The organism is Mycobacterium sp. E802 (assembly GCF_001666875.1).
In the GTDB taxonomy this organism is placed as follows: domain Bacteria; phylum Actinomycetota; class Actinomycetes; order Mycobacteriales; family Mycobacteriaceae; genus Mycobacterium.
In genome coordinates this window covers 1-55,536 of sequence record NZ_LZJD01000036.1, presented here as the reverse complement: position 1 = coordinate 55,536, position 55,536 = coordinate 1, and the positions used below count along the sequence as shown (strand labels likewise).

Sequence of the window (55,536 nt, the reverse complement as noted above, 5' to 3'; positions counted from 1 at the left end):
CGTCACCATCGACGCGGTGATCGCCTGCCTCGACGCGACGGTCTGGCTGCAGCAATCCGTGGGCGACGAGGAACTGCCCGACGGACGCACGCTCGCCCAGGTGGTCGTCGGGCAGGCCGAGTTCGCCGACATGCTGGTGCTCAACGAGCCGGACGCCACCACCCTGGCGGTGTTGCGCCGGCTCGCTCCCCGCGCCCGCATCACCGTCGGCCCCGACCGGGTCGAGCTCGGCCTGGCCCACCTGGAACCGAACAGCCCTCGGGGCCGCGCCACCACCCCGCACGATCCGCTGCTGGCCGGCGAGCCCCCATTGGAGCCCGACGATGAGGTCATCATCGTGGAGTTCGCCGCGCGCCGGCCGTTCCATCCCACGCGACTGCACGACGCGATAGACCACCTGCTCGACGGCGTCGTGCGCACCCGCGGCCGGGCCTGGCTGGCCAACCGGCCGTCCGATGTGATGTGGATCGAATCTGCGGGCGGCGGAATGCATTTCAGCAATGCCGGAAAGTGGTTGGCGGCAATGGACGACTCCGAGCGCGCCTACACCGACCCCGAACGCCTGGCCGTCGCCGCGATCGACTGGCATCACCAGTTCGGTGACCGCCACATCTCGTTGACCGTGTTGGTCTGTGGCGCCCGGCCCGGCGAGGTGATCGAGGCGCTGCGCGGCGCCCTGCTCACCGACGACGAGCTGGCCCGACCGCACGAGTGGGCCACGTACCCCGACCCGTTCGGTGACTGGCACGAAGAGCCCTGTCAGCCCGCCGTCGACGAGGCCGCAACATCCGTTCACACAGAAGGCGAATCCCAGTGAAATCCGACATCCACCCCGACTACCACCCCGTGGTGTTTCAGGACGCCGCAACGGGCACCAAGTTCCTGACCCGCTCGACGGCGACCAGTGAGCGCACCATCGAGTGGCCGACCGCCGACGGCATGCAGACCTACCCGCTGATCGTCGTCGACGTCACCAGCGATTCTCATCCGTTCTGGACCGGGTCGGCACGGCACATCGACTCGGCCGGGCAGGTGGAGAAGTTCCGCCGACGCTACGGCTAGGTCCCCGATCAGGCCGGTTCTAGGGTGAAGCCATGCGGCTCAAGCCCGGCAGACCCGACCTGGCCCCCTATGCGCGGTATTTCGACGTGCCGTCGGCCACATCGCAGTCCCCGCTCAGCGTCACCTGGGCCGGGGTCAGCACGCTGCTCGTAGACGACGGCACCTCGGCCGTCCTGACCGACGGATTCTTCTCCCGGCCCGCGCTGCCGACCGTGGTCTTACGCAAGCTAAGGCCGTCACTTCCCCGCATCGAGGGCTGCCTGGCCCGGCTCGGCATCGACAAGCTGGAGGCGGTGCTGCCGGTACACAGCCACTTCGACCATGCGATGGATTCGGCCGTCGTGGCCGAGCGGACCGGTGCCCGACTGGTGGGCGGCACCTCGACCGCGCAGGTCGGCGTCGGGCACGGTCTGCCTCCGGATCGGATCGAGACCTCCGCCCCAGGGGAAGCCGTGTCTCTCGGTCCCTACGACGTGACGCTCTTCGAGTCCGAACACTGCCCACCGGACCGGTTCCCCGGAATCATCACCGAGCCCGTCGTGCCGCCGGTCAAGGTCGCGGCCTACAAGTGCGGCGAGGCGTGGTCGACACTGGTGCATCATCGGCCCAGTGACCGCCGGCTCCTGATCGTCGGCAGTGCCGGCGCGGTCCCCGGCGCACTGGCCGGGCAGCGTGCCGAGGTGGTCTACCTCGGGATCGGTCAACTCGGGCTGCAGTCCGACCAGTATTTCGAAAGTTACTGGGCCGAGACGGTTCGCGCGGTGGGAGCGCGGCGGGTCGTGCTGATCCACTGGGACGACTTCTTCCGCCCGCTGCACAAACCGTTGCGCGCCTTGCCTTATGCCGGTGACGACCTGGATGTCTCGATGCGGGTACTGACCCGGTTGGCCGAAGTCGACGGGGTGCGCCTGCACCTGCCGACCCTGTGGGATCGGGCCGACCCCTGGCACTGATCCTGGCGCTCGTCGCGCTGGCCGTCGTGCTGGCCTTCGCGATGGCGCGCCCGAATGGCTGGCCGGAGGCGGTGGCGGCGGTGCCCGCGGCCGGTTTGCTGATCGCGCTCGGGGTGATCTCCGGCGACGAAGCCTGGGCCGAGGTGCAGCGTCTGCTCCCGGTTGTCGGCTTCCTTGGGGCGGTGTTGGTGCTGGCGCACCTGTGCGATGACGAAGGACTGTTCCACGCCGCAGGCACCGTGATGGCCCGCGCCAGCCGAGGCGATCCCCGGCGCCTACTGACCCGGGTGTTCGTGATCGGCGCGACGACGACCGCGGTGCTGAGCCTGGACGCCACCGTGGTGCTGTTGACGCCGGTGGTGCTGGCCACCGCCCGCACACTGGCCATACCGCCCCGGCCGCACGCCTATGCCAGCGCGCACCTGGCCAACTCCGCATCCCTGCTGTTTCCGGTGTCGAATCTGACGAATCTGTTGGCGTTCACCGTGGCCGGGCTGTCCTTCGTCCAGTTCAGCGCCGTGATGACGCTGCCCTGGCTGGCGGTCATCGCCGTCGAATTTCTTTTGCTGCGCCCGGTTTTCCGACACGAACTGAACCGCCCGGTCACCGAGGTGACTGCCCCACCGCCCGAGATTCCGGTGTTCGTTCTCGCCGTGCTGGGCCTGACATTGGCGGGTTTCGTCGTCACGTCGGCCTTCGACGCGTCGCCGGCGTGGGCGGCGCTGGCCGGGGCGGTCGTGCTCGGGGTCCGCAGTCTGGCCCAGCGCCGCAGCACAATTCAAGGCATCACCCGCGCCGTCAACCTGCCGTTCCTGGCGTTCGTGCTGTGCCTGGGCGTGGTGGTGGACGCGGTGGTGCACAACGGGCTCGACGACGTCATGCGCGGCGTGCTTCCGGTCGGCGACTCGTTCCCCGAACTCCTCGCGCTGGCCGCCATCGCCGCGGTACTGGCGAACCTGGTCAACAACCTGCCGGCAGTGCTGGTGTTGCTGCCGTTGGTGGCCGCCGCCGGCCCGGCCGCAGTGCTCGCCGTGCTGATCGGCGTGAACGTCGGCCCGAACCTGACCTACGTGGGGTCATTGTCGAATCTTTTGTGGCGCAATGTCGTTCATCGAGACGGCCTACCCGCCAAAGCCACGGAGTTCAGCTGGGTAGGGCTGGTCACCGTGCCGGCGACACTGCTGGCCGGTGTGCTCGCGCTATGGCTCAGCCTCGGTTTGATTCTGCGGTGAGGGCTGACCGCACTTCTGCGTCGTGACCGGAGGATGAAAGTCAGGCGCGACGTTGACGCGCGATCTCGGCGAGCACCACACCGGCGGCCACCGAGGCGTTCAGCGACTCCGTCGGCCCGGCCATCGGGATCGAGACCACCGCATCGCAGTTCTCCCGCACCAGCCGTGACAGCCCCTTGCCTTCCGAGCCCACCACCACGACCATCGGCCCGGCGCCGTCGAGTTCGTCGAGCGACGTGTCACCACCGGCATCCAGGCCCACCACCTGCAGCCCGGAATCGGCCCAACTCTTCAGTGTCCGAGTCAGATTCGTCGCCCGCGCCACCGGCGTACGGGCCGCCGCGCCGGCGCTGGTACGCCAGGCCACCGCGGTCACCGAGGCCGAACGCCGCTGCGGGATCACCACACCGTGCCCGCCGAACGCCGCCACCGAACGCACGATGGCGCCGAGGTTGCGCGGATCGGAGATGTTGTCCAACGCCACCAACAGCGCCGGTTCCCCGGAATCTCGGGCCGCCTTCACCAGATCGTCGGGGTGCGCGTAGTCGTATGGCGGCACCTGCAGGGCCAGCCCCTGGTGCAACGCGTTGTTGCTCATCCGGTCCAGGTCGTGGCGCTGCACTTCCAGGATCGAGATGCCGCGATCGGCGGCGATCTGAACGGATTCGGTGAGCCGCTCGTCGGCCTCGGTGCCCAGCGCCACATACAGCGCGGTGGCCGGAACCTTGGCCCGCAGGCACTCCACCACGGGGTTGCGGCCGAGCACCAACTCGGTGTCGTCGGTCTTGCGGTGCCGCCCCTGCGCCTGACGGGCCGCCTTCGCGGCCTTCTTGGCGGCGGGATGGTGTGGGCGCTGGTCAGCCCGGGGCGTCGCCCCACGGCCTTCCAACCCACGACGACGCACGCCGCCGGACCCGACCGTGGGCCCCTTCTTCGTCCCTGGCTTGCGCACTGCGCCGCGGCGCTGCGAATTCCCGGCCATCTACGCTCCGTTCCCGTCCACCAGCGCCCACTGCGGGCCGTCAGCGGTGTCGGTGACCTCGATCCCGGCCTCTTTGAGCCGGTCGCGGATTGCGTCGGCCGCAGCCCAATCCCGGTTGGCACGCGCCTCGATACGACCGGCCAGGGCCCACTGGACCAACACGTCGACCGCGGCCAGGGCGGCCGAGGTCTCGTCGCGGGACTCCCAGCGCTCGTCGAGCGGATCGCAGCCCAAGATCCCCATCATCGCCCGGATCGACGTGGCCCGCGCCATCGCGACCTCGTGATCGCCGGCATCCAGCGCCCGGTTGCCCTCGGCTCGGGCGGCATGCACCTCGGCCAGCGCCATCGGCACCGCGAGATCGTCGTTGAGCGCGGCGGCGAACTTGGGGGTCCACTCCCCGACCGCGACGGCCCCGACGCGGTTGCGGACGCGATGCAGGAAGTCCTCGATGCCGCTGTAGGCCTTCACCGCGTCCTGCAGTGCGGTCTCGGAGAACTCCAGCATGGACCGATAATGGGCGCTTCCCAGGTAGTAACGCAGCTCGGCAGCCCGAACCCGTTGCAGCACAGCGGGAATCGAGAGCACGTTGCCCAGCGACTTGCTCATCTTCTCGCCGCCCATGGTGACCCAGCCGTTGTGCAGCCAGTACCGGGCGAAGCCGTCGCCTGCCGCGCGCGCCTGCGCGATCTCGTTCTCGTGGTGCGGGAACACCAGGTCCATACCGCCGGCATGGATGTCGAACTCCGCACCCAGGTAGGCCTCGCACATCGCCACGCACTCGGTGTGCCAGCCGGGACGACCGCGGCCCCAGGGCGTCGGCCATGACGGCTCACCCGGTTTGGCGCCCTTCCACAACGTGAAGTCGCGCTGATCGCGCTTGCCGGTCGCCACGCCCTCGCCCTGGTGCACATCGTCGATGCGATGACCGGACAGCGCGCCGTATTCGGACAGGCTCAGCACGTCGAAGTACACGTCGCCGCCTTGGGCGTAGGCATGGCCCCGCTCGATCAGCCGGTCGATGAGCTCGATCATCTGGGTGATGTGACCGGTGGCCCGGGGCTCGGCAGACGGCGGCAGCACGCCCAGCGCGTCATACGCGGCGCTGAACGCCCGCTCGTAGGTGGCGGCCCATTCCCACCATGGCCGGCCGGCGTCGGCCGCCTTGTTGAGGATCTTGTCGTCGATGTCGGTGACGTTGCGGATGAACGCAACGTCGTATCCATTGGCGGTCAGCCAGCGGCGCAACACGTCGAACGCGACTCCGCTACGGACGTGGCCGATGTGCGGCAGGCCCTGGACGGTGGCACCGCACAGGTAGATCGAAGCGTGCCCCGGCCGCAGTGGTACGAAATCTCGTACGGCACCCGCCATGGTGTCGTACAGCCGCAGGCCGGTCTCTGTTGCCGACCCGACAGCTTGAGCGCGATCGGTCACGACGTGCCAGCTTACCGGCCTATTCGACAGGAACCACCAAAGCGCTGGCCATCGCGGCCAAACCCTCGCCCCGACCGGTCAGACCGAGCCCGTCGGTGGTGGTCGCCGAGACGGATACCGGCGCCCCGATCAGCTCGGACAACAGCTCCTGGGCCTCCAGGCGGCGCGGCCCGATCTTGGGCCGGTTGCCGATCACCTGCACGGTCGCGTTGCCCACCCGGAAACCCGCCTGCTGCACCAGCTGACGCACATGGCGCAGCATGTCAGCCCCGGTGACCCCGCGCCATTCCGGCCGGTCGGTGCCGAAGACCCCGCCGAGGTCACCGAGACCCGCGGCACTGAGCAGCGCGTCGCACAACGCGTGGGCGGCGACGTCGCCGTCGGAATGCCCCGCGCAGCCGTCGGCGCCGTCGAATTCCAAGCACAGCAGCCAACACGGCCGGCCGGGCTCGATCGGATGGACGTCGGTACCCAGCCCGACCCTTGGAATCAACACGGAATCAGCATGCGATCGTCATGCCCCGCGCGCCATCACGGCCTCGGCCAGCAACAGGTCCAGGGGTGTGGTGATCTTGAAGGCCAACGGGTCGCCCTCGACGATCTGCACCGGAGTGCCGAGCTGTTCGACAAGGGAGGCATCGTCGGTCACTGCACCGGCACCGGCCCGCTGATAAGCGCGGCGCAAGACGTCTGCGCGGAAGCCCTGTGGCGTCTGCACGGCCCGCAGCCCGGCCCGCTCGGGTGTGCCCAGGACCGCCCCGTTGGCGTCGACGGCCTTGATGGTGTCGGCCAGCGGAAGCCCGGGGACGACGGCGGCGTGGCCTTCTGTCAGCGCGGCGACGACCCGGGCGATCAGGCTCGGCGGGGTCAGCGCCCGCGCGGCGTCGTGCACCAATACGAAATCGGCGTCATCGGCGGCGCCGAGGGCCAGACCCACCGATTCGGTGCGGTCCGCTCCCCCGGCCACGATCTCCGCCCGCGCACCGAAGACCAACATGGCCTCATCGGTACGCGCGGGCGGCACCGCGACCACGACCCTGTCGATCACGCCGGAGCCGAGCAGCCCGTCGAGAGCATGCTCCAGCAGGGGTTTGTGCCCCAGGTTGACGAATGCTTTCGGCCTGCCCGCGCCGAGCCGCTCACCAGAGCCGGCGGCCGGGACGACCGCGACAGTTGTTGCCACGGCGCGTCAGGACGCGGCGGCCAGAACCTCGTCGAGGATGGTCTCGGCCTTGGCGTCATCGGTGTTCTCGGCCAAGGCGAGTTCGCCGACCAGGATCTGCCGAGCCTTGGCCAGCATTCGCTTCTCACCCGCGGAAAGACCGCGCTCCTGATCCCGACGCCACAGATCCCGGACCACCTCGGCAACCTTGTTCACGTCACCGGAAGCCAACTTCTCGAGATTGGCCTTGTAGCGGCGCGACCAGTTGGTCGGCTCTTCGGTGTGCGGCGCGCGCAACACCTGGAAAACCTTGTCGAGGCCTTCCTGGCCCACGACGTCGCGGACACCGACGTACTCGGCGTTCTCTGCGGGCACTCGAACGGTCAGATCCCCCTGAGCGACCTTCAGTACGAGATATTCCTTCTGCTCGCCTTTGATAGTCCGGGTTTCGATCGCCTCGATCAACGCAGCACCGTGGTGTGGATAGACGACGGTGTCTCCGACCTTGAAAATCATCTGATTCGAGCCCCTTTCGCTAGTCCATCCTAACACGGGCCGCGATCACGTGCGCACCAACTATGCAGGTCAGGGGCACCGCAGGTGAAGAGCAGGGGTTGACATGGTGACGAAAGCGTGCAACGCCCGGGCCCGCCCGACACCCGAAACGGGCCGCCGCGCAAAGCCGTTGTGCGCCTGCCGCAGCCGTGGATCGACGGTCCGGAGGGCACCCAACCGGGTCCGTCGACAGCCCTCTGCCAGCCCTCGCATTCCCCCGACGACACCCACCTACTACTGTGCATAGTCGAAGTACGCCGACCCAGCTCAGGAGGCTTGAGTGAACCGCTTCGCAATGCGCGCCTCGATCGGTCTGGCCGCATGTGGCCTGACCGCAGCCGTTCTCACCGGCTGCGGCGCCGGGCAGGTCTCCCAGACGGCGACGCAGGAGCCCGCCGTCAACGGCGTCAACGCACAGGTGGGCGAGGTCGCCCTGCGCAACGTGCACCTGCGCGCACCCCAGGAGAAGGATTACGTCGAGCCCGGTTCCGAGGCCGAGCTGCTGTTCGTCGCGGCCAACGGCTCCACCGAAAAGCCCAACAAGCTGATCTCGATCGAGTCCAACGTCGGCGACGTGGCACTGACCGGCGACCAGACCATCCCGGCCGGCGGTACCCTCGTCGTCGGTGAGCCCGACGGCCAGCTCAAGCCGCTGGAGAAGACCGAGGCGGCCGACGGCGCCACCGCCAAGGTCACCCTGACCAAGCCGATCACCAACGGGCTGCTGTACGACTTCACGTTCAAGTTCGAAAACGGTGAGACCACTGTCGCCGTGCCGATCTCGGCAGGCGAGGCGCCTCGCCGCAACAAGGCCGGCGAGTCCCCCGAAGAGGCTGCCGAGACCGGCGGCACGGGCGGCCACCACTGATCGCTTCATCGCCGAGGGTTGATCCCTGAGGCTGCGACCCCGTCGGGACCACCCGGCGGGGTTTTTGCGTTCGCACTGACCTGCCGTTTCCGTCGGTTGCCAGGGGGCTGCTCGGGTGCGCCTGACCGTCGATGTCGGCGGTTGCCGTTACTGTCACGGCGTGGCCGCTTCGAAAGTACGTTCGCAGTACCGCTGCTCGGAATGCCAGCACACCACGCCGAAATGGGTCGGCCGGTGCGCCAATTGCGGCACCTGGGGAACGGTCGACGAAGTAGCCGTTCTCTCGTCTGTGGGCGGTGCGGCCCGCCGCTCGGTGGCCCCGACCTCACCCGCGGTGCCGATCACCTCGATCGACCCGGGCATCACCCGGCATTACGCCACCGGCGTGACGGAACTGGACCGGGTGCTCGGCGGCGGCCTGGTGGCCGGTTCGGTGACGCTGCTGGCCGGGGAGCCCGGCGTTGGGAAGTCGACGCTGCTGCTCGAGGTGGCCAACCGCTGGGCGCACACCAGTCGCCGCGCGCTGTACCTGTCCGGTGAGGAGTCCGCCGGCCAGATCCGGCTGCGCGCCGAACGCACGGGCTGCACACACGACAACGTCTATCTGGCAGGCGAATCCGACCTGCAGATCGCCCTCGGCCACATCGACGAGGTCAAGCCCAGCCTGGTGATCGTCGACTCGGTGCAGACCATGTCCACCACCGAGGCCGACGGCGTGACGGGTGGGGTGACGCAGGTGCGGGCGGTGACGACGGCGCTGACGGGCTATGCCAAGACCGCCATCGGCGATCCGGCGGTGGCCATGATCCTCGTCGGCCACGTGACCAAGGACGGCGCCATCGCGGGCCCGCGCTCCTTGGAGCATCTCGTCGACGTGGTGCTGCACTTCGAAGGGGACCACGCGTCGAGCCTGCGCATGGTGCGCGGGGTCAAGAACCGGTTCGGCGCGGCAGACGAGGTCGGTTGTTTTCAGATGCACGACAACGGAATCGAGTGCGTCAGCGACCCGTCCGGGCTGTTCCTGGACCAGCGCCCCTCGGCGGTGCCGGGCACCGCGATCACGGTCACGCTCGATGGCAAGCGCCCGATGATCGGCGAGGTGCAGGCGCTTGTCGCCCCGCCCGTGGGGCCGCCGCGGCGCGTCGTCAGTGGCATCGATTCGGCCCGCGCGGCGATGATCGGCGCGGTGCTGCAGACCCGTTGCGGCCTTCCGATCGGCAACAGCGACATCTACCTGTCCACCGTGGGTGGCATGCGGCTGACCGATCCGTCCTCGGATCTGGCCGTGGCGGTGGCCATCGCGTCGGCCTATCTCGACATCGCGTTGCCGATGAACGCGGTGGCGATCGGTGAGGTCGGCCTCGTCGGCGACCTGCGCCGGGTCACCGGCATGGATCGCAGGCTGGCCGAGGCCGCCCGGCTGGGGTTCAACATTGCCGTGGTGCCGCCCGGGGTCACCAGCGTGCCCAACGGCCTGCGCGTCATCACCGTCGATCACATCGGGGCGGCATTACGGGCACTCAAAGACATCGCGATTGCCAGCAATCGATCCGATCACGGACAATAGCGGCCGACCCAAGGAGAGCTGATGGCCGTGAACTCCGGTGCCAGGACGAGCCGTACCGTCGTGCACCTGGCACGGCCGACGTTGCGGGAAACCCTCGGCAGGCTGGCGCCAGGCACACCGCTGCGCGACGGCCTGGAACGCATCCTGCGCGGCAAGACCGGCGCGCTGATCGTGCTGGGCTACGACGACAGCGTGGAGGCCATCTGCGACGGCGGCTTCGCCCTCGACGTGCGGTATGCGCCCACCCGGCTGCGTGAGCTGTCGAAGATGGACGGCGCGGTGGTGCTGTCCAGCGACGGCGGCCGGATCGTGCGGGCCAACGTCCAGTTGGTGCCCGACCCCTCGATCCCCACCGACGAATCCGGAACCCGGCACCGCTCGGCCGAGCGCACCGCCATCCAGACCGGTTACCCGGTGATCTCGGTGAGCCATTCGATGAGCATCGTGACCGTCTACGTCGCCGGCGAGCGGCACGTGGTTCCCGATTCGGCCACCATCCTGTCGCGGGCCAACCAGACCATCGCCACGCTGGAGCGCTACAAGGGCCGGCTCGACGAGGTGAGCAAGCAGCTTTCCACCGCCGAGATCGAGGACTTCGTGACGCTGCGCGACGTCATGACCGTGGTGCAGCGCCTGGAGATGGTGCGCCGGATCAGCCTGGAGATCGACGCCGATGTCGTCGAACTCGGCACCGATGGGCGTCAGCTCAAACTTCAGCTCGACGAGCTTCTCGGGGACAACGAGGCCGCGCGCGAGCTGATCGTGCGCGACTACCACGCCCTTCCCGACCCGCCGACCGCCGCGCAGGTGCACGCCACCCTCGACGAGCTCGACACCCTCTCGGACAGTGAGTTGCTCGACTTCACTACGCTGGCAAGGGTTTTCGGCTACCCATCGACAGCGGAGGCGCAGGATTCGGCGATGAGTTCACGCGGCTACCGTGCGATGGCCGGCATCCCGCGACTGCAGTTCGCCCACGTCGACCTGCTGGTCCGGTCGTTCGGCTCACTGCAGGGGCTGTTGGCCGCCAGCGCCGATGACCTGCAGTCTGTGGACGGGATCGGTTCCATGTGGGCCCGGCACATCCGCGAAGGCTTGTCACTGCTGGCCGAGTCGACCATCGCCGACCGGCTGGCCTGACGTCAGTTTCCCGGCGCGGGCACCTCAGGCGCCGGTGCGCCGCCGGCGGGCGGCCCGGGCTGCTGCGCGCTGGGCTGGGCCAGGATGAACGGGACCGGCGCCGATCGAAGATTGCCCAACTGCACGATCAGGTTGTAGGTACCCGGTCCGATCGGCTGGCGAGGCATCGGGCACTGCGGCGCCGACCCCATCCCGGTCCAGGTGACCTCCGTGGTCACCTGTTCACCGGGATTGAAGGTCTTCACCAAGGTCTCGTTGGACGGGGCGCAGTCCAGGTTCGACCACAACCGGTTGTTGTCCAGCGAGTAGACGTAGGCGGCCAGCACCGCGGCGCCCACGTCGCGTTTGCAGGCCACCAGGCCGATATTCGTGACCACCATGGTGAACTTCGGCTGATCGCCGACCACGTACTCCGGCTGGCTGGTGATGCCCTTGACGGCAAGCGTCGAATCCGGGCAGTCGTCCCCCTCCTTGAGCAGCGGGGGCGGTGTCACCGCGGCGGTCGGCGTCGCCGTCGGCGGCGGCGCGTGCTGCGCCGGGGGCACCACCGGGGACTTGACCTCGGGGTTCTCCCCCGGCAACGGGGTCGGCGGGGCCGCGCTGGCAGCCGGCTCGTCGGCGGGCTTGGACTCGGCACCGGAGTTACTGGTCATGATCACCGCGACGATCGCGGCGACGATCCCCACGACGACTACCGCGATACCGATAGCCAGCGCCCTGCGCCGCCAGTAAATCTGTGCGGGCAGTGGCCCATGAGGTTCCAGATCCAACACGGCTTTCACGGTAAGCCCAGGTCATCCCCAGTTGTTCGAGGCGACCCGGCGTGTCGTCAGGCTTCGCCGATGTCGCCGAGGTGACTGCGCAGTTCCACCCGCCCGTCGGCCAGGTGGTAGGTGGCACCGACGATGGCCTGCGTGCCTGCGGCAAGTCCCTCGGCGATTGCCGCCGAGCGCAGCTTCAACTGCGACACCGTCTCGTTGACGTGGTACTCCTCGAACTCGTCGACCCGCTTCAGACCGGCATGCCGTCCCATCAGGATCGACGGGGTCACCCGCTCGACGATGTCGCGCACGTAACCGCCGGGCACCGTGCCCTCGTCGAGGGCGTTGATGGCAGCCTGGACCGCACCGCAGCTGTCGTGGCCGAGCACCACAATCAGCGGCACGTTCAGGATCGACACCGCGTATTCGATCGAACCCAGCACCGAGTTGTCGATCACGTGGCCTGCGGTGCGCACCACGAACATGTCGCCGAGACCCTGGTCGAACAGCAACTCCGCGGCCACGCGGCTGTCGCCGCAGCCGAACACCACGGCAGTGGGCTTCTGCCCGTTCGCCAGGCTGGCGCGACGGGCGATGTCCTGGCTTGGGTGCTGCGGTTCGCCTGCCACGAAGCGGGCGTTACCGTCCTTGAGTGCTTTCCATGCGGACACTGGGTTTGAGTTGGGCATATCAACCATTTTGCATGAGCCGCTGATGAGCATCGACGCGGAGGAGCTCTTGCGGTGGTATGAGCAGGCTCAGCGTGACCTGCCGTGGCGTCGACCGGGCGTCACCGCGTGGCAGATCCTGGTCAGCGAATTCATGCTGCAGCAAACACCGGTGGCCCGGGTCGAGCCGATCTGGCTGGCCTGGATCGACCGGTGGCCCACACCGTCGTCCACTGCGGCAGCCGGGGCGGCCGAGGTGTTGCGGGCCTGGGGAAAACTGGGATATCCGCGACGGGCCAAGCGGCTGCACGAGTGCGCGGTCGTCATCGCCGACGAGTACGGCGACGAAGTGCCCACCGACGTCGAGACCCTGCTGACACTGCCCGGCATCGGCGCCTACACCGCGCGGGCGGTGGCCTGCTTCGCCTACCGGGCAAGTGTTCCAGTGGTCGACACCAATGTGCGCCGGGTGGTGACGCGGGTGCTGCACGGCCAGGCCGACGCCCCCGCACGTGCCCGTGACCTCGATGACGTGGCGGCACTGCTACCACCGGACGCGACGGCGCCGACGTTCTCGGCCGCGCTGATGGAGTTGGGCGCGGTGGTGTGCACGTCCCGCTCCCCGCAGTGCGGGAACTGCCCGCTGAGCAGCTGCCGCTGGCGGTCGGCCGGCTACCCGGCGGCCACCATCGCCCGGCGGGTGCAGCGGTACGCCGGCACGGATCGACAGGTCCGCGGCAAGCTGCTGGATGTGTTGCGGGCCAGCACAACTCCGGTGGTCAAAAGCCAGCTGGACGTGGTGTGGTTGTCCGATCCGGCACAGCGGGACCGGGCGCTGGATTCACTGCTGGTCGACGGACTCGTCGAGCAAACTGGCGATGGCCGGTTCGCTCTGGCAGGCGAAGGTGAAATACATGAAGTCGGCATGAATTCGGGCCGCAGGGGCACGCGACGCTCCGATTGCGCGCCCGAACTGAGGTAGGGCGGTACTCTATCCGGCCGGTCGGACCCGGGCGAACACTGCTTTCATGACTCGATCGGGCGGGCATGCGGTGGTGTTGGGTGCGAGCATGGCGGGTGCGCTGGCCGCACGGGTACTGGCCGAGCACTACGAGACGGTCACCATCGTCGAACGCGACGAGATCCCGGACACCGCCCAGAACCGGCGCGGCGTGCCACAGGGCCGGCACGCCCACGCACTGTTGGCACGCAGTTCGGCGATTCTGGACGAGCTGTTCCCCGGTTTCCTCGACGAGCTCGTCGCCGGCGGGGTCGGCAAGTGGGACGACGGAGATCTGTCGAAGTTGTGGATTTCGGTTGGCGGCCACCTGTTTTTGCGATCAGGCACTGCACCCTCGGCGCCCACGCAGTACTACCCGAGTCGGGCCTTTCTGGAATGGAGCGTGCGCCGACGGCTGGCAGCGATCGACAACATCTCGGTCTTGTCCGGTCACGACGTGCGCGGGCTGACCGCCAGCCCCGGCGGTGCCCGGGTGACCGGCGTCGTCGTGCAGGACCGCAACAACAGCTCACCGACCGAGCTGGCAGCCGACCTGGTGGTGGATGCCACCGGTCGCGGCTCACGCACGCCCACCTTCTTGGCCGAGCTCGGATACTCCCGCCCCCGAGAAGACGAGCTTGTGGTGCGGCTGGCCTATGTCAGCCAAATGCTCACCATGTCCCCCGATGCCCTGCCCGAACACCTGGTGGCGATCTTCCCGGAACCCGGCCGCCCCACAACCTGGGCGCTGATCGGCTACGAAAACAACATCTGGATGCTCACCCAGGGCACCATGGCCGGCCTGGAACCGCCCGCCAACTTCACCGAAATGCAGTCTTTTGGAGAAGGTTTCGCGCCGCCGCAGGCACTCGAAGCGGTGCGCGCGGCTGACCCCCTCGGCGAGGTCGCGCACTATCGGGTGCCGTCGAACCGATGGCGTCGCTACGACAAGATGCGCAGGTTCCCCGACGGCCTGCTCGTTATCGGTGACGCCATCTGCAGTTTCAACCCGATCTACGGCCAGGGGATGACGCTGGCGGCCATCGAGGCGACCATCCTGCGCGAGTGCCTGCAGCACACCGACAACAACCTGGCGCGGCGGTTCTTCACCGCGGCGGCACGCCCGCTGCGGGTGGCGTGGCAGACCGCCGTTGGCTCCGATCTGGCTTTACCCGAGGTGATCGGGCCCCGCCCGTGGTCGATGCGGCTGAGCAACGCCTACCTCGGTCGCGTCATGTCGGCCGCCGAGCACGACCCGGCGGTCACCACCGCACTGACCCGGGTGACCGGGATGATCGACGCTCCCACGCGACTGTTCCGGCCCGCCATCGCCTACCGCGCGGCACGGGCCGGACGGGTTCGCGGCGGTCGGCGCACCGACTACGCGGTGGCCTCGACATCTCCCGGGCCATCTGCGGCACAGGCGAATTGACGCCGGTAGTCCGATGGCGTCACGCCGATGACGCGGCGGAAATGGTGGCGCAGCAGGGTTGCGGTGCCGAATCCGGCCTGCCCGGCGATCCGGTCGATGTCGAGATCCGTCTCTTCCAACAGCCGGCGCGCGTACAGCACCCGCTGATCGGTGATCCACTGCATCGGGGTGGTGCCGGTCTCCTCGACGAACCGGCGGGCGAATGTGCGGGTGGACATCGCCGAACGCCGGGCCAGACTCGTCACGGTGTGCGGCTTGTCCAGGTTGTCCATGATCCAGTCCAGTTGCGGGGCAAAGCCTTCCGAACATCGGACCGGAATCGGCTGGTCGATGAACTGACGTTGACCGCCGTCGCGCTGCGGTGGCACGACCATGCGGCGGGCGATCTTGTTGGTCACCTCGCTGCCCAGTTCCCGGCGGACCAGGTGCAGGCAGGCATCGATGCCGGCCGCGGTGCCGGCGCTGGTGATCAGGTTGCCGTCGTCGACGAACAGCACGTTGCGATCTACCCGGGCGGTGGGATATTTGCGGGCCAAGGCATCGGCGTGCATCCAGTGCGTCGTGCACGGGCGGCCGTCGAGTAGTCCGGCCGCACCGGCCAGGAAAGCCCCCGAACACACGGTCAGGATGATCGAGCCGGCATCCGCCGCCGCGCGCACGGCGTCCAGCGCCGCGGGCAGGTAATCGGAGCCGCCGATGGCCGGGATCGCCACGAGATCCGCGCCCTGGAGTGCATCGAGGCCGTGCTCGGGGGTCAGCGTGGCGCCGACCGATGTCCGCAGTGGCTTTCCCGGCTCGGGACCACACACCTTGAAGTCGAAGTTCGGCACCCCGTCGGCTGACCGGTCGATCCCGAAAACCTCGCAGATGACCCCGAATTCGAAGATCGCCAAACCATCGAGCACCAGCGCGGAGACACTTCGCAGCATGGCAGCATTTTATCGCAAGGTGTCACTACTGCCACTGTTGGCCGGATATATCCCTTGCAACGATTACTGCCATGACCGTTGCACTCGCCCTGTTCATCCTGATCTCGCCGATCGCGGTCGCCGCCGTCGTGAGCTGGGCCGCGCACCGTGACAACGTCCTTCGATTCCGCCTCGACGTGTTCGACATCCGCCAGCCCGACTACGAGGCCTACCGTGCCGACCAGGACCTCGATGCCGTACGCACCCGCTTCGAGCGCCAACCCTGCTGGCCCAGTGCAGGGGCGTCAGGCGAGCGCCGATAGGAAGGCGGTCACGGCCTCGCGGTAAACCTCTGGCTCGTCGTCGTGGATCAGATGACCGGCCCCAGGGATGTGCAGATACGTTGTGGCCTGGCCGGTCTCGTCCATCTCACGCATCTGCCCGGGCGGCGCCACCGAATTGCCCGCCTCCAGCAGCAGGGCCGGGACCCGCACCCCACGCCACTGCTGCCAGTAATCCCGTGTCCCCCACTGGGCGGCGATATCCAGCCACCACTGTGGGTATCCGTGCAGCCGCCAGCCCGTGGGCGTCCGGTCGAACGCCTCCAGGAAGTACCGCCCGGCCACGGGTCCGAACTCGTCGTAAACCTCTTGCTCAGAACCGAATTCGACCGGCAACGCGTGCACCCACGGTTCCCACGGCCCGGTGGTGCGACCCCGGAAATCGGGGGCCATGTCCTCGACCACCACCGCGCTGACCAACTCCGGCCGGGCCGCGGCCAGGCACCAGGAATGCAGTGCGCCCATGGAATGGCCCACCATCGCCGCCGGTCGCCCCAACGCGGCCACGGCATCACCGAGATCGGCCACGAACCGTTCGGTGCTGATCGGATACGGATCGGCGACGTCACGCCCCCGGTGCCACGGCGCGTCGTAGGTGTAGACCGCACCCACCCCGGTCAACCACGGCACTTGGCGTGACCAGGTGCTGCCGCGGCCCATCAGGCCGTGCACCAGGACGATGGGCTCGCCGTGGCCCCCTCGGTACGTGAGTAGATCTGTGACCATGCCGTTATCTTGCCGGGCCGTACCGGTAGCCTGAACAGCATGCCTGTCGTGAAGATCAACGCCATCGAAGTACCACCCAACGCAGGCCCGGAACTGGAGAAGCGGTTCGCCAACCGTGCACACTCCGTCGACAACCAGCCCGGGTTCCTCGGCTTCCAACTGTTGCGCCCGGTCAAGGGCGAAGAGCGTTACTTCGTGGTGACCCAGTGGGAAACCGAAGAGGCGTTCCAGGCCTGGGCCACGGGACGCGCCGCCGAAGCGCACAAGGGCGAGCACGCCAACCCGGTCGCCACCGGCGCATCGCTGCTGGAGTTCGAGGTTGTGCTGGACGTTGCAGGGCCCGCTGCCAAGGCGTAGCCGCGGCCAGGTGCTGCGCCGCGCGGTCGGCCTGACGGCCGTCGTCGCGGTTGCGGCAACCGTGGCTTGTGGCTGTTCGCACAAGGTCGCTCCGGCAGCGGAAGTCTCCTACGGCGCGCACATCGACACCATCACCCCACCCGGTCTGCGGGCCAAGCAGACCATGGACATGCTCAACTCCGACTGGCCGATCGGCCCCATCGGCGTGCGCACGCTGGCCGCACCGGAGAAGGTCGACCTGGTGGGCACCAAGATGGACTCGATCTGGTGGGATCGACCGTTCCGTGTCACATCGGTGGACATCGGCGCCGCCCAGGCGACGTTGCACGTCCTTAACTCGTACAACGTGGCCCAGGACATCGATCTCAAGACCAACGACGTCGGCCTGGTCGACCGCTTCGACATCACGCTGGTGCCGCCCAGGATCGACACCTGGTCGGACATCGACACCGAACTGACCAAGTCCGGCGCCCGCTACTCGTATCGGGTGTCGAAGGTGGTGGGCGGCAAGTGCGAGCAGGTCGCCGGCACCAACACCGAGCTCTCGCTGCCGCTGGCCTCGATCTTCAAACTGTATGTGCTGCTTGCTGTTTCGGACGCCATCAAGGCGGGCACGCTGCAGTGGGACGATCATCTGACGATCACCAGGGAAGGTAAGAAGCTCGGGTCGGCCGGTCTGGACAAGTTGCCGCCCGGCGCGCAGATCACCGTGCGCACCGCCGCCCAGCAGATGATCTCGGCCAGCGACAACATGGCCACCGACCTACTGATCGAGCGAGTGGGCACGGCCGCGGTGGAGCGTGCCCTGGTGACGGCCGGTCATCACGATCCGGCCAGCATGACCCCGTTTCCGACCATGCACGAGGTGTTCTCGGTCGGCTGGGGCGAACCGAATCTGCGGGATCAGTGGAAGGCCGCTTCGCCCGCCGACCGGGTGGCGCTGCTGAAACAGACCAACAACCGCCCCTACGAACCGGATCCGAACCGCACCCACACGCCGGCGTCCAATGACGGTCTGGAGTGGTTCGCCAGTGCTGCCGACATCTGCCGGGTGCACGCCGCGTTGCAGGCCTCGGCCGTCGGCCCGGCCGCACCGGTCAAGGACATCCTGTCGGCACTGCCCGGTATCGACCTGGACCCGGCGAAGTGGAACTACATCGGCGCCAAGGGCGGCAACCTGCCCGGCGACCTCACCTTCAGCTGGTACGCGGTGGACCACACCGGGCAACCCTGGGTGGTCAGCTTCCAGTTGAACTGGCCGAAGTTCCGCAGCCCGACGGCCGCGGGCTGGCTGCTGTCGATCGCCAAACGGGCGTTCGCCATGGCACCCGTCGGCTAGCTGCTCCGCAGGGTCCAGGCATGCCCGCGGAAATGCATCACGGTGCGGCTCAGCGGCGCAATGTCGATGCGCCAGAACGACTTCGGCGGGGCATCCAGGGCGACGAGGATGGCGGCCCTGATCACCGCGGGATGGGTCACCGCCACCAACCGTCCCCGCACCGCGGTCAGACTGTCCATCCAGGCGTGTACCCGCTCGACGAGGTCGACGACGGATTCACCACCGTGTGGGGCTTGGGTCGGGTCGGTCAGCCAGATGGCCAGATCCGCCGGCTCGACGCCTCCTAGGACGGCCCCGCGCCAGCCGCCGAAGTCCAGATCGGCCAATTGCGGTTCGACGACGGCCGACAGCCCGAGCAGTTCGGCGGTCTGGCGGACCCTCTTCTCGGGCCCGCAGTACGCGGTGTCGACGACGCCGAGTTCGACGGCCGCGTCCGCCTGCCGGTGGCCCAGCTGATTGAGGGCCTCGTCGGTGGGGAATCGTCCGGCTGCGGTGGCGTCCGTCATGGCATGGGACACCAGCGACAGCCGGACGACCTCACTCACGCTCGCGGCTCACGCGGTCAGGTGCTCTTGACGCTTGCCCTCGAGCAGCTTGGACACCATGGCCCCGAACACCAGGCCGATCGTCGCCCACATGACAACCTGCGTGCCCAGCGAATACAGCCGGAACTCATAGAGATCGTCGGCGGGGAACGTCGGCGGAGTCTCGTCGATGGTCGGCAGGATCAAGAACACCACGGCCATCGAGACCACATAGTCGGCCATCCCGATCAGTGAGGCGTTCCAGACCCCCAGCTTGGGGATCAACCGTCGCACCAACAGGACCGAGCCCACGAACAGCGCCGCGGAGAGCACCACCAAGAGCACATAGAGCAGGGTCCGCTGCTTGATGGTCTCGTCGAGGCTCACCGCAGGTGGGTTCGGCGGGTACTTCAGCGCCGGGACGATCCACAACGAGACCAGCATGCCGCCCGCGGTCAGGGCCGCCAGGGCCCGCGCCGAGAGGTTGATCCGGCCGTACACCACGCAGAACACCACGGCCAGCAGGGCGCCCATCGCCACGCTGAAGATCAGGACGCCCAGGCCCATGCCGATGTTGGACTGCACGCCCCGGCTGAACAACTCGGCGCCCTCTTCGCCATGGGAATGGCCGCCGTGGGAATGCCCGGCCGCTTCGTGTGCCGCACCGACCCCGTTCTCGAAGTCGATCGCCCGACCGATCACCGGTTCGATGAACACCTTGGCCCAGACGAACGCGAGCACGCCCGCGAGGGCGCCGGCCAGTACGCCGCGCCCGATGATGTGTTTTTCCATTGTGTCGGTGTCTCGCTGCGAATCAGTGGCAGGGGAAACCGAGCAGATGGCGAGCATCGTGCACGAACTCGTGCACGTAGGTGTTGTTGCCCAGCACCGAGGTGGCGCCCTGGTCCATGCCGACGAAGTAGAGCGCGAGCAGCGCCACAAACGCGGTCAGCGTCAGCCAGAGCACCGCCTTCGTGGCCGACAGGTCGATTGCGCCAGCGTGGCTCTTACGTGCCTCTGCGGAAGTCATCTACGGGTCCTTTCCGGGAACTCGCGTCCCAGTCCGTGTGTGCGACAGGTCAGGGTCTGACTGTTCACAGTGGCGCGGCCGTCCTGGAGTCCCACCAGGTTCCTATGCCTGTCGATTACAGCAGCATCCTACGACCCGCGCAGGAGTTCTCCGGTCGGCAGGTATGAAACAGGTATGAAAAATGCCCCCGCCGTTGTGGCGAGGGCATCTTTCGTGTTGGACCTTATTCCGCGGTGGCTCCGGCCTTGGCCAGATCCGGACCGTCGGGGCTGGCCGCCTTGGGCGCACCGGAGAACGTGAACTTCGCATCCTCGCCGGCGCCTTCGCCGTCCCAGCCCTCGACATCGACCGTGACCAGCTGACCGGGGCCGAGCTCCTCGAAGAGGATCTTCTCCGAGAGCTGGTCCTCGATCTCGCGCTGGATCGTGCGCCGCAGCGGGCGGGCACCCAGCACCGGATCGAAGCCACGCTTGGCCAGCAGAGCCTTGGCCTTGTCGGTCAGCTCCATCTCCATGTCCTTGGCCTTCAGCTGGTTGCCGACCCGGCCGATCATCAGGTCGACCATCTTGATGATCTCGTCCTGCGTCAGCTGGTGGAACACGATGATGTCATCGATGCGGTTGAGGAACTCAGGCCGGAAGTGCTTCTTGAGCTCGTCGTTGACCTTCTGCTTCATCCGCTCGTAGTTGTTCTCCCCGCCGCCCTGGCTGAAGCCCAGCCCGACCGCCTTGGAGATGTCGGACGTGCCCAGGTTGGAGGTGAAGATCAACACGGTGTTCTTGAAGTCGACCGTGCGGCCCTGACCGTCGGTGAGACGGCCGTCCTCCAGGACCTGCAACAGGCTGTTGTAGATCTCCTGGTGGGCCTTCTCGATCTCGTCGAACAGCACCACCGAGAACGGCTTGCGACGCACCTTCTCGGTGAGCTGGCCGCCCTCTTCGTAGCCGACGTAGCCCGGAGGGGCACCGAACAGCCGCGACGCGGTGAAGCGGTCGTGGAACTCGCCCATGTCGATCTGGATGAGCGCGTCGTCGTCGCCGAACAGGAAGTTCGCCAGCGCCTTGGACAGCTCGGTCTTACCGACACCGGACGGGCCGGCGAAGATGAACGAGCCGGACGGACGCTTCGGGTCCTTCAGGCCGGCGCGGGTGCGGCGGATGGCCTTTGAAACTGCACGGACGGCATCCTCTTGGCCGATGATCCGCTTGTGCAGCTCCTCCTCCATGCGCAGCAGGCGCGTGGTCTCGGCCTCGGTCAGCTTGAACACCGGGATACCGGTCCAGTTGCCCAGCACCTCGGCGATCTGCTCGTCGTCGACCTCGGCGACCACGTCGAGATCGCCCGAACGCCACTGCTTCTCCCGCTCGGCGCGCTGGGCGACCAGCTGCTTCTCCCGATCGCGCAGGCTCGCGGCCTTCTCGAAGTCCTGCGCGTCGATCGCGGACTCCTTCTCCCGGCGCGCGTCGGCGATCTTCTCGTCGAACTCACGCAGGTCTGGCGGAGCGGTCATCCGGCGGATGCGCATCCGGGCACCGGCCTCGTCGATCAGGTCGATCGCCTTGTCCGGCAGGAACCGGTCGTTGATGTAGCGGTCGGCCAGGGTGGCCGCGGCCACCAGCGCGCCGTCGGTGATCGAGACCCGGTGGTGGGCCTCGTAGCGATCGCGCAGACCCTTGAGGATCTCGATCGTGTGCTCGACCGTCGGCTCACCGACCTGCACCGGCTGGAACCGGCGCTCCAACGCGGCGTCCTTCTCGATGTACTTGCGGTACTCGTCGAGGGTGGTGGCGCCGATGGTCTGCAGCTCACCACGGGCCAGCTTGGGCTTGAGGATCGACGCGGCGTCGATCGCGCCCTCGGCGGCACCGGCACCGACGAGCGTGTGCAACTCGTCGATGAACAGGATGATGTCGCCGCGGGTGTTGATCTCCTTGAGCACCTTCTTCAGGCGCTCCTCGAAATCACCGCGGTAGCGGCTGCCGGCCACCAGGGACCCCAGGTCGAGGGTGTAGAGCTGCTTGTCCTTGAGCGTCTCGGGGACCTCGCCGTGCACGATCGCCTGCGCCAGCCCCTCGACGACGGCCGTCTTGCCGACGCCGGGCTCGCCGATCAGCACCGGGTTGTTCTTGGTGCGACGGCTCAGCACCTGCATGACCCGCTCGATTTCCTTTTCACGGCCGATGACCGGATCGAGCTTGCCGTCGGCGGCGGCAGCGGTGAGGTTGCGGCCGAACTGGTCGAGGACCAGCGACGTCGACGGGTTGCCCGACTCGCCACCACGGCCACCGGTGCCGGCCTCGGCCGCCTCCTTGCCCTGGTAGCCGCTCAGCAGCTGGATGACCTGCTGGCGCACCCGGGTCAGCTCGGCGCCGAGCTTGACCAGGACCTGCGCGGCAACGCCCTCGCCCTCACGGATCAGGCCGAGCAGAATGTGCTCGGTGCCGATGTAGTTGTGGCCGAGCTGCAGCGCCTCGCGCAGGCTCAGCTCGAGAACCTTCTTCGCGCGCGGCGTGAACGGGATGTGGCCGGATGGGGCCTGCTGCCCCTGGCCGATGATCTCCTCGACCTGGCTGCGCACGCCCTCCAGCGAGATGCCCAACGACTCCAGCGACTTGGCGGCTACGCCCTCGCCCTCGTGAATAAGACCCAACAGGATGTGCTCGGTCCCGATGTAGTTGTGGTTGAGCATCCGGGCCTCTTCTTGCGCCAGGACGACGACCCTGCGGGCACGGTCGGTAAATCTCTCAAACATCGGTGGTTACCTGCTCTCCATCGCGTAGCGATACCCGCGTACGGCTTTGTTATATCGGTTCTCTCAGAGCCCGCACGAAGTACCTGCCGTCCACTCTAGTGGGCGGCCGCCCCGGGCGCGGAGGTTGGCGGTCTGTTCCGCCCGAGGAGACCCGCCCGCAACCGGTGCTGCAGATGAGCAACGCCGCCGGTCGGCGAATCGTTTCCGGAAACCGCGGCTTTCGGGTTCGCCATTAGCGAAAAACTCCGGACCGGGAATTCTCACCGGTCCGGAGCTGGCAACTATCGGTTGAGTTGCGGTCGATTATGTGGCGGCGTGGAAAGCGTCGATGACGTCTGCCGGGATGCGCCCGCGGGTGGACACGTTGTGCCCGTTGCGCCGCGCCCATTCACGAATGGCGGCACTCTGCTCACGGTCGATGGCACCGCGGCCACGGGCCGGCCCGGCAGCTCGCCCGCGCCGGCGTCCACCGACGCGACGGCCGGCCTCCACCCACTGCTTCAGGTCATTGCGGAGCTTGGCGGCATTCTTGGACGAAAGGTCGATCTCATAGGTGACACCGTCGAGACCGAATTCAACCGTCTCATCGGCGGTGGCTTCACCATCGAAATCGTCGACCAACGTGACGGTCACTTTCTTTGCCATTACCCCGCACCGAACCCTTCTGCACACGCCATTGGTGACTAAGCCTGAGTATCCTGCACCCGGGGCCCAATGTGCCACAAAAACACGCACATTTCCAACAGGGTGTCGATCACACCGGTCCAGTTGCAGTGTCAGTTACTGTGACGACGAACAATCGGGAACAAAACCGTCTCCCGAATAGACAAGCCCGTCAACGCCATCAACAGCCGATCGATACCCATTCCGGTGCCGGTGGTGGGCGGCATCGCGTACTCCAATGCGGCAAGGAAATCGTCGTCGAGAACCATTGCTTCATCATCACCGGCGGCCGCTGCGCGGGCCTGGGCCTCGAAACGTTCCCGCTGGATTACCGGATCGACGAGTTCGGAATATCCGGTGGCGAGTTCGAAACGTCGTATGTAGAGGTCCCATTTCTCGGTGACCCCGGCAATGCTGCGGTGGGCCCGGGTCAACGGTGAGGTCTCGACCGGGAAGTCGCGAACGAACGTCGGCGCCCACAACTTCGCACCCACGGTGTGTTCCCAGAGTTCCTCGACCAATTTTCCGTGCCCGTAGCCGCGGTCGCGTGCAATCTCGAGCTCCAGGTTGTCGGCAATACGCCACAAGTGCTCAACGGATGTCTCGGGAGTGATCTCCTCGCCAAGGGCCTCAGACAACGAGGGATACATTTCCAATGTGTCCCATTGGCCGTCGAGGTCATAGATTGTGCCATCAGGCAATGGCACCTGACGGGTGCCGATCGCCTCATCGGCGACCTCTTGAATAAGTTCGCGCGTGACAACCGCCGAATCGTTGTAGTCACCGTACGCCTGATATGTCTCCAGCATCGAGAATTCCGGTGAGTGCGTGGAATCGACACCTTCGTTGCGAAAGTTCCGATTCAACTCGAAAACGCGGTCAAATCCGCCGACGATGCAACGTTTGAGGAACAGTTCCGGCGCGATCCTCAGGTACAGATCGACATCGAGTGCATTGGAGTGGGTAATGAACGGGCGAGCCGCCGCGCCGCCGGCCAGCGTTTGCAGCATCGGCGTCTCGACTTCCAGGAAGCCCCGGCGTTCCAGCGCCGAACGGACCGCACGCACCACGGCCACCCGCTGACGCGCGATGCTGCGGGCCTCGGGACGCACGATGAGATCGACATAGCGTTGACGCACCCGGGCTTCTTCGCTCATTTCTTTGTGAGCAACCGGAAGTGGCCGCAGGGCCTTGGCCGCCATCTGCCACGAATCGGCCAGCACCGACAGTTCGCCGCGCTTCGAGCTGATCACTTCACCGTGGACGAACACGATGTCGCCCAGGTCCACGTCGGCCTTCCACGCATCCAGCGACTCCTGCCCCACCTGGGCCAGGCTGATCATCGCCTGCAGCTGCGTGCCGTCGCCCTCCTGCAGCGTCGCGAAGCACAATTTGCCCGAGTTACGCGCGAACACCACCCGGCCGGAGACGCCGACGATGTCGCCGGTCTGGGTGTCGGCGACCAGGTCCGGATAGGCATCGCGCAGCTCGGCCAACGTGTGGGTCCGCGGAACGGTCACCGGATAGGGCTCGCGGCCCTCTGCCAGCAGCCGCTCCCGTTTGGCCTGACGAATCCGGAACTGCTCGGGAAGGTCGGCCTGGGACTGGGACGCGTCGTCGCGATCGGCTGGGCTCACAAAATGCCAGCTTAAAGGAACACCGGAACGCGTCCTGCCACGCCGACGGGCCGGAGAACTCGACCGCGAGGTCGCGGGCCGGTGGGCACGGCTGCACGGTCAGCCGTTGTGTACAACCTCACAACCGCGACCCGCCGCCCCGGCGGCGAGCCGCCTCAGCGGGCCGGCGGCGAGCCGCCTCAGCGGGCCGGCTTCAGCCGCCCGCGCTGGCTGTCGCGGTTGCGTTCGAACACCAGGCGCAGCCCGTCGAGGGTGAGGTTGCGGTCGTAGTGCTCGACCGTGCGCAGGTCCGGCAGCACCAGCGGGGCGGTGTACCCGGTGGCCACTACCGCGACGTCGCCGCCGGAGAATCCGTCGACGTCCTCGCGTATCCGGTTGACCAACCCGTCGACCAGTCCGGCGAATCCGAAGACCGCACCGGCCTGCATGCATTCCACGGTGTTCTTGCCGATCACCGAACGCGGCCGGGTCAGCTCGACGCGGCGCAGCGCGGCGGATCTGGCGGCAGCAGCGTCAGACGACACCTGCACCCCGGGGGCGATGGCCCCGCCCAGGAACTCACCCTTGGCCGATACCACGTCGACACAGATCGACGAGCCGAAGTCGACGATGATCGCCGCGGTGCCGTATTTGTGAAAGGCGGCAAGGCAATTCACGATCCGATCGGCCCCGACCTCCTTCGGGTTGTCGACCAGCAGCGGGATGCCGGTACGCACCCCGGGCTCGATGAGCACGTGCGGCACCGACGGCCAGTACTGCTCGAGCATCAGCCGTACCTCATGCAGCACCGAGGGCACCGTGGAGAGGGCGGTCGCGCCGGTCAGTTCGTCCGCGGCATCACCGATCAGGCCGTCGATGGTGAGCGCCAACTCGTCGGCGGTCACCTCGGATTCAGTTCGAATCCGCCACTGCTGCACCACTTTCGCGTGATCTCCGGACCCGGAGATCAACCCGACGATGGTGTGGGTGTTGCGGACGTCGATGGCGAGAAGCATCAGCGCGGTGACATCAGTTCGGACACGTCTTCGGGGACGTAGGCCGGATCGTGACTGTGCTCGCCGAGGTCGATCTGCTTGTTGTCGTTGTCCACGAAGACGATCCGCGGCCGGTAGGTACGGGCCTCGGCGTCCTCCATCACGCCGTAGGCGATCAGGATGACCAGATCCCCGGGATGGATGAGATGCGCGGCCGCGCCGTTGATCCCGATCACCCCGGTGCCCCGCTCACCGGTGATCGCATAGGTCACCAGGCGGGCGCCGTTGTCGATGTCGACGATCGTGACCTGCTCACCTTCGAGCAGGTCGGCGGCCTCCATCAGGTCGGCGTCGATGGTCACCGAGCCGACGTAGTGCAGGTCCGCCTGCGTCACGGTGGCACGGTGAATCTTGGATTTCAGCATGGTGCGCTGCATCAGTTCCTCCAGGGCAGTTCATGATTGTCGTCGCCGACGCGGGGGTGTCCGTCGATGCCGGCCGAGGCACCGATGTCGACAGAGATGTTGTCCAACAGCCGGGTTCGGCCCAGCCGGGCGGCCACCAACAGCCGGGCCTGGCCTTCGGCCGGGGCCGGGCCCAGCAGCGCGTCGCGCACCTCGAGATAGTCGACGTCGATGGCCGGAACCTCGTCCAGCACGGCGCGGGCCGCCTCGATGGCGGCCAACGCACCACCGGCGGCGGCGTACTTTCCGGCCAGCAGGGCCGCTGACAGTGCACCGGCCTGCTCGCGTTCGTCGGCGTCGAGGTACTGGTTGCGTGAGGACATCGCCAGCCCGTCGGACTCGCGCACGATGGGCACCCCGACGATCTGCACATCCACGTTCAGGTCGGTGACCATCTGCCGGATCAACGCCAGTTGCTGGTAGTCCTTCTCGCCGAAGAACGCCCGATCCGGTCGGACGATCTGCAGGAGTTTGAGCACGACGGTCAGTACGCCGGCGAAATGTCCTGGGCGCGAGGCACCTTCGAGCTCGTCGCCGACCGGGCCGGGCTGTACGCTGGTGCGCGGGCCGTCCGGATACATGGCCGAAGCGGTTGGGGTGAACGCGATGTCGACGCCTTCGGCACGCAACGCGGCCAGGTCGTCGTCAAGGGTGCGGGGGTAGGCGTCGAGATCCTCACCGGCGCCGAATTGCAGTGGGTTGACGAAGATCGACACCACCACCACCGCACCGGGCACCCGCTTGGCCGCACGAATCAGGGTCAGGTGCCCGTCGTGCAGCGCGCCCATCGTCGGTACCAGCGTGATCCGCCGGCCGCTGGTGCGCAGCGCCCGCGTGACCGCCGAGACGTCGGCGGGCGCGGAGTAGACATTGAGCTCGCCGGCCACGAACTTGGGCGGATTGCTGTGGGTCATCCTTGACTCGTTTCCGGGCTCGATTCGGTCAGAACTTGCAGAACGTCCTGCGGTGCGTGGGCACGTAGGGCGGTCCGCAGCGAATTGGCCCGATATGACTGGGCCAGTTGAGGATCCAGTTCGGCCAGCGCCTGCAGATGCGCCGCCACCGCGGCCGCGTCACCACGGGCCACCGGCCCGGTCAGGGCGGCCTGACCGCGTTGCAGCGCATTCTCCAGCGCCGCCCGGGCCAGCGGTCCCACCGCCCGCTCGGGCAGCCCGCCGGGGGCATCGCCGACGAGTTCCTGGCCGAGCAGTTCCTGACCGCGCAGCGAGGCCCGCAGTGTGTCGACGGCATCGAGCACGAGGGTGACCAGGTGGTTGCTGGCATGCGCCAGCGCGGCGTGATAGCGGGTCCTGGCGTCCTCGGGGACCCGGAACGGCTCCCCGCCGATCTCCAGCACCAGCGACTGCCCGATCGCATACCCCACCTCGTCGGCGGCGGTGATGCCGAAACAGGTGTCGGGCAGCCGGGCGATGTCCTCGTCGGAACCGGTGAACGTCATCGCCGGGTGGATGGCCAGCGGTATGCATCCTTGCTCGCTCAACGGCGCCAGCACCGCGACGCCGTTCGCCCCGGAGGTGTGCACCACGATGGTTCCGGGCCGGACGGCACCGGTGGCAGCCAGGCCGGATACCAGGGAGGCGAGCTCGGCGTCGGGGACGGCCAACAGCAACAGCTCCGCGCGCTGGGCCACCTCGGCCACCGGGAGGATCGCGGTGTCGGGCAGCCGGCGCTGCGCCCGCAGCCGCGAGGCCTCGGAGATCGCGCTGCACGCCACCACGACATGTTCGACCCGCTCCAAGGCATGGCCGAGCGCCGTGCCGACCCGGCCGGCGGAAATGACGCCGACGCTGAGCCTGGCCGGACGCAGGCCCTCAGGTGGACACCACCCGTCTGCCGGGAGCTGCTGCATCGCAGACGACCTCACAGGATGAATAGGTTCTCGTTCCAGTCCCGCGTGGCGGGTACCGGACGGTCGTCACGAGACTAACTCACGGTTCGCGACGCCTGCGACGGCCGCCTTCTGCCGGGGCCGACTGGAACCGTGCCAGCAACTCACTGACCGACTGTCCGTCGGCGTGGTGGCCGTTCTGTGGCTCCGGCTCGTCTTCGCTGCGGTGCCGCGACGCCCGCCGCGGCGGCTGGGAGGGCGGCGCCGACGGTTCGGCGGCCAGGGCCGGTGACGGCTGAGCGGCTGCGGGCCGCGCTGGATCGGACTCGGCCGGGGCGGAGTGGCGACCGCGGGGCGGCTCGGGCGTCTGGGCTGCCGACATCGCCGGGGCCGGGGTCACCGGGGGTTCCGGCGTGGGTTCCGGGGCCGGTGCCGCTGTGGGTTCCGGGGCTGTCTGCGGGGTCGACTCCGGGGCGCGACGCCGGCCGACGTACTCGGTTGCCCCACCGTTCTGCGGGGTCACCGGGGCTGACCAATTGCTGCCCGGTGCGCCCGCGGGAATCCACTGGCCCTCGGCGGGGGCTGGTTGCCAACCGGTCGCGGCCGGTTCGGGAGCCGCGTCCGGTGTCGGTTCCGGTGCCGGCACGGGCTCGGGCTGGGGCTGGGGCTCCGGTTCGGGGGCTTCGATCGTCGGTGACGGTTGCATCGGGGGCATGGTCGGCGGTGGGGGCGGCGGTGCCCAGGCCGACGTGGCCTCCGCGGGCCGACGTGCCGCCGGTTGCGGCTCCGGACGGGGCTGGGGTTGGGGCTCGGGCTCGACGCGAGGTTCGGGCTCCGCCTGGGGCTCGCGGCGCGGCGGCTCCGGCTGGCGTGCGGACTCCTGCTGCTGGCGCCGACGGCGGCGCGGCGGTTCACCCGCGGGCATCGGCCGTGACGGCAGCCGGTGGGCACCACCGGAGGTCGCCCAGTCGTTCTCCGGGGGATGCGGCTCGGCCGGAACGTCGATGATCGGGGTTTCCTCGGTCCGCGACGTACGGATGTCGGTGACCTCGACCGGTGGCACGTCCAGACGGCTGGCGGTGACCCGGCCCGCGGTGCGTACCGCGCTCTTGTCGGTCTCGATGGCCGGGCGGTTCATCAGGTCGGTGTCGAACAAGATCTCCAGGTTGGCCCGCAACGCGGCCAGTTCGGCGCGCAATGCGGCCACCTCGTCGGCGGCCTGGGCGCGCAACTCGGAGGCCAGCTCCCGGCGCAGTTGGGTCTCGACGGTCAGCTCGTACTCTCGCCGCGCGGAGATCTCCCGGTCCAGCTGCAGGTCGTAGACGAACTTCAGGTCCCGCGCCTTGGCCTGGTCCAGATCGCTCTGGCGGCGGTAGATGACAGAGACGAAGGCCGCCACCACGGCAGCCCACAGCGCCAGGATGACGGCGAGTTTCAGCAACTCGACTCGATCGGTGAAGACCAATGCGGAACTGGCCAGAATGGCGAGCACCAGCAATACCGTCAAGAGGAGCCAGCCCGGCCTTCGGCCGCCGCGCCGTGGCCGACCACCGCGGGGCAGAACGGTCATGCGCCGACTGTACCCGTCACCGGCCATTCAGCCGGGCGACCGCTGCGGCGATTCGGCCATCGACCTGAGGAAATCGGCTATTCGGTGGCGGTGTCGCCGTTGTCGGGCGGCTCGCCGGGGGACGTGCAGCAATGCTGCAGCCACACCGCCGCAACGGCGAGCGCCAGCGCACTGATCGCGGCGACCACCGCACCCGGGGTGTCTTCCCCGGCCACCCGCAGTTCGCCGCGGCGCGGCAGCAGGTAGACCACGACACCGATCCACCAACCCGCGACAATGGCCCCGACCCAGGCCGACGCCTTGGCGATGACGACCGACCGGGCCACCGCCAACGGATGCAGCCGGCCGGTGCCGACCCCGATCTGGCCGTCGTTGATCTTGGCCCGCACGTAGAACGCCCAACCGGCCTCAATGAGCGCGACCGCCAGCAGCGACAGACCGGTCCACACCGTCAGCGGCGGAAACCACCGATAGAGAATTGCGACCAGCACATAGCCGACGATCGCCACGATCGCCGTGGTGCCGGCCAGATCACGTTTGCGGGTCGGCCCCATCAGTCGGCCACGGGTTCGGTTCGGGCGACCAGTTCCAGATCCGTGCGCCGGACCCCGGCCCGCTCGACCGGATCGATCTCCTCGAGCAGGTAAGCCACTCGACACGACCGGCCGACCACGGTCAACGTGGCCTCGGGATCGACGGCGAGCCACGGGATGAGCACGAACGCGCGCAGATGCGCCAGCGGATGAGGCAACGTCAGCTCCTCGTCCCGGGAGAACACCTCGACGTCGCCGTCGTGGCAGGTGATCAGGTCGATGTCGAGGGTGCGCGGACCCCACTTCTGTTCCCGGACGCGGTCGGCAGCCTGTTCCAGGGCCTGGCCGCGCCGCAGCCAGCCCCGGGCGTCGAGATCGGGTGCGTCCGCGATCACCACCGCGTTGAGGAACGGATTCTGCTCGACACCACCCCAGGCGTCGGTCTCGAACACCGGCGATACCGCACGCACGGCGGGCCCGAGCGCATCGAGGACCGATTGCAGGCGGGCCAGCCGGTCACCGAGGTTCGACCCGATGGAGAGCACCACTGAAGTCATTTAGTGCTCCTCACGTCCACGGCGCGACCGGCGGGCCACCACCGCGACATCGTCAAACGTCAGCGGAATGGGGGCACTGGGCTTGTGCACCACGACCTCGACCGCGTGCAGCCGTTCGTCGACCATGAAGGCGTCGGCGATCTCGGCCGAAACCGTCTCGATGAGATTGCGTGGCGGGCCCGCGACGATGTCGGCCGCGCGCTGGGCCAGGGCACCGTAGTCGAGGGTGTCGGCAAGGTCGTCGGTTTCGGCCGCCCGGCGCAGATCCACCCACGCGGTGACGTCGACGACGAATTCCTGACCGTCGCGGCGTTCATGCTCGAAGACGCCATGGTTGCCGCGAACCCGTAAGCCGCGCAACTCAATTCGATCAGCCAATCCGTCCTCCAGATTCCCAGGCGTGCAGCACGGCGAAAGCGTCGACGGAGGCCACCACGTCATGCACGCGAACGCCCCAGGCCCCGTGCTGGGCTGCCAGCAGCGAGATCACGGCGGTGGCAGTCTCCCGGCCGTCGGGCGGCCGCGGCGCACCGTCGGGGCCGGCCAGCAGTGCGCCCAGAAAGCGTTTACGTGACGCACCGACCAACACCGGGATCCCGGTGGCGACGAACTCCGGCAGGGCGTGCAGTAGTGCCCAATTGTGTTGCGCGGTCTTGGCGAAGCCCAGACCCGGATCGATGATCAGCCGCTGCGGATCGACCCCGGCGGCCACTGCGGCGTCGACCGCGGACAGCAGCTCGGTGCGCACCTCGGCGACCACATCGCCGTAGGCCGGGGCGCGGTGAGGCTGGTCCGCGCCGACCGAGCGCCAGTGCATCAGGATCCAGGGAACTTTCGCCTCGGCGAGCAGCGGGGCCATGTTCGGATCGGCCAATCCGCCGGAGACGTCGTTGACGATCTGTGCGCCGTTCTCCAGCGCAACTTTCGCCACGGCGGCGTGCATGGTGTCGATGCTGACGGTGATCCCTTGGGCGGCAAGGGCTTTTATGACGGGCCCGACGCGGGCGGCCTCCACCGCCGGGTCGATGCGCACCGCACCGGGGCGGGTCGATTCGCCGCCCACGTCGATGATCGCGGCCCCGGCTGCGGCCAGTGCCAACCCGTGTTCGACCGCACGGTCACGGTCGATGAATTTGCCGCCATCGGAGAAGGAATCGTCGGTGACGTTCACAACTCCCATGACCTGCACAGGGGTGGGCTTCACTTCCGCAGGATAAGTTCCAGCGCCTCGGCCCGGGATGCCTTGTCCGTCTTGAACTGTCCGCGCACCGCGGAGGTGGTGGTGACCGCGCCGGGTTTACGGACCCCGCGCATGGCCATGCAGAGGTGCTCGGCCTCGATCACCACGATGGCTCCGCGCGGATCGAGCTTGCGCATCAGGGCGTCGGCGATCTGGGCGGTCAGCCGCTCCTGCACCTGCGGACGCTTGGAGTACAGATCGACCAGCCGGGCGATCTTCGACAGGCCGGTCACCCGGCCGTCCACCCCGGGGATGTACCCGACGTGGGCCACCCCGTGGAACGACACCAGATGGTGCTCGCAGGTGGAGTACATCGGGATCTCTTTGACGAGTACGAGCTCGTCGTGTTCCTCGTCGAAGGTGGTGTTGAGCACCGCATCCGGGTCGGTGTACAGGCCCGCCATCAGTTCCTTGTACGCACGCGCCACCCGAGCCGGGGTGTCGAGCAGGCCCTGACGATCAGGGTCCTCACCGATGGCGATCAGCAGCTCGCGCACTGCCGCCTCGGCCCGCGGTTGGTCGAACACCCGCGTGGCCGTATCGGTGTTGTTGTGATGCTCGCGCAGCGACTGCGACATCGAAGCCTCCGTTCTTCCGATCAGCCGTGGGTGCCTGGGTTGGACCGGTCGGCCCGATCAGACCGGTCGGAACCGCCGTCCTGGCCGGCCTCCTCGTTGGGGTTGGGCTGACCTGGATGAGGATAGGGCTGATACGGGTACGGCTGGGGCTGTTGCCATCCCGACGGATGCGGCGGCGGGTACCAGTAACCCTGCTGCTGCGGGGGCGGCTGGTATCCGGGCTGCTGCGGCTGTTGCGGCGACTGGTGTTGCGGCGGCGGGGGCCAGCCGGGCGCATGCCAGCCGGCCGGCGCGCCGTAGTCGGGTTGCGTCGAGCCGTTGGGTGGTGCGCCGTTGCTCGGCGCACCGTTGGTCTGCCCGGCGGCCTGGGCCTTTTCGTTGGCCTCGCGGCTGGCCGCGGCGATGGCGGCCTTGAACGCCGGCTCCGGCACCGGCGGCGGCCACGGCTCACCGCGCTCGATGGCGATCTCGCCCGGGGTCTTGATCGGCGGCTTGTCTGACGGCACGCGGCCGCCGAAGTCGTCGAACATGGTCAGGCGGGGACGCTTCTTCACGTCGCCGAAGATGGCCTCCAGCTCGGCGCGGTGAAGCGTCTCCTTCTCCAGCAGCTCGCCGGCCAGGGTGTCGAGCACGTCGCGGTACTCGGTGAGGATCTCCCACGCCTCGGTGTGCGCGGCCTCGATGAGCTTGCGCACCTCGTCATCGATATCGCGGGCCACCTCATGACCGAAGTCGGCCTGAGTGCCCATGGTGCGGCCCAGGAACGGATCGCCGTGCTCGGTGCCGTAGCGCACCGCACCCAGCTTGGAGCTCATGCCGTACTCGGTGACCATCGCGCGGGCAATCTTGGTGGCCTGCTCGATGTCGGACACCGCACCGGTGGTGGGCTCACGGAACACCAGCTCCTCGGCGGCACGGCCACCCATCGCGAAGACCAGCCGGGCGATCATCTCCGAGCGGGTCATCAGGCCCTTGTCGTCCTCGGGCACCGCCACGGCGTGGCCACCGGTGCGGCCGCGGGCCAGGATGGTCACCTTGTAGATCGGCTCGATGTCCGGCATCGCCCACGCGGCCAGGGTGTGTCCGCCCTCGTGGTAGGCGGTGATCTTCTTTTCCTGCTCGCTGATGATGCGGCTCTTGCGGCGCGGGCCACCCACCACGCGGTCGACGGCCTCTTCCAGCGCCGCACTCGTGATGATGGTGCCGTTCTCGCGGGCGGTGAGCAGCGCGGCCTCGTTGATGACGTTGGCCAGGTCCGCGCCGGACATGCCGACGGTCCGCTTGGCCAGCCCGTCCAGGTCGGCGTCGGGCGCGATGGGCTTGCCCGCCGAATGCACCTTGAGCACCGCGCGACGGCCGGCCAGGTCGGGGTTGGACACCGGGATCTGCCGGTCGAAGCGGCCGGGCCGCAGCAGGGCCGGGTCGAGGATGTCGGGCCGGTTGGTGGCCGCGATCAGGATGACGCCCTGGCGGTCACCGAAGCCGTCCATCTCGACCAGCAACTGGTTGAGCGTCTGCTCACGTTCGTCGTGACCGCCGCCCATGCCGGCGCCGCGCTGGCGGCCGACGGCGTCGATGTCGTCGACGAAGATGATGCACGGGCTGTTGGCCTTGGCCTGCTCGAACATGTCGCGCACGCGGGAGGCGCCGACGCCGACGAACATCTCGACAAAGTCCGAACCGGAAATCGTGAAGAACGGCACCCCGGCCTCGCCGGCGACCGCGCGGGCCAGCAGGGTCTTGCCGGTTCCGGGCGGGCCGTACAGCAGTACGCCCTTGGGGATCTTGGCGCCGAGCGCCTGGTAACGGCTGGGGTTCTGCAGGAAGTCCTTGATCTCGTAGAGCTCTTCGACCGCCTCGTCGACACCGGCCACGTCGGCGAACGTGGTCTTGGGCATGTCCTTGCCGAGCTGCTTGGCCTTAGATTTGCCGAAGCCGAAGCCCATCCGGCCGCCGCCCTGCATGCGGGAGAACATCACGAACAGCGCCACCAGCAACAACAGCGGCAGCATGTAGATCAGCATCGAACCGAGGAAGCTGCCCTGGTTCACGGTGGTGCCGAACTTGACGTTCTTGGCGTCGAGCTGGTCGACGAGCTTGACCGCATAACCGGTGGGGTACTTGGTGATGACCTTGTCGGAGTTCTCGGTCTCTTCTTTACCGCTCTTGAGGTCGAGGCGCAGTTGCTGCTCGCGGTCGTCGATCTGGGCGCTGTTGACGTTGTCAGCGTTGATCTGAGCCACCGCCACCGAGGTGTCGACGGGTTTGTAGCCGCGGGTGTCGTCGCTGAAATAGAAGAACGACCAGCCCAGCAGCAGCACGACCGCGATCACGGTCAGCGTGCGGATCACATTTTTGCGGTTCATCGATCACTCGGCCGAGTTCGGCCCGGTCCTTCCAACGTGCGCAGTTGAGACATTCAAGGCTACCGCTAGACCAACGTTCGGCAGTTCCCGACGGTATCTAGCCCACGGCGCGCTGCTGTGCTTGGGTGAGATCGTGCTCACACCTACCGAACGGTTAGCCGACACCAACGGCGTGACATTGCGGGTGACCGAGGCGGGTGAACGCGGAAACCCGGTGGTGGTGCTCGCCCACGGATTCCCCGAACTCGCCTATTCATGGCGTCATCAGATCCCGGCACTGGCGGCGGCCGGCTACCACGTCCTGGCGCCCGACCAGCGCGGCTACGGCGGCTCCTCGCGCCCCGAGGACATCGACGCCTACAACATCATGGAGTTGACCGCCGACATCGCCGGCCTGCTCGATGATGTCGGCGCCGAGAAGGCGGTGCTCGTCGGCCATGACTGGGGCTCCCCGGTGGCCACCAACTTCCCGCTGTTCTTCCCCGAGCGCACCGCGGCGGTGGCCGCGCTGAGCGTGCCGCCGATCCCGCGCGCCCCGGCGCCGCCCGTCGCGATCTGGCGCAAGATCTTCGGTGACAATTTCTTCTACATCCTGTACTTCCAGGAACCCGGCGTTGCCGATGCCGCGCTGGGCGCTGACCCGCGACACTCCCTGCGTCGCTCGCTGGCGATGGAGGGCATTGCCGAACCGATCGAGAGCCTGGCCGATCGGCCGTTGCCGCCACTGCCGGACTGGATCACCGAAGACGAGTTCGAGCACTACGCGCGGGCCTACACCGAGAACGGTTTCACCGGGCCGTTGAACTGGTACCGCAACTTCGACCGCAACTGGGAGCTGACCGATCCCGACGCCGAGAACACCGCGGCCCAGACCATCACGGTGCCGACGCTGTTCCTGGCCGGCAGCGCCGATGCGGTGCTGAGCTTCACCCCGCGCGACCGTGTGCGTGACGTGGTCACCGGTGATTACCGCGAAGTGTTGCTCGAGGGCGCCGGGCACTGGTTGCAGCAGGAACGCCCGGACGAGGTGAACGCGGTGTTGTTGGAGTTCCTCGACGGGTTGGAGCTGAAGTGAGACCGCTGAACTTCGGCGCCTTCATCACGCCGTTTCACCCCGTCGGCCAATCCCCCACCACCGCACTGCAGTACGACATGGACCGGGTCGAGGCGCTGGACCGGCTCGGCTACGACGAGGCCTGGTTCGGCGAACACCACTCCGGCGGTTACGAACTGATCGCCTGCCCCGAGGTGTTCATCGCCGCGGCGGCCGAGCGCACCCGCCACATCCGGTTGGGCACCGGCGTGGTGTCGCTGCCGTATCACCACCCGCTGATGGTGGCCGACCGCTGGGTGCTGCTCGACCATCTGACCCGGGGTCGGGTGATGTTCGGCACCGGTCCGGGTGCGCTGCCCTCGGACGCCTACATGATGGGCATCGACCCGGTGGACCAGCGGCCGATGATGCAGGAATCCCTGGAGGCCATCCTGGCCTTGTTCCGCGCCGCCCCCGATGAACGGATCAGCCGCCAGACCGACTGGTTCACCCTGCGCGACGCGGCCCTGCACATCCGTCCCTACACCTGGCCGTATCCCGAGATATCCACTGCGGCAATGATTTCCCCGTCTGGTCCACGACTGGCCGGGGCCATGGGAACCTCGCTGCTTTCACTGTCGATGTCGGTGCCCGGCGGCTATGCGGCACTGGAGACCACCTGGGACATCGTGCGCGATCAGGCCGCCAAATCCGATCGGCCCGAGCCGGACCGGCAGAACTGGCGGGTGCTGGGTGTCATCCATCTCGCCGACACCCGTGAGCAGGCCATCGAGGACTGCACATACGGTCTGCAGGATTTCGCCAACTATTTCGGTGCGGCCGGTTTCGTACCGCTGTCGGAGAAGACCGAGGCCGCCGGCTCCGCCTATGAGTTCGTGGAAAACTATGCCGCCAAAGGTAATTGCTGTATCGGCACGCCGGCCGACGCAGTCGGCTACATCCAGGATCTGCTGGACCGCTCCGGCGGGTTCGGCACGTTCCTGATGCTGGGCCATGACTGGGCGCCGCCGGCGGCGACGTTCCATTCCTACGAACTGTTCGCCCGTGAGGTAATCCCGCACTTCAAGGGTCAGCTCACCGCGCCCCGCGCCTCCCACGACTGGGCCAAGGGCATGCGGGACCAGCTGCTGGGCCGGGCCGGGCAGGCCATCGTCAACGCCATCACCGAACACACCTCCGAGACCTCGAAGGCCGAAAACTGATGCGCGCGGCGGTACTTCGCGACGGCCGGATGATCGTCCGCGACGACGTGCCACCTCCGGTGCCCGGCCCCGGCCAGGTGCTCGTAGAGGTCAAGGCGTGCGGCATCTGCGGGTCCGACCTGCATTTCGCCAGCCACGGCGCCGACATGCTGGACGCGAGCGCGGACCTCGAAGGCATGCCCGACATGGACATCGACCTTTCCGGAGATGTGTACATGGGCCATGAGTTCAGTGCCGAGATCCTCGATGCCGGGCCGGATACCGAGGCGCCGGCCGCCGGAACGCTGGTCACCTCGGTGCCGGTACTGATCTCCGCGGGCGGGATCGCGCCGATCGTCTACAGCAACACGACCGTCGGCGGCTACGCCGAGCAGATGCTGCTGTCGGCGCCGCTGCTCCTGCCGGTGCCCAACGGGCTGAGCGCCGAGCACGCCGCGCTCACCGAGCCGATGGCCGTCGGCTTGCATGCGGTCAACGCCTCGCGCATCGAACCCGGCGAAACCGCGCTTGTCGTCGGCTGCGGTCCGGTCGGCATCGCGATCATCGCCGCGCTCAGGCTGCGTGGTGTGGAAACCATTGTGGCGTCAGACTTCTCACCGGCCCGCCGTGCACTGGCCGCGACGATGGGCGCCCACGTCACGCTCGACGCAGGTGAGGATTCACCGTTTCACCAGTGCAAGCCCGCCGTGGTGTTCGAAGCGGTGGGCGCACCGGGCATCATCGACGACGTCCTGCGCCGGGCTCCGGCCGGTGCGCGTCTGGTGGTGGCCGGCGTGTGCATGCAGCCCGACACTGTGCATCCGTTCTACGCGATCACCAAGCAGATCAACATCCAATTCGTCTTCGGCTACGACCCGGGCGAATTCGCGACCTCGCTCCGCGCGATCGCCGAGGGTGAGATCGACGTGGCGCCGATGATCACCGGCACCGTGGGGCTCGACGGTGTGGCCGCGATGTTCGACGAACTCGCCTCGCCCGACCGGCATTGCAAAGTCCTGGTCACGCCATGACCCGACGGTAGGGTGCTGTCATGCGATTGCGTGCACTCGCCGCGGCGGGCCTGATTGTCCTCAGCGTTTCGGCCTGCGATGCCCAACCGGCCGGCGGCAGCGGGGGCGACCCCCGACAGGTGACGGTCGTGGGGTCCGGCCAGGTGCAAGGTGTACCGGACACCCTGACCGCCGATGTGGCAATGGAATTCACCGCGCCGGATGTGTCGGGCGCGCTCAATCAGTCCAGCCAGCGTCAGCAGGCCGTCATCGATGCCCTGGTCGGCTCGGGCATCGACCGCAAGGACATCAGCACCACACAGGTCAGCGTGCAGCCGCAGTTCACCGACAGCAAGATCTCGGGTTATCAGGCCAGCAATGCGATCAAGGTCAAGATCCGCGACACCGCCAAGGCGTCGGACACCCTGGCGTTGATCGCGAGCACCGGTGGGGATGCGACCCGGATCAACTCTGTCGACTATTCGATCACCGACGATTCCGATCTGGTGCGCGACGCACGGGCCCGGGCTTTCGACGACGCCAAGAACCGCGCCGAGCAGTACGCCGAGCTGTCCGGACTGGACCTGGGCAAGGTGATCTCGATTTCCGAGCAGTCCGATGGATCCACCCCGCCACGACCGACGCCGATGCCACGCGCGGCGATGGAAGCGGTGCCACTGGAACCCGGTCAGCAGACGGTGAACTTCTCGGTGACGGTGATCTGGGAGCTGACCTAGGCCGCCGCGGCAGTGGCCGTCGGCACGTCGTGCCGACGGCGGTTTCGCAGGGGTATCCGATGTGCCCGACTACGAGCGACAACTCAGCGACAATCGCCACAGTGGCATCTCTGACCTCATGAAACACGTTGTCGCTGGGCGTGTTTGCCTCTCAGGCCCCGCTGGCCCCGTGAGCCTCAGCAGTCCAATGTCCAGCTATCAGCGACTCCGTCGCTGATAGCTGGACAACCCGAAATTCGTCAAATATGAGGCTGACGAGACCCCAGAGACAGGTGTAATGAGTCCGCATGTGACCGGCGGTGCATGTGGTGCTCAGGAGGCGATTGTCGCTCGATTGTCGCGGATAGGCGGGCAGGTCGGACATCCTTTTTCCGCGCCGCCGTGCCGACGTGCTGCCGCGCCGACCATCCGCCAGCCGTGCCGACGTCCGACCATCCGGCGGCCGCGCGTGCAGCCGCCGAGACATCAACCCGCCGGCGCGATGTCGACCGGGATACCGTTGAGCACCGCGGTGCCCGAGAGCGGGTCCAGATGCGTGCCGTCGTTGAGCTGGTTGACATTCACCCCGGGTCGGGAGCTCGCCAGCGACTGCCCCGTGCCGCCGCGGTCGTGGCCCCAGCCGTGCGGAAGTGACACCACACCGCGCCGCATGCCGTCGGTCACCTCGACCGGGGCCAGCAGCTCACCGCCGGGTCCCTTGACGACGGCGATGTCGGTGAGTCCCAACTCAGCCGCGTCGTCGGGGTGAATCTGCAGGGTGCAGGTGTTCGAGCCGCCCGCAAGCGCAGGCACGTTGTGCATCCAGCTGTTGTTGGACCGCAGGTGGCGCCGGCCGATCAGCAGGAACCCGCCCGCCGTGCGGCCGAGCGCGTCACGCAGCCGTGCGACGTCGGCGGCGATCGGCTCCGGCGCGAGTTCGATCCGTCCACTAGGGGTCCGGAGGATCTCGGGGATGCGCGGGCGCAGCGGCCCCAGATCGATGCCGTGCGGGCTGGCCTTGAGTCGCGCCATGGTGAGTCCGTCCGGCTTGGCACCGAACGCGTCGCCGTAGGGCCCGATCCGCAGCATCATGTCCAGCCGTCGTTCATAGCCGGGCCCGTCGTACAGCATCGCGGTGAGCTCGTCGACATTGCGCCCTGCCACCGGTGAATCGGGGTTGGCGACCTCCTTGGCCAGCGTCGTGGCGATCACCTGGGCGTCGACCAGCGCGGGATCGCCGTCGTACCCGACGCCGTAGAGGATGAGCGCGAGCCGGGACAAGATCTCCGGTTCGCCGGGCCGCCCGTCCAGGGGCAGCGCCGGCGGGGTGTACCGCACGTTGTTGCGGACGGCGAGGTTGTTCAGCGCGACGTCGAAGTGGGCGCTGCGCGATGGCGGGGGCGGTGGCAGGATGACGTCGGCGTGCCGGGTGGTCTCGTTGAGGTACGGGTCGACGCTCAACATGAATTCGACACTGTCCAAAGCCTTCTCGAGCCGGTCGCCGTCGGGTGCGGACAGAACCGGGTTGCCGGCGATGGTGATCATCGCCTTGATCTGCCCCACGCCGGCAGTGTCGATCTCTTCGGCCAGCGCGGCGGCGGGGAGCTCGGACAGCGCCTCGGGGTATCCGGAGACCCGGCTGGTCCACCGCCCGGTCTTGAACCCGCGGCCCGGTTTCGGCGGGCGCGGTGCGGGTGCGGCGGCGCCGAGCGGGAACATCGCCCCGCCGGGCCGGTCGAGATTGCCGGTGAGCACGTTGATCACGTCGACGAGCCAACTGCTGATGGTGCCGAACTCGACCGTCGAGGTACCGATCCGGCCGTAGACCGCGGCGGTCGGGGCGGCCGCGAGTTCGCGGGCCAACTCGCGGATCTCCTCGGCGGGCACCCCACAGGCCTGTTCCACGGCCTCGGGCGAGAACTCGTCGGCCAGGGCGCGGACCTCCTCGAGGCCGTTGACGTGCTCGGCGAGCCGGCCGAGATCGACGAGATCCTCGTCGAACAGCGCATGCACGATCGCGAACAACAGTGCCGCGTCGGTGCCTGGCCGCGGCGCCACATGCCGGTGGGCGAGTTCGGCGGTACGCGTGCGGGCCGGGTCGATGACGACGAGCTTGCCGCCGCGCTTGCGCAGGGCGCGCAGCTTGCCGGGAAAATCGGCGGCAGTGGCCAGACTGCCGTTGGGCACCAAGGGATTCGCACCGATGATCACCAGGTAATCGGTGCGGTCGAGGTCGGGCACGGTGAACGCGACCGGGCTGCCGAACATCAGGCCCAACGCGACGTGCTTGGGCATCTGGTCGAGCGTGCTGGCGCTGAACACCTGCCGGGTGCCCAGGCCCTTGGCGATCAGCGGCGCATACAGGCTGCCGGCGATGGTGTGGGCGTTGGGGTTGCCGAGGTACACCCCGACCGATGCGCCGCCGTGCTCAGCGATCACCGCGCCGAGCCGCTCGGCGACCACCGCGTAGGCCTCGTCCCAGGTGGCCTCGGTCAGCACCCCGTCGCGCCGGACCAACGGCTGCGTCAGCCGGTCGGGATCGTTGTCGAGTTCGCCGAAGCTGGCCCCTTTGGGGCAGATGAATCCCGCACTGAACACGTCGTCGCGGTCCCCGCGGGCGCCGGTCACCCGGCCGTCAGAGGTCGTGAGCGTCAGGCCACAGGTGGCCTCGCAGAAGGGGCAGATCCGCAGGGCTGTGCTCATGCCCCGAATTCTGCGCCGGTCAGGGCGTTTTGGTAAGCCTCCGGGTTACGGCGTTTCGTACACCTTTGGCTCGAGAGTGCCGATATAGGGAAGGTCGCGGTAGCGCTCGGCGAAGTCCAGGCCGTACCCGACGACGAATTCGTTGGGGATGTCGAAGCCCACGTAGGCGACGTCGAGTTCGGTCTTGACGGCCTCGGGTTTGCGCAGCAGCGTGCACACCCGAAGCGAGCGCGGATGGCGGGTGGCCAGGTTGCGCAGCAACCAGGACAGCGTCAGCCCCGAGTCGATGATGTCCTCGACGATCAGCACGTCGCGGTCATTGATGTCGCGGTCGAGATCTTTGAGGATCCGGACGACGCCGGAGGACGAGGTCGACGAGCCGTAGGAGCTGACCGCCATGAACTCCAGCTGGGTCGGCAGCGGGATGGTCCGGGCCAGGTCGGTGACGAACATGACCGCGCCCTTGAGCACGGTGACCAACAGCAGGTCGTCGTTGCCCAGGTTGTCGCGATACTCCTCGGCGATCGCCTCGGCGAGTTCGACGGTGCGGGCCCGGATCTGGTCCTCGGACAACAGCACCGATTTGATGTCTCCCGCATAGAGCTCGGCAGAGTCGACAGCCACTCCGACAGCGTGCCACGTGAAGGGGGCGGTTGACCAACGCGGGCGCTAGACGGGTTCGGTGTGCAACCTCAGGGCGCCGCCGCGGCGCGCCGCGAACAATCGCTGTTTGCGCAGCCCCGACCCGACGGCCACCCCGCCCTGCCCGCGCCATGCGGTCACCAGCCGGTCCACCCCGCGGATCTGGATGTCGGTCAGATCACAGGCGCCACCGTCGAGCAACCACGCTCGGATCACCCGGCGCCGCAGCGCGTCGGGCAGTTCGCTCAGCCGGTCTACGTCCAAACCTTCGGCGTCCAACCCGTCGGCGCTCAGCGCCACCGCCAGCGCCTCGCGAGCCAACCCGTCGAGCGCCTCGGTGTCCTCGCGTAACGCGGTGGCGGTGCGGGCCAGTGCCTCGGCCACTCCCCCGCCGAGCACGTCCTCGAGCAAGGGCAGGGCCTCGTGCCGCAACCGTGACCGGGTGAACCGGCGCTCGGCATTGTGCGGATCCTGCCACGGCACCAGCCCCAGCTCATCGCACGCGGCGTGGGTGAGCGCGCGTCGCACCCCCAGCAACGGCCGGTGCCAGGGTGGGTCGTGCGGACGCATACCGGCGATCGAGCGGGGACCCGACCCGCGGCCCAAGCCCAGCAGCACCGTCTCGGCCTGGTCGTCGAGGGTGTGGCCGAGCAGCACCGGCTCACCGTCGCGCGCTGCTTCCAGCGCCGCGTAACGAGCCCGGCGCGCGGCCGCCTCCGGTCCACCATCACGTCCGATGTCAACCGGAATCACTTGCGCACCAACACAACCCAATTCCAGCGCCTGCCGTCGCGCGGTCTCGGCCACCGCGTCCGAACCCGGCTGCAGCCGGTGGTCGACGATCAGCGCGGCGGTCGGCCGCAACCCGGCCGCGATCGCCGTCAGCGCCAGGGAATCCGGGCCCCCGGACAGCGCCACGCACCAGCGGGAGCCGTCGATCTTCGCGTCTGCAGCCTTCACCGCGTGCCGCAGCGCGGCTACAGCACCCGGTCGATCCATCGTTGCGGCTCATCGATCTCGTCGGGTTGCGGCAAGGTCTCCGGACCCGACCACACGGTGTTGAACCGGGCCATGCCCACCGCGGAGACCACGTGGTCGACAAACGCCTTGCCGCGGGTGTATTGGCTCATCTTGGCGTCGAACCCCAGCAGCGCCCGCACCAGTCGCTGCACGGGCGGCTGCTTGCGTTGCCGGCGTTCGTCGAAGCGGCGCCGAATGGTCGACACGGTGGGCACCACCGCAGGCCCGACGGCATCCATCACATGGTCGGCGTGGCCCTCGAGCAGGGTGCCCAACACCAACAGCTGATCCAGCGCGCGACGTTGCGGCTCGGCCTGCACGGCACGCATCAGACCGAGCACGCCGGTTGAGCGCGGGTCCGCGTTTGCGCCGCCGCGTTGGTTGCGGACGAACTCCGCGAGCCGGCCGAGGACGTTCGAGACGTCGTCGCCCGCGTCCTGGGTGAGCACCGCCAGTGACTGCGACATGTGGTCGGTCAGCCACGGGTTGGCCCGGAACTGCACCCGGTGGGTGACCTCGTGCAGGCACACCCAGAGCCGGAAATCTGTTGGGACAACCCGTAATTGACGTTCGACGGCGATGACGTTGGGGTAGACCAGCAGTAGCTCGCCGCCGTCGGCGGCAAACGGATCGTATTGGCCGAGGATGCCGGTGGAGATGAACGCCAGCACCGCACCGGTCTGCGCCCCGGTCACCCGACCGGTGACGACACCCGGCTTGTCACCTTCGGTCGCACCCGTCATCACCCGCATGGAGCGGGTCGCCGCCCGAATCCACTCGGGACGGTCGAGGATGCGCGCCTCGGGCACCTCGGCGCCCTCGATCAGCCCGGTGACCTCACGCACCGGCAACTCGGCCGCCTTGGAACTTTCCGAGAGCTGCTCGATCACCTGGTCGCGGGTGTAATCGGAGCAGGCCGGAGCCGCCTTGGCCAACTTGGCCCCGACCGTCGCGGCGAAATCCCAGTCGACCGCGCGGCCCGCCGTCATCGTGGCGCGCTCGCTCATGTGCCGCACCCGCAGGAGCGGAGCACCGCGGCCAACGCATCGATCGCGGTGCGCCCGGTCGGCCCGGCATTGTTGGAGATCAAGGCGAAGGTGAGCACCCGGCCGCTGTCGTCGGTGACGATGCCGGCCAACGCGTTGGTCCCGGTCAGTGAGCCGGTCTTGGCGCGCAGCCAACCCGCGGCGTCCCGCCCGGCGGCGGTGTCGAGGTAGCGGTTGGACAGCGTGCCGCTTCCGCCGGCGATCGGCAGCAGGTCCACCAGTGGCCGCACCGCCGGCTCGGTGTTGCCCGCCGCGACGCTGACCACCTCGTCGAGAATCCGCGCCGTCAACCGGTCATCGACCGACAGTCCGCTGGAATCCACCAACTTCGCCGCCGACGTGTCGATACCGATGCCCTCGAGTTCGTTCAGCACCGCGTCGACGCCCCCGGCGAAGCTCTGCGGCCGGTGCTGCACCGCCGCCACCTCGCGGGCGATGGACTCGGCCATCACGTTGTCGGATTCGTTCATCATCTGGCGCAACCGCTCGATCAGCGGCGCCGATTGCACCGAGGCGATCTGCCGGCCACCCGAAACCGAGCTGGGCAGCACGGTCACCGCCGACGGGTCCACCCGCAGGGCCACCGCCAGCGCCCGGCCCGCATCCAGTGCCGGTGTGGTGGACCGTCTGGACTCGACCGTCGTCGGCTGGGTGCGTCCGCCGTCGAGCATCACCGGTTCCATCGGCGCGATGTCGCCACCGTCGATGTCGGCGGGGTCCCAGCCCGGTGCCATCGCCGGACCGCTGTACTCGCTGGTGTCCACCCGGACCGCGGTGACGGTGACTCCGCTGCTGCGGACCTGCTCGGCCAGGTCGCTGATCCGGGCCGCACCCTTGTACCAGGTGTCGGTGCCCTCCGGCGCCGCTGAGAGCGTGGTGTCCCCGCCACCCTTGAGCACCACCAGACCGGGCTGCGAGTCGACGGCCAGGACCGTGGTGGTCAGCCGGGCATCGCGGTCCAGCGCCAGCAGTGCGGCGGCCGTGGTGAGCACCTTGTTGACCGAGGCCGGCTGCATCGGCACCCCGGAGTTCTGTTCCCACAGTTCGGCACCGGTCTCGGCGTCGGTGATCCGGCCGGTCAGCGCGCCGAGATCGGGGTTGGCCAGGGCCGGTGCCAGCGCGGCGGCCAGCCCATCGGCGGTCGGAATCGGCGCTGACATGTCCACCGGAATGACGCCCGGGCTGGCGGTCACCAGCGCGGGCGCGGGCTTGGCGGCCTCGGCACTGCTGGACTGGTGGCCGGTGAGCACTGCGGCGACCGCGACGACGGCCGCAACCAACACCAGGACCACGACGCCAACCGCCACATGGGTGGACTGCCGCCACCGAGTGGGCCGCATATTTCTCCTGCTCTGCCGGTGGTGGGAACGAGCCACCCGTTTAGGCCAGACTATCGCTCGATTAGGGTTGACCCGCGTCGTCGCCCGACGACCCAAGCCTGACCGCAGATGCGAAGGAGCCGCGACGGTGAAGTTCGACGTCGTCATCGAGATCCCGAAGGGTTCACGCAACAAGTACGAGGTTGACCACGAGACCGGCCGGGTCAAGCTCGACCGCTACCTGTACACCTCGTTCGGCTACCCGACCGATTACGGGTTCTTCGAGGACACCCTCGGCGAGGACGGCGATCCGCTGGATGCGCTGGTGCTGCTGCCCGAGTCGGTGTTCCCCGGTTGCACCGTCGAGGCCCGCCCGGTCGCGATGTTCAAGATGACCGACGAGGCCGGCGGCGACGACAAGCTGCTGTGCGTGCCCGCCGGTGACCCGCGCTGGGATCACATCCAGGATCTCGCCGACGTGCCGCAGTTCGAGCTCGACGCCATCAAGCACTTCTTCGTTCACTACAAGGACCTCGAGCCGGGCAAGTTCGTCAAGACGGCCGACTGGGTGGGCCGCGAAGAGGCCGAGGCCGAATTGCAGCGTTCGGTCGAGCGCTTCAAGAACTCCGGGCACTGAGCCCGGCTGAACCAGCCTGAATTAGCCCGGTTGTAACACCGGGTAACTCCCCTGTGCTCTGGGGCTTTCATGCTTGACCAGGTGTTGATGCATCAGGGCGTGGGACTTGAGGCGTACAACGCATTGCCGGTGCGGCGTGCGGTGCACGCCGTCTACGAGTGCTGTTACAGCGTCGTGCTGGCGACCGATCTGGCCGGCGGCCGGCCCTACGCCGACCACGACGCGCTCTTGCGGCGGGCCGATGCGCTGCTCTTCAGCTTGGGCGAGGCCTCCATCGACCACGTGTTGCAGGCGTATCCGCATATCGCCGAGCTGGAACCAAACCTGGCATCGGTCGTCCGTCACGAGCTGGTCCGCATCAACCGCGCGCGGCTGGAGCGCATGCTCGGACCTGAGGGCGGCTTCGACAACTGGTGAGTCGGCAGGCTTACGGTGGCTAAATCCCGACCGAGGAGTATGTGTGCCTGCACCCGATCACGCCCGCCGCGTCCTACAGGTGGGCCCGCTCAAACCGTCACTCGCCGAGACCCTGCGCACGGGCTATGACGCACTGGTCCTGCCCGACGAGCCCGAGCGCGCAACCTTCCTCGAACAGCACGGCGCGGCAGTCCTGGCGGTGGTGACGTCGGGACGTACCGGGGTCGATGCGCAGCTGATGTCCGCACTGCCGAACCTGGGCGTGGTGGTGAACTTCGGCGTCGGATACGACACGACGGACATCGAGGCGGCCGCCGCACGCCACGTCATGGTCAGCAACACCCCCGATGTCCTGAGCGATTGCGTGGCCGACACGGCCGTGGGTTTGTTGATCGACACGATGCGACAGTTCCCGGCCGCCGAACGGTATCTACGGGCCGGGCATTGGGCAGCGGTCGGTAATTATCCGCTGACCCACAAGGTTTCGGGCTCGCGCGTGGGCATCATCGGGCTGGGTCGGATCGGCCAGGCGATCGCCACCCGGTTGGTCGCCTTCGGCTGCCCGATCAGCTATCACAACCGGCGTGTGGTCACCGACTCCCCTTATCCCTATGTTTCGTCCGCCGTCGAGTTGGCGCGCCAGGTCGACGTCCTGATCATCGCCGCGGCGGGTGGCAGCGGGACACGCCACCTCGTCGACCGCAAGGTGCTCGACGCGCTGGGACCCGACGGCTACCTGATCAACATCGCCCGCGGCAGCATCGTCGACGAACAGGCGCTCGTCGAGGCACTGACCGACGGCCGGCTGGCCGGCGCCGGGCTCGACGTGTTCACCGACGAACCCCACGTGCCCGAGGCGCTGCTGGGCCTGGACAACGTGGTGCTGCTGCCCCACGTCGGGAGCGGGACGGTGGAGACCCGGGCCGCCATGGAGGCACTGACCCTGGCCAACCTGGACAAGTTCCTCGAATCCGGAGAACTGGTGACGCCGGTGCCGCTGCCCGCGGCATCACGTACCTAGGCTTCACGTACCTGGTCGTGCCGAGTCATGCGCGCCGACGCCGGAGGTCCGGACCAGCACCGACAGCACCACGGCGGCCAGCAGCAGCGCCGGAACGTCGCCCAACAGGTGGCCCATGTGGTGGCCGCTGCCGAAGGACTGCACGGCCATGATGGCCGCATGCACGACGCTCGATGCGACCGTGAACCAGATCAGGCTGAGGTTGGCCTCAGGCCGTCGCGCCGCGTTCCAGAGAAACAGCCCGAGCGTCACGTACAACCCGACGATCATCATGAAGTAGTCGGACTCGTACGGTGCGCCGTGATGCCAGGCCCACCCGGCCGGCCACACCACGGCCAGCGGATAGAGCAGGATCATCACCGCGCCGAACACGACGAGCGCGATCTGGAGAAGCCGGTAGCTGCGTGAAGGTGCCATGGCCCCGCCTCCTAGGAGTGGAACCTCCAGCATCGCACTGCCGACCGTCACCACGTGGGCTGATGGAGCAGGTGGAGCGCGGTCCGTCGGTGATTCGTCTGGGCCCACAGTGGCAGAAGGGCGACACCCCGCTAGTATTTGTCGACGTCTCCAGAGGCGCACGGATCACGTCGGAGGTGACGATGAATAGCCAACCGGACCCGGCAAGCTGCTCGGTGGAAGAGAGCCGCGTCGGAGAGGTGAGTGTGGTGGCAGTGGCCGGCACGGTCGACATGCTCACCGCACCCAAACTCGAAGAGGCGATCGGTGCTGCCGCCAAGAGCTCGCCGTCGGCCGTGGTTGTCGATTTGAGTGCCGTGGAATTCCTGGCATCGGCCGGGATGGGAGTGTTGGTTGCCGCACGGGAAGAACTGGGCGACGCTGTGCGGTTCGCCGTCGTCGCCGACGGCCCGGCCACCAGCCGCCCGCTCAAATTGGTCGGAATCGCCGAAGTCGTAGATCTTTTCGCGACGCTCGACGAGGCTTTGGCCGCATTGAAGACATAAGACCGGCGAAAACGGGGTAGCCAGCAGGTCGACATGACAGACGCAGGCCAGACAGCACACTTCACGAAAAACGTCACCGCCGCACCAGAAACCGCGGCGCTGATACGCCGTGAGTTCTCCAGCTGGCTGAGCACGCACCTCGATCTCGACCCGACCAAGGCCAGCGACGTCGTGCTGGCCGTGAACGAGGCCCTGGCCAACGCCGCGGAGTTCGCCTACGTCAACGCCCCGGCGCCCGGGGCGATGCACGTCGAGGCCGACTATGACGAGGACACAGCGGTACTGACGGTCACCGTCGCCGATGAGGGTCAGTGGCGGATCGCCGAGACCGACCACAAGAACCCGGCGCGGGGCCGCGGCATCCCGCTGATGCGCGCGCTCACCGACCGGGCTATGATCGACTCGAACCACTCAGGCACCAAGGTGCGCCTGCAGTGGGATCACATCCGTCAGAACTGCGGAAGCCGCACCACCTGAACGAAGAACTCGTCGATCTGGCGGACCGCACTCATGAACTGGTCCAGGTCGACAGGCTTGGTGACGTAGGCATTCGCGTGCAGCTTGTAGCTACGCAGGATGTCCTCTTCGGCCGATGACGTGGTGAGCACCACGATCGGGATGTGGCACAGGTCGGCGTCGGACTTGATCTTCTCCAACAGCTGGCGGCCGTCGTACTTGGGCAGGTTGAGATCCAGCAGGATCAGGTCCGGCCGCGGCGCATCTTCGAAAGCACCCCGCCGATACAGGAAGTCGAGCCCTTCCTCACCGTCGCGCGCCACATGCAGGTTGTTCTTGATCTTGTTGTGTTCGAACGCTTCCCGGGTGATCAGTTCGTCACCCGGGTCATCCTCGACCAACAGGATGTCGATGGCGCGGCTTTCCGATGAGGTCATTCAGGGCTTCCTTCCAGCTGGGGTTGCAGAACAGCGTTGGGCACGGTCGTCGGTGTGACGGGCAGGGTGAACATGAACCGGGTGCCGCCAGTGTAGGACGTGTCGATCCAGATCGACCCGCCGTGGTGCTCGACGATCTTCTTACACAGCGCGAGTCCGATGCCGGTGCCGGTGAAGGCATCTCGACCGTGCAGACGCTGAAAAATCACGAAAACCTTGTCCACGAACTCGTCGGCGATGCCGATCCCGTTGTCCGAGACACTGAGTACCCACTGATCGGCGAATTCACCGGTACCTTCGGTGCACTCGATGACGATCCGCGGCGTCGCACCGTCGCGGCGGAACTTCACCGCGTTGCCGATCAGGTTCTGCCACAGCATCGCCATCAGCGTGGGGTCGCCGTCGATCTCGGGCAGCGGCTCGGCGGGTCGCTCGATTTGCGCGCCGGACTCCTCGATCCCGGCGGTCAGGTTGTTCAGCGCCACGTCGAGCGCGTCGTTGAGGTTCACCTCGGTGTGTGTGGCGTTGAGCCGGCCCACCCGGGAGAACGTCAGCAGATCGTTGATGAGGACCTGCATGCGCTTGGCACCGTCGACGGCGAATCCGATGTACTCGGCGCCCCGCTCGTCGAGTTTGTCGCCGTAGCGTTTCTCCAGCAGCTGGCAGAACGAGGCGACCTTGCGCAGCGGCTCCTGCAGATCGTGCGACGCCACGTAGGCGAACTGCTCCAGTTCGGCGTTGGAGCGGCGCAACTCGTCGGCTTGCTGATCCAGGGCCTCCTGCGCCGACCGCGAGGCCTCGAGTTCCTCGACCACCCGCTGCCGCATGTCCTCGACGTCGGCGGCGATGGCACGAATATCTTTGGGGCCCTTCACCGCAATGCGCTCCGAGAAGTGGCCCTCCGTGATCCTGCGGCACGAGGCGGCCAACGCGGCCAGCGGCCCGGTGACCGCGCTGTGCACCAGGATGGTCATCAGGATCGCCACGGCGAAGAAGGCCACGATCATGGCGATCACGACCTTGTCACGCCATTGCCGGACATGGCTCATCTCATCGACACTGGCTTGCCTGGCCTTGCCCAGGTTGTCGTTCTGAATGTCGAACAACCCACGCAGCCGGTCGAATTCCGCCTTCCCGCGATCTGCGGTACTGGCGTCCACGATCGCGGGGTCGCCCACTCTGACACTGGCGATCAGCGGCTCGGCATAGGTGGCCCGCCAGGCCGCAGCGGCCTTTTCGATCACATCCAGATCGGTCAACAGATGATCGTGGCCGGCCAGGTAGCCCCGCATCTCGGCGGCGGCCTCGGATTCGGCCCGCTGTCCATCGCCGTACGGGTCGAGGAATCGGGGGTCGGCGGCGATGGCGTAGCCCCGCACGGCCGTCTCCTGATCCCGCAGCGCCGCCTGCAGCTGGTAGGCGGCCACCCGGGCGGGCTGGATGTTGTCGATCAGTTCACGGGACACCGCATCAGTGCGGCTCACCAGGCTGATCCCGGCGATCGCGCCGGCCAGCACGATCACGCACATCGCGAACACGAGTAGGTTCTGCCAACCTTGCACCGTCAGTCTCATCGCAGTGAGCGTTCCACTCTGATCATCGCGATGTCGTCACTGAGGCCCCCGTACGGACGGGCGCGGGATTCGACTTCGGCGATCAGCGCACCGACGAACTCACGACCGGGCCGGGCCGCCTGTGTTCTCGCCAGCTCGAGAAGGCCCTGTTCACCGAGACGGCGGCCGCCGGGCCCGGCATGACCCTCGAACAATCCGTCGGTGAGCAACACCAGGCCGTGTCCTTTCGGCAGTTCCAATCGGTCGACCGGCCACTCGCTGGCACCCAGGCCCAGCGCGGAACCGGCCGTGGGCTCGATCCATTCCACCGTGCCCGGTGCGTGTACCAACAGACCGGGATGGCCGGCGCGGACGACGTCATACTGCCCGGTCTCGGGATCCAGCGCCACGCTGAGCAGCGTGGCGAAGATTCCGGGTCCGGGGCGTTCGGTGGTCAGAACTCGGTCCAGTTGCCGCATCCGCGCGTTACCCCGAAGCCCGGCGAATGTCAGTGCCCGCCAACCGATGCGCAGCGCCACCCCGAGTGCGGCCTCGTCGGGTCCGTGGCCCGCCACGTCGCCCATCATCACGTGGACGGTCCCGTCGGACGTCTGCACGATGTCGTAGAAATCCCCGCCCAACAAGGCATCTCGCCGGCTCGGCAGGGATTGGGTGACGACCTCGACACCCGGATCCTCCAAGAGCAACGCCGAGGGCAGCAGACCCCGCTCAAGCCGGGCGTTTTCGCGCTCACGCAGCTGGCTGGCGTGCAGGTCCACCGCCGTGAGCTCGGCGCGTTTGCGTTCGATCGAATACACCACGGCCCGGCGCAGCATCTCCGGATCGACCCGGCCCTTGACGAGGTAGTCCTGTGCGCCCGAGGCGACCGCCGAGACACCGAAGTGCTCGTCGTTCAAACCGGTGAGCACGATGATCGGAACCGTGGGGTCGAGCCGGCCCAGCCGGTGCAGGGCGTCAATGCCCTCGGCGTCAGGCAGATTCAGGTCCAGCAGTACACAGTCCGGGCGGGACTCGACGATCGCCTGCTCGGCAGATGCCATGGACTGCACCCACATCAGGTCGATGTCGGCGGTGTCGGCGACATCGGCGATCTGTTCTTCGACCAACAATGCGTCGCCGCGGTCGTCCTCGACCAACAACAACGACAAGCGGCGCCCGCCTGCTCGCGGGCCGAAACCGGCGAGGGTCGCAGAAGGGTACGGCTGTTCCGCGCGCATGGGATCACGTCCTTACTCACTGAGGCCACCCCGGTCGCGCTGACCTCTGCTTTAGTGACGACGTGATTGAGAATACCTATGCGCAGACGTCAATTCTCAATCCGCCCATCCAAGATCACGACGCGCGGGCCGCAGAGCGCAGGCGCAGGCGTCGCAACACGTCGCCGCCGAGCCCCCGCGGATCGGGATCCGGGCCGGTCGGGATCAGTGTGACGCCGTCGGCCACGCCGGCCGCCTCGATGTCGGCGATCAACCCGGTCAACCCGTCAATCGTCCCGACGTACCGCACACCGGGCGCTGAACCGTCGTCCGAACCCGCCACCGTGAGACTGCAGCGGGCCGAGCGGTAATCCGCGGCCACCGCGACGGACACGTCCAAGATCACCGAGACGGCGTCGTCCTCCGATTTGAGGCCGGACGAGATCCGGCGCGCCTGGGCCAGATCGGGCGCCGAGATCCGTGTCGTTGGCCGGCCGCCGTCGGTCAGCTCGGTCCAGTCCCCTGCTTCCACCACAAATATCCGCACTCCGGCGACGCTAGGCCACCGCCGGGCGTCGGCCCATGGTTGTGCTCAGCGGAAGTTCAAAGGACTACCGGACGTCGCGCACCCGGGTCTTGTACAGGCTCGCGACAGTGGTGATCGCCAGCGTCACCACGATCACCCCGAGGCTGGCCAGGGTCGGGATCTCCGGCACGTGCACCGGCTCGCCGCCGTTGATGAACGGCAGCTCGTTCTCGTGCAGTGCGTGCAGCACGAGTTTGACGCCGATGAAGGCCAGGATGAACGCCAGCCCCTGCGACAGGTACACCAGGCGCTTGAGCAGGTCACCGAGCAGGAAGTACAGCTGCCGCAGACCCATGAGCGCGAACACGTTGGCGGTGAACACCAGGTAGGGCTCCTGGGTCAGCCCGTAGATCGCCGGGATCGAGTCCAGCGCGAACAGCAGGTCGGTGGTGCCCAGCGCCACGATCACCAGGAACATCGGCGTCATTAATTTCGTGCCATTCGCGCCGCCTTCCTTGATCCACAGCTTCAGGCCGTCCCACTGGTCGGTGGTGCGCAGGTGCTTGCGGGCGAAACGCACCACGCCGTTGTCGCCGTCGTCGTCATGGTCGGTATCGCGGACCAGGTTGATCGCGGTGTACACCAGGAACGCGCCGAAGATGTAGAACACCCAGGAGAACTGGTTGATGGCGACCGCGCCCAGCGCGATGAAGATGCCGCGGAAGATCAACGCCAGGATGATGCCGACCAGCAGGGCCTGCTGCTGGTAGATCCGCGGCACCTTGAAGCTGGCCATGATGATCAAGAAGATGAACAGGTTGTCCACCGAGAGTGAATATTCGGTGAGCCAGCCGGCGAAGAACTCGAGCCCGAACTGGTTGCCGTGGAACACCCACACCCAGATGCCGAACGCCACCGCCATGCCGATGTAGATCGACAGATAGGTGGCGGTCTCGCGGGTGGTGGGTTCGTGTGGGCGTCGCCCGATCACCACGACGTCGAACAGCAGAACGGCGATCGTCACGGCAAGGGTGATGATCCATTCCAGCTGTGTTACCTGCATCGAGAATCCTCCGGTCGTCAAAGCGCCGGAGGTCTCTTCCACCGGAAACACGCACCGGCCCGCGACACCGATCGATCAATTGACGACCGACGTGATGACGACATCGCAGCGAAGGAATACTCCCCTCCGCCGACCAGTCTGCCTGACATCACCGGCCAACCGAAATCGGACCGGCACGCCGCCCCGACCCGCGGCCGGGTAATGGGCCGACCCGCCGGCGGCTTAGTAGGTTTGTACCCGTGACAGCAGCCGCCGGTGACTACGAGATTCCGCCGCAGTACGCGCTATCCCCACTGGCCCCCGCGCCCCGCACGCTCATCGACATCCTGCACGAGACCGCTGCCCGTTTTCCGGACGCACCGGCTCTCGACGACGGCACCGTCCAGCTCACCTATTCGGAGCTGATCGCCGACATCAACGACAGCGTGGCCTGGCTGGCCGCCCGCGGGATCGGCCGGGGTGACCGGATCGGGATCCGGATGCCGTCGGGCAGTTACGCGCTCTACGTGGCCATCCTGTCGGTGCTGGCCTGCGGCGCTGCCTACGTCCCGGTGGACGCCGACGATCCCGACGAGCGCGCCGCGTTGGTGTTCGGCGAGGCCAACGTGGTCGGGGTGATCACCGAAGCCGGCCTGACCCGCGGGCCGGGCTCCTCGCGCGGGTGGCGCGCCGCCGCGCCGCTGGGACGCGACGACGCCTGGATCATCTTCACGTCCGGATCGACGGGCACCCCGAAAGGCGTTGCCGTCACCCATCGCAGCGCGGCCGCATTCGTCGACGCCGAGGCGCAGATGTTCTTGCCGGACAACCCGATTGGTCCGGGCGACCGGGTCCTGGCCGGTCTGTCGGTGGCGTTCGACGCGTCGTGCGAGGAGATGTGGTTGGCCTGGCGGCACGGCGCCTGCCTGGTACCGGCGCCACGGTCGTTGGTGCGCAGCGGGATGGACCTGGGCCCGTGGCTGGTCAGCCGCGACATCACCGTGGTCTCCACGGTCCCGACGCTGGCCGCCCTGTGGCCCGCCGAGGCACTGGAAGCGGTGCGGCTGTTGATCTTCGGCGGCGAGGCCTGTCCACCTGAACTGGCGGCTCGGCTCGCATCCGGGGAAGACGGTGCCGGCCGCGAGGTGTGGAACACCTACGGCCCCACCGAGGCCACCGTCGTAGCCTGCGCCGCGAAGCTGGACGGGCAGGGACCGGTGAGCATCGGCCTGCCGCTGGCGGGATGGGATCTGGCCGTGGTGAACGCCGACGGCCTGCCCGTCGCTCTCGGCGAGGTGGGCGAACTGGTGATCGGCGGTGTCGGTCTGGCCCGCTACCTCGATCCGGACA

General features: G+C 67.8%; 59 protein-coding genes (1 of these 59 only partly in view). 22 read left to right on the top strand and 37 right to left on the bottom strand.

All coding sequences use genetic code 11. The annotated features are described in order from the left end of the window. The 4 genes in view from mrf to A5699_RS05405 are tightly spaced (at most 32 nt apart) and all read left to right on the top strand, a layout consistent with a single transcriptional unit that may run on beyond the window. Nucleotides 1–817, top strand: the 3' portion of a protein-coding gene (mrf, locus tag A5699_RS05420; RefSeq protein ID WP_067766505.1) for a ribosome hibernation factor-recruiting GTPase MRF. Its footprint begins 362 nt before the window's first position; the window shows 817 of its 1,179 coding nt (coding positions 363–1,179); its start codon lies beyond the left edge, outside the window; it ends in the stop codon at nucleotides 815–817. After that, nucleotides 814–1,062 carry a type B 50S ribosomal protein L31 gene (locus A5699_RS05415; protein WP_067766502.1) on the top strand — a complete coding sequence of 83 codons (249 nt, stop codon included), beginning with the start codon at nucleotides 814–816 and terminating at the stop codon, nucleotides 1,060–1,062. The genes mrf and A5699_RS05415 overlap by 4 nt, the downstream gene beginning before the upstream one ends. A gap of 32 nt (nucleotides 1,063–1,094) precedes the next feature. Next, entirely contained in the window at nucleotides 1,095–2,015 is a 921-nt protein-coding gene (locus A5699_RS05410; RefSeq protein WP_067766499.1) for an MBL fold metallo-hydrolase, read from the top strand. Beyond that, nucleotides 2,012–3,247: an SLC13 family permease gene (locus A5699_RS05405; RefSeq protein WP_067766552.1), complete on the top strand. Its 1,236-nt coding sequence runs from the start codon at nucleotides 2,012–2,014 to the stop codon at nucleotides 3,245–3,247. Before A5699_RS05410 ends, A5699_RS05405 begins: the two co-directional genes overlap by 4 nt. Nucleotides 3,248–3,287: 40 nt before the next feature. On the opposite strand, the gene rlmB is transcribed toward A5699_RS05405, so the two are convergent. From rlmB to carD, 5 genes are read right to left on the bottom strand one after another with little or no spacing between them, the layout of a single operon-like run. Further along, a complete protein-coding gene (rlmB, locus tag A5699_RS05400; RefSeq protein WP_067766496.1) occupies nucleotides 3,288–4,229 on the bottom strand; it encodes a 23S rRNA (guanosine(2251)-2'-O)-methyltransferase RlmB in 942 nt (313 codons plus the stop codon). After that, nucleotides 4,230–5,666 carry a cysteine--tRNA ligase gene (gene cysS, locus A5699_RS05395; protein ID WP_157561096.1) on the bottom strand — a complete coding sequence of 479 codons (1,437 nt, stop codon included), beginning with the start codon at nucleotides 5,664–5,666 and terminating at the stop codon, nucleotides 4,230–4,232. A gap of 19 nt (nucleotides 5,667–5,685) precedes the next feature. Then, nucleotides 5,686–6,162: a 2-C-methyl-D-erythritol 2,4-cyclodiphosphate synthase gene (gene ispF, locus A5699_RS05390; protein ID WP_067766491.1), complete on the bottom strand. Its 477-nt coding sequence runs from the start codon at nucleotides 6,160–6,162 to the stop codon at nucleotides 5,686–5,688. Nucleotides 6,163–6,180: 18 nt separating this feature from the next. Next, nucleotides 6,181–6,849, bottom strand: a complete 669-nt coding sequence (ispD, locus tag A5699_RS05385) for a 2-C-methyl-D-erythritol 4-phosphate cytidylyltransferase (RefSeq protein ID WP_067766488.1) — start codon at nucleotides 6,847–6,849, stop codon at nucleotides 6,181–6,183. Between the two features lie 6 nt (nucleotides 6,850–6,855). Next, nucleotides 6,856–7,344, bottom strand: coding sequence for an RNA polymerase-binding transcription factor CarD (gene carD / locus A5699_RS05380; RefSeq protein ID WP_003921720.1), 489 nt, complete (start codon nucleotides 7,342–7,344; stop codon nucleotides 6,856–6,858). 319 nt (nucleotides 7,345–7,663) lie between these two features. Here carD and A5699_RS05375 point away from each other — a divergent pair, with 319 nt between their 5' ends. The 3 genes from A5699_RS05375 (at nucleotide 7,664) to disA (ending at nucleotide 10,958) form a co-directional block, all read left to right on the top strand. Further along, complete coding sequence (locus tag A5699_RS05375) at nucleotides 7,664–8,251, top strand: hypothetical protein (protein WP_067766485.1); 588 nt, start codon at nucleotides 7,664–7,666, stop codon at nucleotides 8,249–8,251. A gap of 160 nt (nucleotides 8,252–8,411) precedes the next feature. Beyond that, entirely contained in the window at nucleotides 8,412–9,818 is a 1,407-nt protein-coding gene (gene radA / locus A5699_RS05370; protein ID WP_067766546.1) for a DNA repair protein RadA, read from the top strand. 60 nt (nucleotides 9,819–9,878) lie between these two features. Continuing rightward, the gene (gene disA / locus A5699_RS05365; protein WP_197508199.1) at nucleotides 9,879–10,958 is read left to right on the top strand and encodes a DNA integrity scanning diadenylate cyclase DisA; all 1,080 of its coding nucleotides are present in this window, start codon (nucleotides 9,879–9,881) and stop codon (nucleotides 10,956–10,958) included. Between the two features lie 2 nt (nucleotides 10,959–10,960). Here the strand turns inward: disA and A5699_RS05360 are convergent, their stop codons facing one another. Together A5699_RS05360 and A5699_RS05355 are read right to left on the bottom strand one after the other, a co-directional pair. Beyond that, nucleotides 10,961–11,731 carry a hypothetical protein gene (locus A5699_RS05360; RefSeq protein ID WP_197508198.1) on the bottom strand — a complete coding sequence of 257 codons (771 nt, stop codon included), beginning with the start codon at nucleotides 11,729–11,731 and terminating at the stop codon, nucleotides 10,961–10,963. A 56-nt stretch (nucleotides 11,732–11,787) separates the two neighbouring features. Continuing rightward, on the bottom strand, nucleotides 11,788–12,408 hold the full coding sequence (locus tag A5699_RS05355) for a carbonic anhydrase (protein WP_067766476.1): 621 nt from the start codon (nucleotides 12,406–12,408) through the stop codon (nucleotides 11,788–11,790). 25 nt (nucleotides 12,409–12,433) lie between these two features. Here A5699_RS05355 and A5699_RS05350 point away from each other — a divergent pair, with 25 nt between their 5' ends. After that, nucleotides 12,434–13,369, top strand: a complete 936-nt coding sequence (locus A5699_RS05350) for an A/G-specific adenine glycosylase (protein ID WP_082957586.1) — start codon at nucleotides 12,434–12,436, stop codon at nucleotides 13,367–13,369. 46 nt (nucleotides 13,370–13,415) lie between these two features. Continuing rightward, nucleotides 13,416–14,819, top strand: a complete 1,404-nt coding sequence (locus tag A5699_RS05345) for an NAD(P)/FAD-dependent oxidoreductase (RefSeq protein WP_067766473.1) — start codon at nucleotides 13,416–13,418, stop codon at nucleotides 14,817–14,819. Here the strand turns inward: A5699_RS05345 and A5699_RS05340 are convergent. After that, nucleotides 14,768–15,748: a helix-turn-helix domain-containing protein gene (locus A5699_RS05340; protein WP_067766470.1), complete on the bottom strand. Its 981-nt coding sequence runs from the start codon at nucleotides 15,746–15,748 to the stop codon at nucleotides 14,768–14,770. The genes A5699_RS05345 and A5699_RS05340 overlap by 52 nt on opposite strands. 71 nt (nucleotides 15,749–15,819) lie before the next feature. Here A5699_RS05340 and A5699_RS05335 point away from each other — a divergent pair, with 71 nt between their 5' ends. Then, nucleotides 15,820–16,050 (top strand): hypothetical protein, encoded by a 231-nt coding sequence (locus A5699_RS05335; RefSeq protein ID WP_067766467.1) that lies wholly within the window; start codon nucleotides 15,820–15,822, stop codon nucleotides 16,048–16,050. Here the strand turns inward: A5699_RS05335 and A5699_RS05330 are convergent. Then, the gene (locus tag A5699_RS05330; RefSeq protein ID WP_067766464.1) at nucleotides 16,033–16,794 is read right to left on the bottom strand and encodes an alpha/beta fold hydrolase; all 762 of its coding nucleotides are present in this window, start codon (nucleotides 16,792–16,794) and stop codon (nucleotides 16,033–16,035) included. The two genes, A5699_RS05335 and A5699_RS05330, sit on opposite strands and share 18 nt — an antisense overlap. A 39-nt stretch (nucleotides 16,795–16,833) precedes the next feature. Between A5699_RS05330 and mhuD the strand changes: the two genes are divergently transcribed. Together mhuD and A5699_RS05320 are read left to right on the top strand one after the other, a co-directional pair. Continuing rightward, the gene (mhuD, locus tag A5699_RS05325; protein ID WP_067766461.1) at nucleotides 16,834–17,151 is read left to right on the top strand and encodes a mycobilin-forming heme oxygenase MhuD; all 318 of its coding nucleotides are present in this window, start codon (nucleotides 16,834–16,836) and stop codon (nucleotides 17,149–17,151) included. Between the two features lie 13 nt (nucleotides 17,152–17,164). After that, entirely contained in the window at nucleotides 17,165–18,490 is a 1,326-nt protein-coding gene (locus A5699_RS05320) for a serine hydrolase (RefSeq protein WP_369806663.1), read from the top strand. On the opposite strand, the gene A5699_RS05315 is transcribed toward A5699_RS05320, so the two are convergent. The 17 genes from A5699_RS05315 to ftsH form a co-directional block, all read right to left on the bottom strand. Continuing rightward, nucleotides 18,487–19,035, bottom strand: a complete 549-nt coding sequence (locus A5699_RS05315) for a histidine phosphatase family protein (RefSeq protein ID WP_067766458.1) — start codon at nucleotides 19,033–19,035, stop codon at nucleotides 18,487–18,489. The genes A5699_RS05320 and A5699_RS05315 overlap by 4 nt on opposite strands. Before the next feature lie 9 nt (nucleotides 19,036–19,044). Further along, on the bottom strand, nucleotides 19,045–19,806 hold the full coding sequence (locus A5699_RS05310; protein WP_067766455.1) for a CbtA family protein: 762 nt from the start codon (nucleotides 19,804–19,806) through the stop codon (nucleotides 19,045–19,047). Nucleotides 19,807–19,828: 22 nt separating this feature from the next. Continuing rightward, entirely contained in the window at nucleotides 19,829–20,044 is a 216-nt protein-coding gene (locus A5699_RS05305; RefSeq protein WP_067766452.1) for a CbtB-domain containing protein, read from the bottom strand. A 223-nt stretch (nucleotides 20,045–20,267) separates the two neighbouring features. Further along, complete coding sequence (clpC1, locus tag A5699_RS05300) at nucleotides 20,268–22,796, bottom strand: ATP-dependent protease ATP-binding subunit ClpC (protein ID WP_067766450.1); 2,529 nt, start codon at nucleotides 22,794–22,796, stop codon at nucleotides 20,268–20,270. Nucleotides 22,797–23,099: 303 nt separating this feature from the next. Continuing rightward, on the bottom strand, nucleotides 23,100–23,441 hold the full coding sequence (lsr2, locus tag A5699_RS05295; RefSeq protein WP_003882525.1) for a histone-like nucleoid-structuring protein Lsr2: 342 nt from the start codon (nucleotides 23,439–23,441) through the stop codon (nucleotides 23,100–23,102). Between the two features lie 131 nt (nucleotides 23,442–23,572). Next, on the bottom strand, nucleotides 23,573–25,096 hold the full coding sequence (gene lysS / locus A5699_RS05290; RefSeq protein ID WP_067766447.1) for a lysine--tRNA ligase: 1,524 nt from the start codon (nucleotides 25,094–25,096) through the stop codon (nucleotides 23,573–23,575). 179 nt (nucleotides 25,097–25,275) lie between these two features. Further along, nucleotides 25,276–26,091, bottom strand: coding sequence for a type III pantothenate kinase (locus A5699_RS05285; protein WP_067766444.1), 816 nt, complete (start codon nucleotides 26,089–26,091; stop codon nucleotides 25,276–25,278). Beyond that, nucleotides 26,091–26,507: an aspartate 1-decarboxylase gene (panD, locus tag A5699_RS05280; protein WP_067766441.1), complete on the bottom strand. Its 417-nt coding sequence runs from the start codon at nucleotides 26,505–26,507 to the stop codon at nucleotides 26,091–26,093. The genes A5699_RS05285 and panD overlap by 1 nt, the downstream gene beginning before the upstream one ends. After that, complete coding sequence (panC, locus tag A5699_RS05275; RefSeq protein ID WP_067766438.1) at nucleotides 26,507–27,448, bottom strand: pantoate--beta-alanine ligase; 942 nt, start codon at nucleotides 27,446–27,448, stop codon at nucleotides 26,507–26,509. The genes panD and panC overlap by 1 nt, the downstream gene beginning before the upstream one ends. After that, the gene (locus A5699_RS05270) at nucleotides 27,445–28,404 is read right to left on the bottom strand and encodes a Rossmann-like and DUF2520 domain-containing protein (protein WP_067766434.1); all 960 of its coding nucleotides are present in this window, start codon (nucleotides 28,402–28,404) and stop codon (nucleotides 27,445–27,447) included. The genes panC and A5699_RS05270 overlap by 4 nt, the downstream gene beginning before the upstream one ends. 79 nt (nucleotides 28,405–28,483) lie before the next feature. After that, nucleotides 28,484–29,953, bottom strand: a complete 1,470-nt coding sequence (locus tag A5699_RS05265; protein ID WP_082957589.1) for a DUF6779 domain-containing protein — start codon at nucleotides 29,951–29,953, stop codon at nucleotides 28,484–28,486. 77 nt (nucleotides 29,954–30,030) lie between these two features. Next, the gene (locus A5699_RS05260) at nucleotides 30,031–30,507 is read right to left on the bottom strand and encodes a DUF3180 domain-containing protein (protein WP_067766427.1); all 477 of its coding nucleotides are present in this window, start codon (nucleotides 30,505–30,507) and stop codon (nucleotides 30,031–30,033) included. After that, a complete protein-coding gene (folK, locus tag A5699_RS05255; protein ID WP_067766424.1) occupies nucleotides 30,507–31,043 on the bottom strand; it encodes a 2-amino-4-hydroxy-6-hydroxymethyldihydropteridine diphosphokinase in 537 nt (178 codons plus the stop codon). Before folK ends, A5699_RS05260 begins: the two co-directional genes overlap by 1 nt. Beyond that, the gene (gene folB / locus A5699_RS05250) at nucleotides 31,044–31,421 is read right to left on the bottom strand and encodes a dihydroneopterin aldolase (RefSeq protein ID WP_067766421.1); all 378 of its coding nucleotides are present in this window, start codon (nucleotides 31,419–31,421) and stop codon (nucleotides 31,044–31,046) included. Next, a complete protein-coding gene (gene folP / locus A5699_RS05245) occupies nucleotides 31,414–32,247 on the bottom strand; it encodes a dihydropteroate synthase (RefSeq protein ID WP_197508196.1) in 834 nt (277 codons plus the stop codon). Before folP ends, folB begins: the two co-directional genes overlap by 8 nt. Further along, nucleotides 32,244–32,861 (bottom strand): GTP cyclohydrolase I FolE, encoded by a 618-nt coding sequence (gene folE, locus A5699_RS05240; RefSeq protein WP_067766418.1) that lies wholly within the window; start codon nucleotides 32,859–32,861, stop codon nucleotides 32,244–32,246. The genes folP and folE overlap by 4 nt, the downstream gene beginning before the upstream one ends. Before the next feature lie 20 nt (nucleotides 32,862–32,881). After that, nucleotides 32,882–35,227: an ATP-dependent zinc metalloprotease FtsH gene (gene ftsH / locus A5699_RS05235; protein WP_067766415.1), complete on the bottom strand. Its 2,346-nt coding sequence runs from the start codon at nucleotides 35,225–35,227 to the stop codon at nucleotides 32,882–32,884. Nucleotides 35,228–35,360: 133 nt separating this feature from the next. On the opposite strand from ftsH, the gene A5699_RS05230 reads away from it, so the two are divergent. Genes A5699_RS05230 through A5699_RS05215 form a run of 4 tightly spaced genes read left to right on the top strand, consistent with a single transcriptional unit; the run spans nucleotide 35,361 to nucleotide 39,209 of the window. Then, nucleotides 35,361–36,302 (top strand): alpha/beta fold hydrolase, encoded by a 942-nt coding sequence (locus tag A5699_RS05230; protein WP_197508195.1) that lies wholly within the window; start codon nucleotides 35,361–35,363, stop codon nucleotides 36,300–36,302. Next, nucleotides 36,299–37,483 carry an LLM class flavin-dependent oxidoreductase gene (locus A5699_RS05225; protein ID WP_067766412.1) on the top strand — a complete coding sequence of 395 codons (1,185 nt, stop codon included), beginning with the start codon at nucleotides 36,299–36,301 and terminating at the stop codon, nucleotides 37,481–37,483. Before A5699_RS05230 ends, A5699_RS05225 begins: the two co-directional genes overlap by 4 nt. Beyond that, nucleotides 37,483–38,493 (top strand): zinc-binding dehydrogenase, encoded by a 1,011-nt coding sequence (locus tag A5699_RS05220; protein ID WP_067766409.1) that lies wholly within the window; start codon nucleotides 37,483–37,485, stop codon nucleotides 38,491–38,493. Before A5699_RS05225 ends, A5699_RS05220 begins: the two co-directional genes overlap by 1 nt. Before the next feature lie 20 nt (nucleotides 38,494–38,513). Next, complete coding sequence (locus tag A5699_RS05215; protein ID WP_067766406.1) at nucleotides 38,514–39,209, top strand: SIMPL domain-containing protein; 696 nt, start codon at nucleotides 38,514–38,516, stop codon at nucleotides 39,207–39,209. 465 nt (nucleotides 39,210–39,674) lie between these two features. On the opposite strand, the gene A5699_RS05210 is transcribed toward A5699_RS05215, so the two are convergent. Genes A5699_RS05210 through dacB form a run of 5 tightly spaced genes read right to left on the bottom strand, consistent with a single transcriptional unit; the run spans nucleotide 39,675 to nucleotide 45,939 of the window. Further along, the gene (locus A5699_RS05210; RefSeq protein WP_067766403.1) at nucleotides 39,675–41,891 is read right to left on the bottom strand and encodes a molybdopterin oxidoreductase family protein; all 2,217 of its coding nucleotides are present in this window, start codon (nucleotides 41,889–41,891) and stop codon (nucleotides 39,675–39,677) included. 45 nt (nucleotides 41,892–41,936) lie between these two features. Next, nucleotides 41,937–42,515 carry a hypoxanthine phosphoribosyltransferase gene (hpt, locus tag A5699_RS05205; RefSeq protein WP_067766400.1) on the bottom strand — a complete coding sequence of 193 codons (579 nt, stop codon included), beginning with the start codon at nucleotides 42,513–42,515 and terminating at the stop codon, nucleotides 41,937–41,939. 45 nt (nucleotides 42,516–42,560) lie between these two features. Then, nucleotides 42,561–43,532: a tRNA lysidine(34) synthetase TilS gene (gene tilS, locus A5699_RS05200; protein WP_067766397.1), complete on the bottom strand. Its 972-nt coding sequence runs from the start codon at nucleotides 43,530–43,532 to the stop codon at nucleotides 42,561–42,563. Continuing rightward, nucleotides 43,511–44,560: a zinc-dependent metalloprotease gene (locus A5699_RS05195; RefSeq protein WP_082957588.1), complete on the bottom strand. Its 1,050-nt coding sequence runs from the start codon at nucleotides 44,558–44,560 to the stop codon at nucleotides 43,511–43,513. The genes tilS and A5699_RS05195 overlap by 22 nt, the downstream gene beginning before the upstream one ends. Continuing rightward, nucleotides 44,557–45,939, bottom strand: a complete 1,383-nt coding sequence (gene dacB / locus A5699_RS05190) for a D-alanyl-D-alanine carboxypeptidase/D-alanyl-D-alanine-endopeptidase (RefSeq protein ID WP_067766391.1) — start codon at nucleotides 45,937–45,939, stop codon at nucleotides 44,557–44,559. The genes A5699_RS05195 and dacB overlap by 4 nt, the downstream gene beginning before the upstream one ends. A gap of 127 nt (nucleotides 45,940–46,066) precedes the next feature. Here dacB and A5699_RS05185 point away from each other — a divergent pair, with 127 nt between their 5' ends. The 3 genes from A5699_RS05185 (at nucleotide 46,067) to A5699_RS05175 (ending at nucleotide 47,993) form a co-directional block, all read left to right on the top strand. Next, on the top strand, nucleotides 46,067–46,555 hold the full coding sequence (locus A5699_RS05185) for an inorganic diphosphatase (RefSeq protein ID WP_067766388.1): 489 nt from the start codon (nucleotides 46,067–46,069) through the stop codon (nucleotides 46,553–46,555). A gap of 69 nt (nucleotides 46,556–46,624) precedes the next feature. Then, nucleotides 46,625–46,972, top strand: a complete 348-nt coding sequence (locus A5699_RS05180; RefSeq protein ID WP_369806662.1) for a 2-oxo-4-hydroxy-4-carboxy-5-ureidoimidazoline decarboxylase — start codon at nucleotides 46,625–46,627, stop codon at nucleotides 46,970–46,972. A 43-nt stretch (nucleotides 46,973–47,015) separates the two neighbouring features. Beyond that, nucleotides 47,016–47,993 carry a 2-hydroxyacid dehydrogenase gene (locus A5699_RS05175; RefSeq protein ID WP_067766385.1) on the top strand — a complete coding sequence of 326 codons (978 nt, stop codon included), beginning with the start codon at nucleotides 47,016–47,018 and terminating at the stop codon, nucleotides 47,991–47,993. Between the two features lie 3 nt (nucleotides 47,994–47,996). On the opposite strand, the gene A5699_RS05170 is transcribed toward A5699_RS05175, so the two are convergent. After that, the gene (locus tag A5699_RS05170; RefSeq protein WP_067766529.1) at nucleotides 47,997–48,410 is read right to left on the bottom strand and encodes a DUF6632 domain-containing protein; all 414 of its coding nucleotides are present in this window, start codon (nucleotides 48,408–48,410) and stop codon (nucleotides 47,997–47,999) included. A 182-nt stretch (nucleotides 48,411–48,592) separates the two neighbouring features. Between A5699_RS05170 and A5699_RS05165 the strand changes: the two genes are divergently transcribed. Together A5699_RS05165 and A5699_RS05160 are read left to right on the top strand one after the other, a co-directional pair. Then, complete coding sequence (locus A5699_RS05165; protein ID WP_067766526.1) at nucleotides 48,593–48,955, top strand: STAS domain-containing protein; 363 nt, start codon at nucleotides 48,593–48,595, stop codon at nucleotides 48,953–48,955. Nucleotides 48,956–48,988: 33 nt separating this feature from the next. Next, entirely contained in the window at nucleotides 48,989–49,432 is a 444-nt protein-coding gene (locus tag A5699_RS05160; protein WP_067766382.1) for an ATP-binding protein, read from the top strand. On the opposite strand, the gene A5699_RS05155 is transcribed toward A5699_RS05160, so the two are convergent. From A5699_RS05155 to A5699_RS05135, 5 genes are all read right to left on the bottom strand, one after another. Beyond that, nucleotides 49,405–49,848: a response regulator gene (locus tag A5699_RS05155; RefSeq protein WP_067766379.1), complete on the bottom strand. Its 444-nt coding sequence runs from the start codon at nucleotides 49,846–49,848 to the stop codon at nucleotides 49,405–49,407. The genes A5699_RS05160 and A5699_RS05155 overlap by 28 nt on opposite strands. Continuing rightward, the gene (locus A5699_RS05150) at nucleotides 49,845–51,422 is read right to left on the bottom strand and encodes a CHASE3 domain-containing protein (RefSeq protein WP_067766376.1); all 1,578 of its coding nucleotides are present in this window, start codon (nucleotides 51,420–51,422) and stop codon (nucleotides 49,845–49,847) included. Before A5699_RS05150 ends, A5699_RS05155 begins: the two co-directional genes overlap by 4 nt. Beyond that, nucleotides 51,419–52,639 carry a PP2C family protein-serine/threonine phosphatase gene (locus A5699_RS05145; protein ID WP_067766374.1) on the bottom strand — a complete coding sequence of 407 codons (1,221 nt, stop codon included), beginning with the start codon at nucleotides 52,637–52,639 and terminating at the stop codon, nucleotides 51,419–51,421. Before A5699_RS05145 ends, A5699_RS05150 begins: the two co-directional genes overlap by 4 nt. Nucleotides 52,640–52,754: 115 nt before the next feature. Then, nucleotides 52,755–53,165 carry a hypothetical protein gene (locus tag A5699_RS05140; RefSeq protein WP_197508194.1) on the bottom strand — a complete coding sequence of 137 codons (411 nt, stop codon included), beginning with the start codon at nucleotides 53,163–53,165 and terminating at the stop codon, nucleotides 52,755–52,757. A 64-nt stretch (nucleotides 53,166–53,229) separates the two neighbouring features. Beyond that, nucleotides 53,230–54,207 carry a TerC family protein gene (locus A5699_RS05135; RefSeq protein ID WP_067766523.1) on the bottom strand — a complete coding sequence of 326 codons (978 nt, stop codon included), beginning with the start codon at nucleotides 54,205–54,207 and terminating at the stop codon, nucleotides 53,230–53,232. 239 nt (nucleotides 54,208–54,446) lie between these two features. On the opposite strand from A5699_RS05135, the gene A5699_RS05130 reads away from it, so the two are divergent. Beyond that, a partial coding sequence (locus A5699_RS05130; RefSeq protein ID WP_157561095.1) for an AMP-binding protein occupies nucleotides 54,447–55,536 on the top strand: 1,090 nt, incomplete at its 3' end.

What these genes read in the sequence shown, in the direction of transcription:
- panC (WP_067766438.1), bottom strand. Translation starts at nt 27,448, where the DNA reads ATGACCCACAGCAATCCGCCCAAGTTCGTGGCCGGCGAGCTCAATGTC.
- panD (WP_067766441.1), bottom strand. Translation starts at nt 26,507, where the DNA reads ATGCAGCGCACCATGCTGAAATCCAAGATTCACCGTGCCACCGTGACG.
- A5699_RS05330 (WP_067766464.1), bottom strand. Translation starts at nt 16,794, where the DNA reads ATGGTCACAGATCTACTCACGTACCGAGGGGGCCACGGCGAGCCCATC.
- rlmB (WP_067766496.1), bottom strand. Translation starts at nt 4,229, where the DNA reads ATGGCCGGGAATTCGCAGCGCCGCGGCGCAGTGCGCAAGCCAGGGACG.
- clpC1 (WP_067766450.1), bottom strand. Translation starts at nt 22,796, where the DNA reads ATGTTTGAGAGATTTACCGACCGTGCCCGCAGGGTCGTCGTCCTGGCG.
- A5699_RS05215 (WP_067766406.1), top strand. Translation starts at nt 38,514, where the DNA reads ATGCGATTGCGTGCACTCGCCGCGGCGGGCCTGATTGTCCTCAGCGTT.
- A5699_RS05165 (WP_067766526.1), top strand. Translation starts at nt 48,593, where the DNA reads ATGAATAGCCAACCGGACCCGGCAAGCTGCTCGGTGGAAGAGAGCCGC.
- A5699_RS05355 (WP_067766476.1), bottom strand. Translation starts at nt 12,408, where the DNA reads ATGCCCAACTCAAACCCAGTGTCCGCATGGAAAGCACTCAAGGACGGT.
- folE (WP_067766418.1), bottom strand. Translation starts at nt 32,861, where the DNA reads ATGTCGCAGTCGCTGCGCGAGCATCACAACAACACCGATACGGCCACG.
- A5699_RS05220 (WP_067766409.1), top strand. Translation starts at nt 37,483, where the DNA reads ATGCGCGCGGCGGTACTTCGCGACGGCCGGATGATCGTCCGCGACGAC.
- A5699_RS05155 (WP_067766379.1), bottom strand. Translation starts at nt 49,848, where the DNA reads ATGACCTCATCGGAAAGCCGCGCCATCGACATCCTGTTGGTCGAGGAT.
- lsr2 (WP_003882525.1), bottom strand. Translation starts at nt 23,441, where the DNA reads ATGGCAAAGAAAGTGACCGTCACGTTGGTCGACGATTTCGATGGTGAA.
- A5699_RS05340 (WP_067766470.1), bottom strand. Translation starts at nt 15,748, where the DNA reads ATGCTGCGAAGTGTCTCCGCGCTGGTGCTCGATGGTTTGGCGATCTTC.
- A5699_RS05260 (WP_067766427.1), bottom strand. Translation starts at nt 30,507, where the DNA reads ATGGGGCCGACCCGCAAACGTGATCTGGCCGGCACCACGGCGATCGTG.
- carD (WP_003921720.1), bottom strand. Translation starts at nt 7,344, where the DNA reads ATGATTTTCAAGGTCGGAGACACCGTCGTCTATCCACACCACGGTGCT.
- tilS (WP_067766397.1), bottom strand. Translation starts at nt 43,532, where the DNA reads ATGGATCGACCGGGTGCTGTAGCCGCGCTGCGGCACGCGGTGAAGGCT.
- A5699_RS05150 (WP_067766376.1), bottom strand. Translation starts at nt 51,422, where the DNA reads ATGAGACTGACGGTGCAAGGTTGGCAGAACCTACTCGTGTTCGCGATG.
- folK (WP_067766424.1), bottom strand. Translation starts at nt 31,043, where the DNA reads ATGACTTCAGTGGTGCTCTCCATCGGGTCGAACCTCGGTGACCGGCTG.
- A5699_RS05265 (WP_082957589.1), bottom strand. Translation starts at nt 29,953, where the DNA reads ATGACCGTTCTGCCCCGCGGTGGTCGGCCACGGCGCGGCGGCCGAAGG.
- A5699_RS05305 (WP_067766452.1), bottom strand. Translation starts at nt 20,044, where the DNA reads ATGACTTCCGCAGAGGCACGTAAGAGCCACGCTGGCGCAATCGACCTG.
- ftsH (WP_067766415.1), bottom strand. Translation starts at nt 35,227, where the DNA reads ATGAACCGCAAAAATGTGATCCGCACGCTGACCGTGATCGCGGTCGTG.
- A5699_RS05145 (WP_067766374.1), bottom strand. Translation starts at nt 52,639, where the DNA reads ATGCGCGCGGAACAGCCGTACCCTTCTGCGACCCTCGCCGGTTTCGGC.
- mhuD (WP_067766461.1), top strand. Translation starts at nt 16,834, where the DNA reads ATGCCTGTCGTGAAGATCAACGCCATCGAAGTACCACCCAACGCAGGC.
- A5699_RS05195 (WP_082957588.1), bottom strand. Translation starts at nt 44,560, where the DNA reads ATGAGCGAGCGCGCCACGATGACGGCGGGCCGCGCGGTCGACTGGGAT.
- A5699_RS05180 (WP_369806662.1), top strand. Translation starts at nt 46,625, where the DNA reads ATGCTTGACCAGGTGTTGATGCATCAGGGCGTGGGACTTGAGGCGTAC.
- A5699_RS05350 (WP_082957586.1), top strand. Translation starts at nt 12,434, where the DNA reads ATGAGCATCGACGCGGAGGAGCTCTTGCGGTGGTATGAGCAGGCTCAG.
- A5699_RS05135 (WP_067766523.1), bottom strand. Translation starts at nt 54,207, where the DNA reads ATGCAGGTAACACAGCTGGAATGGATCATCACCCTTGCCGTGACGATC.
- A5699_RS05285 (WP_067766444.1), bottom strand. Translation starts at nt 26,091, where the DNA reads ATGCTTCTCGCCATCGACGTCCGCAACACCCACACCATCGTCGGGTTG.
- A5699_RS05410 (WP_067766499.1), top strand. Translation starts at nt 1,095, where the DNA reads ATGCGGCTCAAGCCCGGCAGACCCGACCTGGCCCCCTATGCGCGGTAT.
- A5699_RS05270 (WP_067766434.1), bottom strand. Translation starts at nt 28,404, where the DNA reads ATGCAGCAGCTCCCGGCAGACGGGTGGTGTCCACCTGAGGGCCTGCGT.
- A5699_RS05160 (WP_067766382.1), top strand. Translation starts at nt 48,989, where the DNA reads ATGACAGACGCAGGCCAGACAGCACACTTCACGAAAAACGTCACCGCC.
- A5699_RS05345 (WP_067766473.1), top strand. Translation starts at nt 13,416, where the DNA reads ATGACTCGATCGGGCGGGCATGCGGTGGTGTTGGGTGCGAGCATGGCG.
- A5699_RS05170 (WP_067766529.1), bottom strand. Translation starts at nt 48,410, where the DNA reads ATGGCACCTTCACGCAGCTACCGGCTTCTCCAGATCGCGCTCGTCGTG.
- A5699_RS05210 (WP_067766403.1), bottom strand. Translation starts at nt 41,891, where the DNA reads ATGAGCACAGCCCTGCGGATCTGCCCCTTCTGCGAGGCCACCTGTGGC.
- A5699_RS05310 (WP_067766455.1), bottom strand. Translation starts at nt 19,806, where the DNA reads ATGGAAAAACACATCATCGGGCGCGGCGTACTGGCCGGCGCCCTCGCG.
- dacB (WP_067766391.1), bottom strand. Translation starts at nt 45,939, where the DNA reads ATGCGGCCCACTCGGTGGCGGCAGTCCACCCATGTGGCGGTTGGCGTC.
- A5699_RS05335 (WP_067766467.1), top strand. Translation starts at nt 15,820, where the DNA reads ATGACCGTTGCACTCGCCCTGTTCATCCTGATCTCGCCGATCGCGGTC.